44 protein-coding genes and 1 tRNA gene (1 of these 45 running past the window's edge) are annotated in these 46,110 nt (G+C 71.7%); 23 read left to right on the top strand and 22 right to left on the bottom strand.

From position 1 onward, the window contains the following. Positions 1–153: 153 nt before the first annotated feature. The 7 genes from AB0950_RS28850 to AB0950_RS28820 all read left to right on the top strand — a co-directional run bounded on the left by AB0950_RS28850 (position 154) and on the right by AB0950_RS28820 (position 10,587). Positions 154–1,098, top strand: a complete 945-nt coding sequence (locus tag AB0950_RS28850; RefSeq protein ID WP_360571730.1) for an RNA polymerase sigma-70 factor — start codon at positions 154–156, stop codon at positions 1,096–1,098. 101 nt (positions 1,099–1,199) lie between these two features. Next, on the top strand, positions 1,200–2,396 hold the full coding sequence (locus tag AB0950_RS28845; RefSeq protein WP_360154501.1) for an FAD-dependent oxidoreductase: 1,197 nt from the start codon (positions 1,200–1,202) through the stop codon (positions 2,394–2,396). A gap of 152 nt (positions 2,397–2,548) precedes the next feature. Further along, a complete protein-coding gene (locus tag AB0950_RS28840) occupies positions 2,549–4,723 on the top strand; it encodes a hypothetical protein (RefSeq protein ID WP_366779714.1) in 2,175 nt (724 codons plus the stop codon). Between the two features lie 5 nt (positions 4,724–4,728). Beyond that, positions 4,729–6,336 (top strand): amino acid ABC transporter substrate-binding protein, encoded by a 1,608-nt coding sequence (locus AB0950_RS28835; protein WP_366779713.1) that lies wholly within the window; start codon positions 4,729–4,731, stop codon positions 6,334–6,336. 258 nt (positions 6,337–6,594) lie between these two features. Further along, positions 6,595–7,812, top strand: a complete 1,218-nt coding sequence (locus AB0950_RS28830) for a peptidase S8 (RefSeq protein WP_366779712.1) — start codon at positions 6,595–6,597, stop codon at positions 7,810–7,812. Between the two features lie 186 nt (positions 7,813–7,998). After that, on the top strand, positions 7,999–8,694 hold the full coding sequence (locus tag AB0950_RS28825; protein WP_360154489.1) for a GAF and ANTAR domain-containing protein: 696 nt from the start codon (positions 7,999–8,001) through the stop codon (positions 8,692–8,694). A gap of 192 nt (positions 8,695–8,886) precedes the next feature. After that, positions 8,887–10,587, top strand: a complete 1,701-nt coding sequence (locus AB0950_RS28820; protein ID WP_360154486.1) for a SpoIIE family protein phosphatase — start codon at positions 8,887–8,889, stop codon at positions 10,585–10,587. 90 nt (positions 10,588–10,677) lie between these two features. Here the strand turns inward: AB0950_RS28820 and AB0950_RS28815 are convergent, their stop codons facing one another. Continuing rightward, a complete protein-coding gene (locus AB0950_RS28815) occupies positions 10,678–10,881 on the bottom strand; it encodes a cold-shock protein (RefSeq protein WP_007383480.1) in 204 nt (67 codons plus the stop codon). Positions 10,882–11,122: 241 nt separating this feature from the next. After that, complete coding sequence (locus tag AB0950_RS28810; RefSeq protein ID WP_360154477.1) at positions 11,123–11,461, bottom strand: MerR family transcriptional regulator; 339 nt, start codon at positions 11,459–11,461, stop codon at positions 11,123–11,125. Between the two features lie 285 nt (positions 11,462–11,746). Here AB0950_RS28810 and AB0950_RS28805 point away from each other — a divergent pair, with 285 nt between their 5' ends. Continuing rightward, a complete protein-coding gene (locus AB0950_RS28805; RefSeq protein ID WP_360154474.1) occupies positions 11,747–12,625 on the top strand; it encodes a universal stress protein in 879 nt (292 codons plus the stop codon). A gap of 359 nt (positions 12,626–12,984) precedes the next feature. Beyond that, positions 12,985–14,289 carry an MFS transporter gene (locus AB0950_RS28800; RefSeq protein WP_366779711.1) on the top strand — a complete coding sequence of 435 codons (1,305 nt, stop codon included), beginning with the start codon at positions 12,985–12,987 and terminating at the stop codon, positions 14,287–14,289. A 249-nt stretch (positions 14,290–14,538) separates the two neighbouring features. Here the strand turns inward: AB0950_RS28800 and AB0950_RS28795 are convergent, their stop codons facing one another. The 6 genes from AB0950_RS28795 to AB0950_RS28770 all read right to left on the bottom strand — a co-directional run bounded on the left by AB0950_RS28795 (position 14,539) and on the right by AB0950_RS28770 (position 18,579). Then, a complete protein-coding gene (locus tag AB0950_RS28795) occupies positions 14,539–14,826 on the bottom strand; it encodes an SCO5918 family protein (RefSeq protein WP_360154468.1) in 288 nt (95 codons plus the stop codon). Between the two features lie 91 nt (positions 14,827–14,917). Continuing rightward, positions 14,918–15,253 (bottom strand): hypothetical protein, encoded by a 336-nt coding sequence (locus tag AB0950_RS28790; protein WP_360154554.1) that lies wholly within the window; start codon positions 15,251–15,253, stop codon positions 14,918–14,920. A gap of 149 nt (positions 15,254–15,402) precedes the next feature. Next, positions 15,403–16,911, bottom strand: a complete 1,509-nt coding sequence (locus AB0950_RS28785) for a DEAD/DEAH box helicase (RefSeq protein ID WP_360154465.1) — start codon at positions 16,909–16,911, stop codon at positions 15,403–15,405. Between the two features lie 250 nt (positions 16,912–17,161). After that, complete coding sequence (locus AB0950_RS28780) at positions 17,162–17,368, bottom strand: cold-shock protein (RefSeq protein WP_360154462.1); 207 nt, start codon at positions 17,366–17,368, stop codon at positions 17,162–17,164. Between the two features lie 252 nt (positions 17,369–17,620). Next, positions 17,621–18,121, bottom strand: a complete 501-nt coding sequence (locus AB0950_RS28775) for a DUF5994 family protein (RefSeq protein ID WP_366779710.1) — start codon at positions 18,119–18,121, stop codon at positions 17,621–17,623. Between the two features lie 161 nt (positions 18,122–18,282). After that, the gene (locus AB0950_RS28770) at positions 18,283–18,579 is read right to left on the bottom strand and encodes a hypothetical protein (protein WP_360154456.1); all 297 of its coding nucleotides are present in this window, start codon (positions 18,577–18,579) and stop codon (positions 18,283–18,285) included. 334 nt (positions 18,580–18,913) lie between these two features. On the opposite strand from AB0950_RS28770, the gene AB0950_RS28765 reads away from it, so the two are divergent. After that, a complete protein-coding gene (locus tag AB0950_RS28765) occupies positions 18,914–19,582 on the top strand; it encodes a hypothetical protein (protein ID WP_360571747.1) in 669 nt (222 codons plus the stop codon). On the opposite strand, the gene AB0950_RS28760 is transcribed toward AB0950_RS28765, so the two are convergent. The 3 genes from AB0950_RS28760 to AB0950_RS28750 all read right to left on the bottom strand — a co-directional run bounded on the left by AB0950_RS28760 (position 19,527) and on the right by AB0950_RS28750 (position 21,574). Continuing rightward, entirely contained in the window at positions 19,527–19,778 is a 252-nt protein-coding gene (locus tag AB0950_RS28760) for a hypothetical protein (RefSeq protein ID WP_360154450.1), read from the bottom strand. The two genes, AB0950_RS28765 and AB0950_RS28760, sit on opposite strands and share 56 nt — an antisense overlap. Positions 19,779–19,850: 72 nt before the next feature. Next, on the bottom strand, positions 19,851–20,072 hold the full coding sequence (locus AB0950_RS28755) for a hypothetical protein (protein ID WP_360154447.1): 222 nt from the start codon (positions 20,070–20,072) through the stop codon (positions 19,851–19,853). Between the two features lie 134 nt (positions 20,073–20,206). Beyond that, positions 20,207–21,574, bottom strand: coding sequence for a helix-turn-helix transcriptional regulator (locus AB0950_RS28750; RefSeq protein ID WP_366779708.1), 1,368 nt, complete (start codon positions 21,572–21,574; stop codon positions 20,207–20,209). A gap of 185 nt (positions 21,575–21,759) precedes the next feature. On the opposite strand from AB0950_RS28750, the gene AB0950_RS28745 reads away from it, so the two are divergent. After that, on the top strand, positions 21,760–22,482 hold the full coding sequence (locus tag AB0950_RS28745) for a DUF4232 domain-containing protein (protein ID WP_366779707.1): 723 nt from the start codon (positions 21,760–21,762) through the stop codon (positions 22,480–22,482). Between the two features lie 56 nt (positions 22,483–22,538). After that, positions 22,539–22,670, top strand: a complete 132-nt coding sequence (locus AB0950_RS28740; RefSeq protein ID WP_360154438.1) for a hypothetical protein — start codon at positions 22,539–22,541, stop codon at positions 22,668–22,670. 14 nt (positions 22,671–22,684) lie between these two features. Here AB0950_RS28740 and AB0950_RS28735 read toward each other — a convergent pair whose 3' ends face one another. Together AB0950_RS28735 and AB0950_RS28730 are read right to left on the bottom strand one after the other, a co-directional pair. Further along, the gene (locus AB0950_RS28735; protein ID WP_366779706.1) at positions 22,685–23,503 is read right to left on the bottom strand and encodes an alpha/beta hydrolase; all 819 of its coding nucleotides are present in this window, start codon (positions 23,501–23,503) and stop codon (positions 22,685–22,687) included. Positions 23,504–23,552: 49 nt separating this feature from the next. Then, positions 23,553–24,011 carry a cupin domain-containing protein gene (locus AB0950_RS28730; RefSeq protein ID WP_360154432.1) on the bottom strand — a complete coding sequence of 153 codons (459 nt, stop codon included), beginning with the start codon at positions 24,009–24,011 and terminating at the stop codon, positions 23,553–23,555. Between the two features lie 146 nt (positions 24,012–24,157). Between AB0950_RS28730 and AB0950_RS28725 the strand changes: the two genes are divergently transcribed. Next, entirely contained in the window at positions 24,158–24,766 is a 609-nt protein-coding gene (locus tag AB0950_RS28725) for a TetR/AcrR family transcriptional regulator (protein ID WP_366779718.1), read from the top strand. Positions 24,767–24,946: 180 nt separating this feature from the next. On the opposite strand, the gene AB0950_RS28720 is transcribed toward AB0950_RS28725, so the two are convergent. Continuing rightward, on the bottom strand, positions 24,947–25,714 hold the full coding sequence (locus AB0950_RS28720; RefSeq protein WP_360571757.1) for an alpha/beta hydrolase: 768 nt from the start codon (positions 25,712–25,714) through the stop codon (positions 24,947–24,949). 252 nt (positions 25,715–25,966) lie between these two features. Next, positions 25,967–26,040, bottom strand: a tRNA-Gly gene (locus tag AB0950_RS28715). A gap of 281 nt (positions 26,041–26,321) precedes the next feature. Here AB0950_RS28715 and AB0950_RS28710 point away from each other — a divergent pair. The 3 genes from AB0950_RS28710 to AB0950_RS28700 all read left to right on the top strand — a co-directional run bounded on the left by AB0950_RS28710 (position 26,322) and on the right by AB0950_RS28700 (position 27,752). Continuing rightward, positions 26,322–26,480 (top strand): hypothetical protein, encoded by a 159-nt coding sequence (locus AB0950_RS28710; RefSeq protein WP_330338750.1) that lies wholly within the window; start codon positions 26,322–26,324, stop codon positions 26,478–26,480. Between the two features lie 185 nt (positions 26,481–26,665). Next, positions 26,666–27,241: a dCTP deaminase gene (gene dcd, locus AB0950_RS28705; RefSeq protein ID WP_360154422.1), complete on the top strand. Its 576-nt coding sequence runs from the start codon at positions 26,666–26,668 to the stop codon at positions 27,239–27,241. A 13-nt stretch (positions 27,242–27,254) separates the two neighbouring features. After that, complete coding sequence (locus AB0950_RS28700) at positions 27,255–27,752, top strand: phosphoribosyltransferase (protein WP_360154419.1); 498 nt, start codon at positions 27,255–27,257, stop codon at positions 27,750–27,752. A gap of 15 nt (positions 27,753–27,767) precedes the next feature. Here the strand turns inward: AB0950_RS28700 and AB0950_RS28695 are convergent, their stop codons facing one another. Together AB0950_RS28695 and AB0950_RS28690 are read right to left on the bottom strand one after the other, a co-directional pair. Beyond that, complete coding sequence (locus AB0950_RS28695; protein WP_360154416.1) at positions 27,768–28,070, bottom strand: hypothetical protein; 303 nt, start codon at positions 28,068–28,070, stop codon at positions 27,768–27,770. Positions 28,071–28,097: 27 nt separating this feature from the next. Beyond that, complete coding sequence (locus AB0950_RS28690; RefSeq protein ID WP_366779705.1) at positions 28,098–30,686, bottom strand: AAA family ATPase; 2,589 nt, start codon at positions 30,684–30,686, stop codon at positions 28,098–28,100. A gap of 326 nt (positions 30,687–31,012) precedes the next feature. On the opposite strand from AB0950_RS28690, the gene AB0950_RS28685 reads away from it, so the two are divergent. Next, entirely contained in the window at positions 31,013–31,696 is a 684-nt protein-coding gene (locus AB0950_RS28685) for a hypothetical protein (protein WP_366779704.1), read from the top strand. Between the two features lie 337 nt (positions 31,697–32,033). Here the strand turns inward: AB0950_RS28685 and AB0950_RS28680 are convergent, their stop codons facing one another. From AB0950_RS28680 to AB0950_RS28670, 3 genes are all read right to left on the bottom strand, one after another. Beyond that, entirely contained in the window at positions 32,034–33,092 is a 1,059-nt protein-coding gene (locus AB0950_RS28680; RefSeq protein ID WP_360571765.1) for a YIP1 family protein, read from the bottom strand. Between the two features lie 125 nt (positions 33,093–33,217). Beyond that, a complete protein-coding gene (locus tag AB0950_RS28675; protein ID WP_366779703.1) occupies positions 33,218–34,576 on the bottom strand; it encodes an FG-GAP and VCBS repeat-containing protein in 1,359 nt (452 codons plus the stop codon). Between the two features lie 81 nt (positions 34,577–34,657). Continuing rightward, positions 34,658–36,139, bottom strand: coding sequence for an FG-GAP and VCBS repeat-containing protein (locus AB0950_RS28670; RefSeq protein WP_360154401.1), 1,482 nt, complete (start codon positions 36,137–36,139; stop codon positions 34,658–34,660). A 228-nt stretch (positions 36,140–36,367) separates the two neighbouring features. Between AB0950_RS28670 and AB0950_RS28665 the strand changes: the two genes are divergently transcribed. Next, complete coding sequence (locus tag AB0950_RS28665) at positions 36,368–36,694, top strand: antibiotic biosynthesis monooxygenase (RefSeq protein WP_330338741.1); 327 nt, start codon at positions 36,368–36,370, stop codon at positions 36,692–36,694. Positions 36,695–36,766: 72 nt separating this feature from the next. Here the strand turns inward: AB0950_RS28665 and AB0950_RS28660 are convergent, their stop codons facing one another. Continuing rightward, positions 36,767–39,034, bottom strand: coding sequence for a heterodisulfide reductase-related iron-sulfur binding cluster (locus tag AB0950_RS28660; RefSeq protein WP_360154397.1), 2,268 nt, complete (start codon positions 39,032–39,034; stop codon positions 36,767–36,769). A 186-nt stretch (positions 39,035–39,220) separates the two neighbouring features. Here AB0950_RS28660 and AB0950_RS28655 point away from each other — a divergent pair, with 186 nt between their 5' ends. The 5 genes from AB0950_RS28655 to AB0950_RS28635 all read left to right on the top strand — a co-directional run bounded on the left by AB0950_RS28655 (position 39,221) and on the right by AB0950_RS28635 (position 44,514). Then, complete coding sequence (locus AB0950_RS28655) at positions 39,221–40,240, top strand: MraY family glycosyltransferase (protein ID WP_366779702.1); 1,020 nt, start codon at positions 39,221–39,223, stop codon at positions 40,238–40,240. A 94-nt stretch (positions 40,241–40,334) separates the two neighbouring features. Next, entirely contained in the window at positions 40,335–42,176 is a 1,842-nt protein-coding gene (dnaK, locus tag AB0950_RS28650) for a molecular chaperone DnaK (protein WP_360154391.1), read from the top strand. Then, complete coding sequence (gene grpE, locus AB0950_RS28645) at positions 42,176–42,850, top strand: nucleotide exchange factor GrpE (RefSeq protein WP_360154388.1); 675 nt, start codon at positions 42,176–42,178, stop codon at positions 42,848–42,850. The genes dnaK and grpE overlap by 1 nt, the downstream gene beginning before the upstream one ends. Positions 42,851–42,892: 42 nt before the next feature. Further along, the gene (gene dnaJ, locus AB0950_RS28640; protein ID WP_360154385.1) at positions 42,893–44,059 is read left to right on the top strand and encodes a molecular chaperone DnaJ; all 1,167 of its coding nucleotides are present in this window, start codon (positions 42,893–42,895) and stop codon (positions 44,057–44,059) included. 5 nt (positions 44,060–44,064) lie between these two features. Next, on the top strand, positions 44,065–44,514 hold the full coding sequence (locus AB0950_RS28635; RefSeq protein WP_360089474.1) for a helix-turn-helix domain-containing protein: 450 nt from the start codon (positions 44,065–44,067) through the stop codon (positions 44,512–44,514). Between the two features lie 50 nt (positions 44,515–44,564). On the opposite strand, the gene AB0950_RS28630 is transcribed toward AB0950_RS28635, so the two are convergent. Beyond that, positions 44,565–46,110: the 3' portion of a PA14 domain-containing protein gene (locus AB0950_RS28630; RefSeq protein ID WP_366779701.1), read on the bottom strand. Its footprint extends 485 nt past the window's final position; 1,546 of the gene's 2,031 nt are visible here — the last part of the coding sequence; its start codon lies beyond the right edge, outside the window; the stop codon is at positions 44,565–44,567.

Raw genomic sequence — 46,110 nt, 5'->3', positions numbered from 1 at the left:
CCGACGCCCACAGCGCCCGTTAGCCGGGCCGCCGGTCCGCCGACACGCAGCCCCCGGTCCTCTGGACCCGGGGCTGTGTGGATGCGGGGGGGGGGCGACGCCCCGCCCGGAACCCCGAGGACGTGCCCGGACCCGCCAGCTAGGATCCCCGGCATGGCCATCAGCATGAGCGACGTGGACCGGTTCGAGGCGTCCAGGCCCCGGCTGGAGGCCATCGCCTACCGGCTGCTCGGCTCCGCGAGCGAGGCCGAGGACGCCGTGCAGGAGACGTTCCTGCGCTGGCAGGCCGCCGACACCGGGCGGGTCGAGGTGCCCGAGGCCTGGCTGACGAAGGTGCTCACCAACCTGTGCCTGAACCAGCTCACCTCGGCCCGCGCCCGGCGCGAGACCTATGTGGGCCAGTGGCTGCCCGAGCCGCTGCTCGCCGGTGACCCGATGCTCGGGCCCGCCGACACCGCCGAACAGCGCGAATCGGTGTCGTACGCGGTCCTCACCCTGCTGGAGCGGCTGTCCCCGAACGAGCGGGCGGTGTACGTGCTGCGGGAGGCCTTCGCCTACGCGCACCGGGAGATCGCCGAGATCCTCGACATCACCGAGGCCGCGAGCCAGCAGATCTTCCACCGCGCCAAGCGGCACGTCGCCGACGGCAGGGCCCGTGCCGAGGTCGACCGGGCCGCCGCCCGGCGGATCGTCGAGGAGTTCCTCGCGGCCGCCACCAGCGGCCGCACCGAGCCGCTCGTCCGGCTGCTCACCGAGGACGCCGTCGCGATCGGCGACGGCGGCGGCAAGGTCCCGGCCCGCGCCAAGGCGTTCGAGGGCGCCCGCGCGGTCGCGACCTTCATGCGGGGGCTGTTCAAGCCCAGCAAGGCCAAGCGCGACCTGGTCGGCGGCACGGCCGAGATCTTCGCCGCGACAGCCAACGGCGAACCCGCCCTCGTCGTGGTGGTCGGCGGCCGGGTCATCGGCGTCATGTGCCTGGAGATCACCGCCGAGGGCATCGCCGCGTTCCGCAACCAGGTCAACCCCGACAAGCTCGAGCGCGCTGCTCGGCTCTGGGCGGCCGCCGAGCACGGAGAACCTCTGCTGCGGGTGTTCTGAACCCCGATGTGATCTGCTTCACATTCGGTTCCTGTCAGGGAACGGCGGGCCGCCCGGTTCAAGGGGCGAGCCCGCTGAAGACAGCAGACAGGAGCCGGGAAATGCAGCACCGCATCGTCGTCCTCGGAGCCGGATACACCGGAGCGATCGCCGCCGGGCGCCTCGCCAGGCGGCTGCGTCCCGAGGACGTCGCCATCACCCTCGTCAACGCCGAACCCGACTTCGTGGAACGCGTCCGGCTGCACCAGCTCGCGGCCGGCCAGTCGCTCACGCCCCGCCCCCTCGCCGAGATGTTCGCCGGTACCGGCGTCGAGCTGACGCTCGGCAGGGTCACCGGCGTGGACGTGGACCGCAGGACCGTCACCGTCCTCGACGCGGACGACGGCACCCGGGAACTGCCGTACGACACCCTCGTGTACGCCCTCGGCAGCGGCCGGCACGACCAGGGTGTGCCGGGCGTTGCCGAGCACGCCCACGAGATCGCCTCCCGTCCCGGAGCGCTCCGGCTGCGCGAGCGGCTGGCCGGCCTGGCCGCCGGGCAGCCCGTGCTCGTGGTCGGCGGCGGCCTCACCGGCCTGGAGGCCGCGACGGAGATCGCCGAGGCCCGCCCGGACCTCGACGTCGCCCTCGCCGCCCGCGCCGGCCTCGGCGACTGGCTCTCGCCGAAGGGCCGCCGGCACCTGCGGAAGGTCTTCGACCGGCTCGGCATCACCGCGCACGAGCACACCGAGGTCACCGCCGTCGACGCCGGCCGCGTCACCACCGCCGACGGCCGCGCCGTCCCGGCGGCGGTCACCGTGTGGACCACCGGCTTCGCCGTCCACCCGATCGCCCGGGCCACGAGCCTGGAGGTCACCGGCACCGGTCAGATCGTGGTCGACCGCACCATGCGCTCGGTCTCCCACCCGGACGTGTACGCCGTCGGCGACGCGGCCATGGCCATGGGCCCCGGCGCCAAGCCGCTGCGGATGTCCTGCGCCTCCGGCGTCCCCTCCGCCTGGCAGGCCGCCGACGCCATCGCGGCCCGCCTGACCGGCGGCAAGCTCCCCACGGTGCCGGTGCGCTACTTCAACCAGTGCATCTCGCTGGGCCGCAAGGAGGGCCTGATCCAGTACGTCACCGCCGACGACCGCGCCGTCCGCGCGGCCCTGACGGGCCGTACCGCCGCCCTCTACAAGGAGCTGGTCTGCAAGGGCGCGGCCTGGGGCGTCGCCCACCCGACCGTCCTGCCGGCCCGCCGCCGCCCCGTCGTACGCGGGCAGGAGACGCCGGCCGCGGCGGTGCGGACACCGGCCTGACCCGCGCCGCGCCGGGCCCCCGCACTCCGGGGCCCGCGCGGTCTTCGCCCAACTTCCTTCCTCACAAGCGCCGTTGTCCGTACAGAGCGCCCTATGGTGCACTAATCTCCTTCCACCACAACGGTCACCAGCTCCTGGGCGGGAGAGCATGCATGGGGGATCCGTGTGAGGACCTGGGGTTCGACTCGCTCCTCGGTGAGGAGGGGTTCTTCGCGCGCCTGCTCGGGCGGTCGCCGTCGGGCGCCGGACGCGAGCCGTTGTACGGCCCCGACCTGCCCGTGGTGCTGCTCACCGGCGGTCCCGGCATGGGCAAGGGCCGGCTGCTGCGCGCCGTACGGGACCGGTTCGCCGCCAAGGTGCCGGTGATCCACCTGGACTGCGGCTCGTCCGTGTACGCGGACCGGGCCGACCCCGAGCCGGGCGCACGCTCGGCCGTGACCGAGGCGCTGGTCGAGGCGGCCGAGCGGCTCGCCGCCTGGCAGGGGCCGGGCGGCTCGTTCGCCTTCCCCCGGCTCTACGCGGGCCTCGCGATGATCGCGACCGGCGTCGCGGAGGGCAGCGCCCAGTCGGTCGCGACCGAGGTCGAACGGTACGAGGAGTTGTCCCCGCGGAACCGACGGCCCCTGGCCACCGGCGACTTCTGGCGGGGCGCGCTGCGCGCGGCCGTCCACAACCTGCTGACCACCCTGGCCGGGCAGGCGCTCGGCCCGTACACGGCCTCGGTGAGCACCGCCCTGCTGGACGCCATCTTCGCCGACCTGCCGCCCAGGGGCCGTACCGAACTCGCGCGCATCTACGGCGCCTACCCCGGCGCCGGCGGCCAGCCCCAGCACGGGATGCGCGATCTCGCCACCGACTTCCAGGCCGGCGGCGAGGACCGGGAGCTGGCGGAGAGCTTCCTCTTCCGGGCGCTGCGCGAGGACCTCGAGGCGTCGTACACGGGGGCGTCGGGCTGGCTGCTCAGGGTCGGCCGGCCGGCGCTGCTGCTGGACCGGGCCGAGACACCGCTGGGCGAGCAGCTGCTGCGGGCCGTGCTCAGGGACCGCCGGGACGGGCAGCGCGACCGCGTGGTGGTCGTCGGCACGGCCCGCCGGGCGGACGGCGGCGCCTTCCTGTACGGCGGCCTGCCCCCCGGTGAGGTGCCGCCCCCGGCGCGGTTCCGGCCCGCCGACGGATTCCCGGCCGAGTGGACCCGGCGCGCGGCCCCGGAAGCGGACCGGGCGCCGCTGGCCGACGGCGTGCTCCTGCTGCGGATGCCGCTGCTCACCGGCGACCGGATCCGCCGGGAGACCGAGCGCGGACAGCGGCGCGCGCAGCCGGGGAGCGGCACGAGCCGCCGCCGCGTCGACGCCGCCGTGGCCCGGCTGAGCGGCGGCCGGCCGCACATGGTGATCCGGCTGGCCGCCGCGTCGGCCGCCTTCCGGATGGCGGCCGGCGCCAACGACCGGGACATCCTCGACGCCCCCTTACGGCTCCCGGGCGACGGCGACGGCGAGCGGCCGGTGGCGGACGTCCTGCTGGAGGAACTGGTCCTGGAGCAGCTGCCGGTACGGCTGAAGGCCGAGTACCACGACCAGTGGCTGGACCTGCTCACCCATCTGTCCGTGGCGCACGACGCGGAGTGCGCCGACGTGCTGCTGCGCCACCACCAGTCGGGCCGCGTCCACCGGCTGACCGCCCATCATGTGTCCGAGCTGCTCACCGACACGGGATGGCCGCGCTGCGAGCGGCACTTCATCGGGGACTTCGGGCTGCGCCAGCTGCTGGTGCACCGGCTGTACGGGCTGCGCCCCGACGGCGCCGCCTGGTACGCCGACCACCATCTGCTGCGCGACCACTGCACCCGGCGCGCGGCGCGGGAGGGGGCCGCGGACGGCGGGGCGTTCCGTTCGGTCGTGGCGCACCGGATGAACCACCACCTGGTCTCCGGCGGTGTGGACGACGTGGTCCGCCATCTGGCCGACACGCTGCCCGGCCGGCCCCGGGAGTGGTGCGCGGAGCTGCTGGAGATCGCCCAGGCGCCGTATCCGGGCGGCGCGGACACCCGGCGGGAGCGCGCGGAGGGCCTGGTGGCGGTGGACGGCCCGGCGCTGCGCCGCACCGTCGACCAGCTGCTGCACGCGGTGTGGCTGTGTGAGGAGCGGACCAGGCCGACCGGACAACAGACCGCCGGCACCCTCGCCAAGCTGCTGGACCTGCTGTCGATCATGGAGTTCGACGGCGCCGGGGAGCTGGGCAGGACGGCCACCGACTGGAGCGGCCTGGCGGAGAACGAGCAGCCGTTGCTGCGCTGCGCCTGCACCGATCAGCTCGGGCGAAGGAGGTAACGGCGATGCCCAGATGGCGGAAGATCCTTTACGCGCTGCTGGCCCTGGCGGCGGTCGCGGCGGTCATCGTGTTCGCCACGTCCGTCATCGGCAGACCGGACACCTGCACCGGCGGGATCCAGCGGATCGACGGCGAGTGCGTCGGGGTGAACGGGGCGGGCTACGACTTCGGCACCCCGGAGATCGGCGCCGTGGCCCGGGCCATCGCCCGGGAGAACAAGCGGATCGAGGGCCAGCCCCATGTGACGGTGGCGATGATGCTGCCGCTCCAGTCGGAGGCGCCCGCGCTGCGCCGGGAGATGCGCAGCGACCTGCAGGGGGCGTACCTGGGCCAGTTGGCGGCCAACAAGGGCGAGGGCGAACCGCCGAAGATCCGCCTGGTGCTGGCCAACCCCGGGCGGGACTACGCGCACCAGTCCACCGTCGTGGACACCCTGATCCGCATGGCCGGCTCGTCGAAGGACCGGCTGCGCGCCGTCACCGGCTTCAACCTCAGCCTCGACGCGACGCGGCAGGCCGTGAGCCGGCTGACGGCGCACAAGGTCCCGGTGCTCGCCTCCCGGATCTCCGGTGACCCGATAGCCAACGAGGACACGGCGGACGGCATGGCCGGCGCGCGGTTCCCCGGACTGGCCCGGATCATCCCCACCAACCACGACGTGGCCCAGGCGCTGGCCTACTTCAACGGCGCGCGGGGCCGCCAGGACCGCAGGACGGTGCTGGTCTACGACACCCGCCCGGACAGCTACGACGAGTCGCTGGCGAAGGCGTTCGGCGGCATAAAGGAGCAGGGACCGCCCGGACCCGCTCCGATGCCGTTCACCTCCCCGGGGATCGACGAAGCGGGCTCGACCGGCAACCAGTTCACCCAGATCGCCAACAACATCTGCGACACCGACGCCGACGCGGTGTACTTCGCGGGCCGCACCCTGCACCTGCGGCTGTTCGCCCTCAAACTGGCCCAAGTGGGCTGCCAGAACCGGCACTACACCATCGTCAGCGGCTCCGACGCGGCGTCGCTGCAGCAGAGCATGACGGACAAGGACTGGCAGCAGCTGCGCGGCACGGGCGGCACGGCGAGGGTGACGGTGCAGTACGCCGCCCCCGCGCATCCGGACGCCTGGAGCACCGCGCTGACCGCCTGGACCCGGCAGTGGACCGCCACCCACCACGGCAAGCCGGCCCCGTCCGACCTGCCCCAGTACCTCACGGAGCCCAAGGCGGCCCTGGACGGCCTGGAGAGCCTGATCCGGTCGGTGAAGACCGCCGACCTCGGCTCCGCCCCCGCTCTGCGGGACTCGCGCACGATGCTCGTGTACGACGGCATGGTGACCATCGGCACGGCGCTGCACCAGGTGCAGAACGGTTCCGGCGTGCCCGGCCTGGAGGACGTCGGCCGGGAGTGGTCGAAACTCCAGTCGCGGCACCGGATCCCGGGCACGAGCGGCCTGATCTGCCTGACCAGCGCCGGCAACCCGTACGACAAACCGGTCGCGGTGGTCGAGCTGGACCCGGGCCGGCGGGGCGAGGGCGACCTGAAGTTCGTCGGCCTGGGCTGGCCCACGGGCCGTCCGCAGCAGAAGAACTGCGTGATCCCGAGCCGTACGCCGTGACCACCACCGGGACCCGGGTGCTGTCACCGGAATGAGTCAAGCCATGGGCGGGGCGTTTTTCGGCCATGGCTTGCTCATCAACGGCACATGAACTCCCCGGAAAAGGCAAAGGAACGTTCTTGCTTCGATCTTCATCTTGTTGACGTGCGCCCGACATCCGTACGTTCTGCGCGACCTCGGCGCACACCCTGCGCCGGGTCGTACCGCCGCGCACCCCCCACAGCTCTTCCCGGTTCACCCACTCGTGGAGGACGTACGTTGCGCAGAACCGTTTCCCTCTCCGCCGTCGCCACCCTGGCCACGGCAGCCCTCGCCCTGGCCGCCCCGGCCGGCCAGGCGGCAGGGGCCACCTCATCGGCCCACGGCGTCACCGTCGCGCACGCCTGCGCGGTTCCGACCAAGAAGGGCCAGATGGCCTGCAATGCCCTCCAGGTCACCGGGGGCACCCCCCGGTCGGCGCGCGCCGAGAGCGACCTGACGGCGGCCGCCGCCCCCTCCGGCTACGGACCCGCCTCGCTGCAGGCGGCGTACAACCTGCCCTCGGCGACCGGCGGTTCGGGCCAGACCGTGGCCATCGTCGACGCCTACGACGACCCGAACGCCGAGTCCGACCTCGCCACCTACCGTGCGCAGTACGGACTGTCGGCCTGCACCACGGCCAACGGCTGCTTCACGAAGGTGGACCAGAGCGGCGGCACCCGCTATCCGCGCGGCGACTCCGGCTGGGCCGAGGAGATCTCCCTCGACCTCGACATGGTCAGCGCGGCCTGCCCGAACTGCAAGGTCCTGCTGGTGGAGGCCAGTTCGGCCAGCATGACCAACCTGGGCACGGCCGTGAACACCGCGGTCCGCCTCGGCGCGAAGTTCGTCTCCAACAGCTACGGCGGCTCCGAGTCCTCCAACGACGCGACGTACGACGCGTCGTACTTCAACCACCCGGGCGTCGCCATCACCGTCTCCTCCGGTGACAACGGCTACGGCGTGGAGTACCCGGCGGCGTCCAAGTACGTGACGGCCGTGGGCGGTACGTCCCTGAAGACCGCGTCGAACGCGCGCGGCTGGACGGACACCGTGTGGAGCGGCGCCGGCTCCGGCTGCTCCGCCGACGACGCCAAGCCGAGCTGGCAGAAGGACACCGGCTGCGCCAGCCGCACGGTGGCCGACGTCTCCGCGGTCGCCGACCCGAACACCGGTGTCGCGGTGTACGACAGCTACCGCTCCGCCACCGGCTGGATGGTCTTCGGCGGCACCAGCGCCTCCTCCCCGCTGATCGCGGCGACCTACGCGCTCGGCGGCGCCCCGTCCGCCGGCTCCTACCCGTCGTCCTTCCCCTACGCGCACACCTCGGCGCTGTACGACGTGACGAGCGGCTCCAACGGCAGCTGCGGCGGGTCGTACCTGTGCACCGGCACCACCGGGTACGACGGCCCGTCCGGCCTCGGCGTCCCGAACGGCACGGCGGCGTTCACCGGCTGAGCCGCACCGGCATGCGACGGGGGAAGCCCCTGGCGAGTCCGCCAGGGGCTTCCCTTGCTTATGGGCTCCTTCAGGGGCGGCTGATCGCTCACGCCAGCACGACCTGCGTCGTCATTCCGGTCCGACTAGGTTCGTAGGGACGGGGCATCTGACTTCCACCGGCCCGGACGGAGAAGGGTGGCGTGGGTGGACTGGGAGAGGTTCGCGGAACGCCTTGCGGTCCTCGCGCGCGAGCTGCTGGAGCAGGACTCGGTGCAGGCGACGCTGGACCGCATCGCCTCCGCGGCGGTGGAGATCGTCGACGGCTGCGAGGCGGCCGGTGTGCTGACCCTCCGCAAGCGGGCGGCGGTGACCCTCGCGGCCTGCGGCGACCTGGCCGCCGAGTCCGACCGGCTCCAGGGGCGGTTCCGGGAGGGCCCCTGCTTCGACGCGGCGCGGTCGGACGCCGGGCGGGCCTACCGGATCATGGACCTGACCCGGCCGGAGCCCGCGTGGCCGAAGTACGCCCCGGCGGCGCGCCGGCTCGGTGTGGGCAGCGTGATGGGCTTCCTGCTGTACGCCCGGGGCGAGGACTTCGGCGCCCTGAACCTGTACTCACGGCGGCCCGGCGCCTTCACCGAGGCGAGCGAGACCGCCGGCTGGGTGCTGGCGTCCCACTGCGCCGTCGCCCTGGCCAGTGCCAGCACCGAGGAACAGCTGAACCACGCCCTGGAGACCCGGCACGCCATAGGCGAGGCCATGGGCATCCTCATGGAACGCCACCGGCTGAGCGAGGACGACGCCTTCGACGTGCTGCGCCGGGTGTCCCAGCACCACAACGTCAAACTCCGCGACGTCGCCCAGCGCGTACGCCGCGGGCCCCTGATCCCGCCGGAGAGGTAGCCGGACGCGGGCAGCGGTGGCTCACGGCCCGGTCCGGCCGGCCGGCGGCGGATGCGCGATTCCGCACAGCTCGGCCCGAGGGGCCGGCTCTCCCCGGCAAGTGGGCACACGGGGAGGGAAGACGCGCAGGACACACCTGTACGCACGAGCGGCGCGCAAGGCGGCCGGTCTTGATCTCCAGGAGGCGAGGACATGGCGGAACCGGGGAACACGGCTCCCGGCCGGCTCGGTCCGGTGCTGGAGGCCATCGGGACCGGCGCCTACGTCGCGGACGAGCAGGGCCGCATCGTGGCCGTCAACAGCTGTGCCGAGCGGCTGCTGGACCGCCCTGCCGCCGGGCTGGTCGGGCAGGACGCCCATGACCTGCTGCACCGCGGACCACACGGCGAGCCACTGCCCACGACGCGGTGCAGCATGCGGCAGGCGTTCCACGCGGGCACCCCGGCGCACGGGGACGGCGACTACTTCGCCCGCGGCGACGGCTCCCCGCTGCGCGTCTCCTGGACGATCACGCCGTACGACCTCGGCGACCACCGCGCCGGCACGCTCGTCGTCTTCCACCCGCCCCGGCCGGTGCCCGGCACCGAGGAAGTCCCGGAGCATCCCGCCGCCACGCTGACCGACTACGAGCGGCTCGCCCTGCTCGCCGAGACCACCACCCGGCTGACATCCACCCTCGAGACGGATGAGGCGCTGCGCCGGCTGGTGGACCTGGTGGTGCCGCGCCTCGCGGACTGGGTCGTCATCGACCTGATCACCGAGCGCGACGAGGTGTGGCGCGCCGCGGTGGTCCAGGCGGACGGCGACACCCTGACGCACCACGAGGACCTCGAGGGGCCGATGCCGCCGGTGCCGGAGGAGTCCCCGATGCCCCTGTCCCGGGCGCTGCGGGGCGTCGCCTCCACCCTGGCCGGGCCCGAGACCTACCAGGGCCCCCCGGACTCCGGCATCGCGGTCGAGCAGCACCGCCTGTTCGAGGCCACCGGCATGCACTCCGCGGCCATCGCCCCCATTCGCAGCACCCGTGAGGTCCTGGGCGCCCTCACGCTGGGCCGCGCCAAGCAGCCGGGCCGCTTCACCTCCGCCGACCTGCCGCTCATCGAGGACATCGCGCGCCGCGCCGGCCTGGCCCTGGACAACGCCCGCCTCTTCCAGCGCCAGCGCGCCGTCGCCGAGACCATGCAGAACCATCTGCTGCCCCAGATGCCGCCGGTGCCCGGGCTGCAGATGGCCGTCCGCTACCTGCCCGCCCCCGACGCCTCGCAGGTCGGCGGCGACTGGTACGACGCCTTCACCCTGTCCGACGGCGCCACCGCGCTCGCCGTCGGCGACGTCCTCGGCCACGACCTGGAGGCCGCCGCGGGCATGGCCCAGCTGCGCAACATCCTGCGCGCCTACGCCTGGGCCCAGCAGGACCCTCCCAGCCGGATCGTGGAACGCCTCGACGAGGCGATCACGTCCATCACCGACGTCGCGATGGCCACCCTCGTCCTCGCCAGGATCGCCCGGGCCGACGACGGCCGGTGGGAGCTGTCCTGGACGAACGCCGGCCATCCGCCGCCGCTGCTGGTCACCCGGGACGGCCTGGCCGAGTACCTCACCGACGGGCACGGCATCCTGCTGGGCACCGGGCTCCGCACGCCGCGCCCGGACGCCACCGTCGTCCTGCCGCCGGGCTGCACCCTCGTGCTCTACACCGACGGTCTCATCGAAGCGCCCGGCCGCACGCTCGACGAGGGCCTGAACCGGCTGCGCCAGCACGCCGCCGCCCTCGCCCACCGCCCCCTGCCGTCCTTCACCGACCAGCTCCTGCGCCGCACCGAGCCACCCGGCCTGGACGACGTCGCGCTCCTCGCCCTCCGCGTGCCGTCGCGGTCGGGAATTCCGTTCTGAACACAAAAAAAGCTGGGGCCCGCACCTCGAGGGTGCGGGCCCCAGCCCTACGATGCGCGAACCACTGGCTCGCGACGATCCGCGTCAGCGTCAGGCAGGAACGATGTTCTCGGCCTGCGGGCCCTTCTGGCCCTGCGTGACGTCGAAGGTCACCTTCTGGCCTTCCTGAAGCTCGCGGAAGCCGCTCGTGGCGATGTTCGAGTAGTGGGCGAACACGTCAGCGCCGCCGCCGTCCTGCTCGATGAAGCCGAAGCCCTTTTCCGCGTTGAACCACTTCACGGTGCCAGATGCCATATTGAATCTCCCTTGGGGGGCAGTGCCGGACTCCGCACTTTACGGAGCCGAGTCGCCGCGATGATCACCCCTCCGGAAGGATCCGGAAAGCTCTGCTAAGAAAAAAATTCTCCGGCAACCAAAACTGCAACTGCTATCACGCTAACACAGGTCGGATCCCGGCGCCCGTGTGATTTCCGGCGCGTTTTTCGGCGCGTCATAATTCTCGCGCGCCGCAGCCCGCAATTCTCTACTCGCTGGACTAGATATCCGCGTCGCGCCCGTCCAGCTTCCGGCGGATGTCGTGGTTCAGGCGATGGGCGTCCTCGAGCTGGTCCTCGAGCGAGACGATGCGGCACGCGGCCTCGACGGGGGTGCCCTGGTCGACCAGTTCGCGGGCGCGGGCGGCGATGCGCAGCTGGCGGCGGGAGTACCGGCGGTGGCCGCCCTCCGAACGCAGCGGCGTGATCAGCCCGGCGTCGCCCACGGCCCGCAGGAAGGCGGGGGTGATGCCGAGGACGTCCGCCGCCCGCCCCATGGTGTAGGCGGGGTAGTCGTCGTCGTCGAGATTGCCGGCGCCGGTGGCGTTCTCAGCGGGCATGACACCTTCACTTCGGGGACACGGCGAGGGGCCCGGGCGGGCGCGTCCCCCGCGCTGCGCGGAGTCGGCGGCCCACGGCCCCGTCCGGCAACCCTAACGCCGCCGGGTCCGCGGATGTGGCCTCGCCGTGACAGATTTCCACGCCGGCCGGCATCCACGCCGTCGCCGCAGCAGACGCCGTGCCCGCACCGCGCCTGACATCCGATGCGCCACGCGACGCCCTGGCGGAGGATGGACGGGAGCCGCGGCGGCGGCCGTACGGCCGGCCCGGCGAGGAGGCGCGGTATGGCCAAACCGGTAGTGGTGGGAGTCGACGGCTCACCGGCCGGCCTGCAGGCGGTCGAGACGGCGGCACGCGAGGCGGCGCTGAGCGGGGTGGGGCTCCGGCTGGTGCATGCCTTCGAATGGCCGTCGATCCACCCGCCGCCCGGTGGCCCGCCGTGGAGTCCCGCCGCGGCGGGCCTGCGCGAGCTGGCGGACGGCACGCTGGCCGAGGCGGAAGAGCGGGCCCGCGAGATCGCACCGCAGGTGGACATCACACGCGAGGCCACCGCCGGCGAGCCGGTGATGGTGCTGGAGAGGGAGTCGCGCTCCGCCTCGCTCGTCGTGGTGGGCAGCCGTGGACTGGGCGCGTTCGGCAGCCTGCTGCTCGGTTCCACCGCCGTGCATCTGGCCGCCCACGGCCGTTGCCCGGTGCTGGTGGTGCGCGGCCGTGCGAACCCGGCCGGTCCCGTGCTGCTGGCGGTGGACGGCTCCCCGGCGGGCGAACGCGCGGTCGAGTTCGCCTTCGCCGAAGCGTCGGTGCGCGGTGCGGGCCTGCTGGCCCTGCACGTGTGGAACACCCGCAGCGAACGGGCCCACGAGGGGCGCGGCGACCCGCTGAGCGTGGTGATCGACGTCGAGGCGCTCCGCGAGGAGGAGCGGCGGCTGCTGGACGAGACCCTCGCCCCGTGGCAGGCGCGGTGGCCCCAGGTCGCGGTGGAACGGCGCCTGGTGTGTTCCCGGATCCGCCCGGCCCTGATCGAGGCGAGCCGCGACGCACAGCTGGTCGTGGCCGGCGCCCGCGGGCGCGGCGGCTTCACCGGCCTGCTGCTCGGCTCGGTCAGCCAGGCCCTGCTGCACCACGCGCACTGCCCCGTCGCCGTGGTCCGCGGCCAGGACTGACGCTCCTTTTCCGGGGCGCGGGCGGCCGGTTGAGCCGCCCCCACGCGTGACCCGGCGCGAACAGCCGTACCGCTCCCGCCCGTTGAGCACTTCCGTGCCCCGCCGAGCGGGAACGCTTGAGCGCCTTTCGCGCCTCCCGGGCGGGAACTACTGTGTGCGCAGCGAGTGACTCACGAGGAGCGAAGACATGGTCGGTCGTCCGCGCACGCGTTGACGTTCGAGGCCGCGAGCGGCCCGTCATCGCGTGCTGCCCTTGATACGCGGCACAGCGAGCCTTCCTTTCCCGCTGCCCGGCCTGGCCGGCGCACCGGTCGTGCGCCGGTGGGCGGGTCTCGTCCTCGCTCAACCGAGGGGTCCCTGTGCCGTCCTCTTCCTCAGCCGTCTCCGATTCCGGTCGGCCCGTTCCGCCGAGCCTGTGGCGGGACGGCGACTTCCGCAGTCTCTGGCTGGGCCAGACCGCTTCCCAACTCGGCGAACAGTCGAGCCTGGTGGTCCTGCCGCTCTTCGCCGTCCTGACACTGCACGCCGGTGCGGGCGAGGTGGGCGTCCTGCGCGCGGTGGGGCAGGCGCCGGTCCTGCTGCTGTCGCTCTTCGCCGGCGCGTGGGTGGACCGGTGGCGGACCCGCACGCTGATGGTGCTGACGGACGCCGGCCGGGCCCTGGCACTGGGCGCCGCCGCCGTGGCCGGCCTCCTCGGCGGGCTCGGCCTGCCGGCGCTGCTCGCCGTCGCCTTCGCCGCCGGGGCCCTGTCCGTGTTCTTCGACGTGGCCTACCAGGCGTCCCTGGTACGGCTGGTCGGGCGCGACCAGCTGGTGCGGGGCAACAGCGCGCTCGAGGGCAGCAGGTCCGCCGCGCAGACCGGCGGTCCCGCACTCGGCGGTGCGCTGGTGTCCGTGCTGTCGGCGCCGGTCGCCGCCGCCGTGAGCGCGGTGTGCTTCGCGCTGTCGTTCGTGTCGATCAGGCGGATCGGCCGCCGCGAAGCCGTCCCGGAACGCTCGGCAGGTCCTCCGCGGATCCGGGGGCGGATCCACGAGGGCCTCCGCTTCGTCGCCCGCGACACCTTGCTGCGGACGGTGTGCCTGGCCTCAGCGGCCTTCCAGTTCTTCTTCGCGGCCGTGATGACCGTCTACCTGCTGTTCCTGCCACGGGACCTGCACCTGTCGGGCGCCGCCGTCGGGCTGGCACTCGCGGCCACGGGGCCCGGCGCGCTGCTGGGCTCGCTGCTGGCCGCCCGGCTGCCGAGCCGCTGGGGACACGGCGCCGTACTCGTGTCCGCGGCGGCAATCGGCGACGGCGTGTTCCTGTTCGTGCCCGCGCTGCACGGCGCCTGTGCGGTGACGGTTCCCGCGCTCCTCACGGTCGACTTCGTCTTCGGGGCCCTCGGCCAGCTGGTGAACGTCACGGTCATGGCCGTCCGGCAGACCGTCACTCCGGACGCGATGCAGGGCCGCGCGGCCGCGACGATCACCTTCGTCGGCATGGGGCTGACCCCGCTCGGCTCGCTGCTCGGCGGCGTTCTCGCGGACGAGTGGGGAACGCGCACCAGCCTCCTGCTCGCAGCCGCGGGCATGCTGCTGTCACCGGCGCTGATGGCCCTGTCCCCGCTGGCCCGCCTGGGACGCACCCTTCCCGCCCCGCCGCAGGCTCCGGTCCCCTCCGCGTGACGGCTCGGAGGGGCGCGGAACAGGCGGCGCTGACGCGCCCGGTTGCCGCCGGGCAGCCTCGCGGCGACAACCGGGGGAGCGGGCCGTACCGGCCTCGCGCGGCTCACGGCTCATGGCCGAACCGTCGGCCCTACGGGACACGGTTCGTGTGTCCGGCCCGCCACCGGCCGGGTGCCACATCCCCGGTGTTCCAACCCGCGGACGACGCACCATCTGCGGGCGTCCCCGAGAGGTCTCCGGCCGGGAGCGTCACCAGCCGAGGGCGTCCTCGTCGGCTCGCGCGCTCGGGGCCGGGGCGACCGGGGGCGCCTCGTGGCAGGTGAAGCCGAGCCGGGTCAGTGCCCGGCGCATTTCGGCCACGGTGAAGTCCCGGCGGTTCTGCCTGGTGACCACTTCCCCGACCTGCATCACGGGGTACAGGCGACGCCCGATGGTCACGGACACGCCGGTGACGGGTTCGGGCGCGACGCCGCTCATGGACTGTTCGACCTCGCCTTTGGTCAGGTCGAACGGGAAACGGGCGATGACACAGCGCATGGATGCCTCCACAGGGTGGGGAAGGACGCCCCGGAGAGGCCGACCGCACGACGACGGCCGGACGGGGCGGACGGAGCGGGACGGACGGCGGTCAGGGGGCGAGTGCGAGGACGCCCAGGGCGTAGCCGTACTCGTCGATCACGGGGGACGCGTCCAGGGTCCGGCCCCGCATGGCGGCTTCCGCCTCGCCGAGCGCGGCCCCGGACGGGGTGAACGGTCCGCGGTCGAGCGGGATGTCCCGCAGCCGCGTCCGGTCGCTGTACCACGAGCCGCCGCGGTGCGCGGCGAGCTGCGCCCGGGTGACCAGTCCCGCGCACCGCCCTTCCTCGTCCTGCAGGAGCAGGTGCGGGACGCGCGCGCCGATGAGCACGGACAGGGCCACGTCGACCGCCATGTGGTCGTCGACCTGCGGTCCGGGAGCGTGCATGGCGTCGCGGGCGGTCAGACCGGTGCCGTGGGCGCAGCCGGCCTGCTGGGTTCGGGGCGGAAACGGCGTCAAGGGCTTCTCCTCGTCGTCGGGGCGGGCGGGACGAGCGACGGCTCGTTCCGCCCGCAGGGCGCGTCCCCGGGTGCGGGCTAAGGGTTCCTGCGCGCGGGCCGGCGGGACCGAGCGGCGGCGGCCCGGCCCCTGCGCTGCCGTCCCCCGGACCCTGCGCCCTCGCGACGAGCTTCGGCCGGTACGGCGAGGGCCACGGGCACGCCGGAGGGGGTGCGGGCGCCGGTGATGCGCTGCAGCTCGGCCTCGCCCGGGCGGATCCGGGCGGTGCGCGCGGCGATGCCGGCGTCGGCCATCAGGCGGTCCACCGCGCGCCGCTGGTGCGGCAGCACGAGCGTGACGACCGTGCCGGACTCGCCGGCGCGCGCGGTACGGCCGCCGCGGTGCAGGTAGTCCTTGTGGTCGCCGGGCGGGTCGACGTTCACGACGAGGTCGAGGCCGTCGACGTGGATGCCGCGGGCGGCGACGTTGGTGGCGACCAGCACCGTGACGTGGCCGTCCTTGAACTGGGCGAGCGTGCGGTTGCGCTGCGGCTGGGACTTGCCGCCGTGCAGGGCCGCGGCGCGCACCCCGACGGACAGCAGGTGCTTGGCCAGCCGGTCCGCCGCGTGCTTGGTGTCCAGGAACATCAGCACGCGTCCCTCGCGGGCGGCGATCTCCGTCGCGGCGGTGTGCTTGTCGTCGTCGTGCACGTGCAGCAGGTGGTGCTCCATCGTGGTGACCGCGCCGGCGGACGGGTCGACCGAGTGCACGACGGGGTCGTGCAGGTAGCGGCGTACCAGGAGGTCGATGTTGCGGTCCAGGGTGGCCGAGAACAGCAACCGCTGGCCGCCGGCGGGGACTTGGTCGAGCAGCGCGGTCACCTGGGGCATGAAGCCCATGTCGGCCATCTGGTCGGCCTCGTCGAGGACGGTGACGGCGACCTGGTCCAGCAGGCAGGCTCCGCGCTCGATCAGGTCCCGCAGGCGGCCGGGCGTGGCGACGACGACCTCCGCGCCGGCGCGCAGCACGTTCACCTGGCGGCCGATCGACACGCCGCCCACCACGGTGGCGAGCCGAAGGCGCAGGGCGCGGGCGTACGGGGCGAGCGCGTCGGTGACCTGCTGGGCCAGTTCCCGGGTCGGTACCAGGACGAGGGCGAGCGGCTGCCGGGGCTGGGCCCGCTGCCCGTCCAGACGCGCCAGCACCGGCAGGCCGAAGGCGAGCGTCTTGCCCGAGCCGGTACGGCCCCGGCCCAGGACGTCCCGGCCCGCCAGCGCGTTCGGCAGGGTGGCCGCCTGGATCGGGAACGGCACGGTCACGCCCTCGGCGCCGAGGGCGGCCGACAGCCGTGCGGGCATGTCGAGTTCGGCGAACGTCTGCGCCGCCGGCAGCGGCTCGGTGAGGGTGACCGGCAGGGCGAACTCCTGCCGGCGCGCGGCGGGGCGTGCGCCCTGGCCGGACGTGCGTCCGGTGCCGGGACGAGAGCCCTGGCGGCCCGCCCCTTGCGAACGGAAACGGCTGCCGGGAGCGGAGCCCGCCGAACGCGCGGACCTTCCGTCCGCGCGGGAGCCATTGGACGTGCCGCCGGTACGGCGGGTGCGGTTCATGGAGGAACCTTCCTCGATGCGGCGTATCGAGGAATTCCGTCCGGCGGTGCAGGACCGCATGCGGATTCGCAAGAATGAGCCGAAGAAAAAGTGAAGAGTCGGGCCTTTTTGTGCTGGGCCCGCAGTTGTCCGTGGTCCGGGAAATTCGGAAAACGAACAGAGTGAATGGGTGGGGGCCCGCACCCCTAGAGTGCGGGCCCCGACCACATGATGCGCGAGCCACCGGCTCGCGACGATTTTCGCGTCAGCGTCAGGCGGGAACGATGTTCTCGGCCTGCGGGCCCTTCTGGCCCTGCGTGACGTCGTAGCTCACCTTCTGGCCTTCCTGAAGCTCGCGGAAGCCACCGTTGCTGATGATGTTCGAGTAGTGGGCGAACACGTCAGCGCCGCCACCGTCCTGCTCGATGAAGCCGAAGCCCTTTTCCGCGTTGAACCACTTCACGGTGCCAGATGCCATACTGAATCTCCCTCGGGGGCAGTGCCGGACCCGCACTCTGCGGAGCCGAGTCGCCGCGATGATCACCCCTCCGGAAGGATCCGGAAAGCTCTGCAAAGAAAAAAATCTCTGGCAACCAAAACTGCAACTGCTACCACGCTAACACAGGCCGGATGGACGCGGCGATGCGTTGTCGCGGGTGTCGGGTAATTCCTGTGCCGCTCCGGTGGGTATTTCTGTCGCGGCGGAGCTAGATTTTCCGTGCCGGGCCGCTCATTCCGCCTGCTCTGCCGTCTCCCGCAGACGCCCGCTCTCGGCGAGTGCGGCGAGCGCCGACAGCCGCGAGGCGGTCAGCGGGTTCCCGGGGCCGGCGGCGGCGAACAACCGGCCTGTCGTGCCTGCGGGTTCACCCGGCGGAAGGACCAGGAGCACCCAGCGGCCCACGCTGCCCCAGTCCAGCGTGATGACGTGCGCCCCGCTCCCGGGCCCGGCCGGTTCCACGGCGATCACGCGGCCCGGCGCGATGACCGCGTGCGGGGCGTCGGGCCATGCGGAGAGGTCCACGACGACGCGTACCACGGCACCCGGCGCGGGCTCCAACGCGTCCACCAGAGCAGGGAGTTCGAGTTCCAGCGCGTCGCAGCGCGGCCACCAGGCCCCGTCCAGCGAGCCGTGGCCGGCGTCCGGGGCGAGGGCCAGGCGGGGCCGGGGCATGTGGTACGTGCGGGCGTCCATCATCGGCGCGCTTTCGGCAGGTGTTCCGCTGAGTTCCATCGCGGTCCGTTCCGGGAGTCGCCGGGCGACTGCCCGTGTCGTCGCTCGCCGGGAACGGCACCGCCGGTCGCGCTGCGCGAAATGCTCTCGGTACGGTCAGGCTACGCCTGATCGGAGGGAAGCGGGCGAGTCGGTCGTACGACCGTACCGGCTCCGTCCTCTCACAGGTCTTCCGCCCCGGCTGCTCCGGACCCTGGCCGCACCTCGTCGGAGTGTGCCTGTGCCCCCTGCGCCGGCTTGCTGGCGGCGAGCCAGGACCGGGCGGGTTCCGCGGCGCGCTCGGTGTCGAGGGTGAGATGGAGCCGGGTCCCCTCTCCCCGGCCGACGGGGTAACTGCGCTGCTCGGTCGAGGCGAAGCAGCGGCGCAGCACTTCGGCGACGCGCCGGGCCACGTCCGGTGTCGGGGCGACGATACGGACCTCGGCGTGGCCCTCGGCGGGCAACGGCTCGTGCTCCATACGGACCTCCTGGCAGGCGACGGGTGACAACCAGGCGCGCGGATCCTGCCCGGGACGCCGGGCAACGGTGCGGGGTCGTGGCGTGTTTCAGCGGTGGCCCTCGTCTGAAGGGTATGCCGGGCAAGGGCGGCCGTGCGTGAGGCGATGGCCTGCGGGTCGCCGTGGTGGGACGGGCCGGTCGGCGGCGGGTGCCGGGCCGCCGTCGCGGGCCGGGCCCGGAGTACGGTGGAACGTACCGAGGGCATGCCGTGCACCGGCTCCGGCACCGGTGCCGCTCTCGGCGACCGACGACGCGGGGCCGGTCCTGGACCGATCCCGGGGCAGGGTGCGTCCGATGACCGCGCTCATACTTCTCCCGACGACGGCGGACCTCCCCGTACCGGGCAAGCGGCGCGGGCGCACGCCGGGGCGTCCGAAGCGCCAGCAGGGAGCCTCGCCCCCCGAGGGCACACGCCTGCACGAGCTGACCCGTGGCCAGGTCGAGGACCGCCGGCGGGAACTGGGCGACCTGTACGCGCAGGCCTCCGGCGGCAGCCCCTGGGCGTGGAACCAGGCGCGCACCGCCTTCCTGCGGCATCTCGCGGCCGACGCACGACGGCCCGGATTCTCCCTGCTGATCGCCGAGACCACCGCCCTGACCGGATGCGCCTACGGCTTTCCCGCGGGCGGCGCCGGTCCGTGGTGGGCGGGGTTCGACGGGCACGTTCGGGGCGGTCTGCTCCGCCGCGCCGACCCCGGGCCGCTCTTCGTCGTCTCCGGGATCGTCGTCCCGCCCCGCGTGTGCCGGGAGCACCAGGACCGGTCCTGGAACCTCGCCCGGCGTCTGCAGCGGCGACTGCTCGCCGGTCAGCGCGCCGCGCTCGGCGTCACGCTGGTGGACGCCGGGGACGACGGTGCCGTTCAGGCGTTGCGGTCCTGGGGCTGGAGGAGTGCCGGAGACGAGATCTTCACCGGCGCGGGGCCCGGCCTGTTCCGCGTTCTGGTGCTGACTCCGGAGGGGTGAGCGCCCGCCGGGCCGCCTCGGCCTGCGCCGCACGCATGCCCGAGCCGGACTCCTCCGGGCCCTCGAACGGCGAGGTCTCGCCGTACCCGAACTCGGGGACGAAGTCGGGGGCCTGGAAGGGATTGGTCGCCGGGGGCGGCGATGCCGCGGCGGAGGAGCGGGGCTGCTCTTCCAGCGCGGAGAACAGTGACGTCACTTCGATGAGGGACTCTCTTTCGTGTCAGGTCCCCGAAGGGGCCTGGGTGTGTCGCGACCGGACACAGCGGTCCTACAGCTTGGTCATCTTCGCGTACGGGCTCAGGATCCGCATCTGCGCCGAGCCGAAATCCACGAGCGCCGCGACGCCGTCCTCGATGCCGATCACACGGCCGAGGCCGTACACGTCGTGCGTGACCTGGTCGCCCACGACGAAGTGCTTGGGAACCGGTGTGACCGGGGCCTTGAAGGGGCTCGTGGGCAGGTGACGCTTGGGCGCAGCAGGCTTTGTCATGACTCAGTATGAGCCCATCTGCGTCCCGTTTGGTGTGGCCGTCGGCACAGATCCACACGGCAGCCACCTCGGCACTCCGCTGACCTGGCATTTCACGACGAGACACGGCGAAAATCGGCCGCAGGCGGATCCGGTCAGCTGTCCCGTCTGATCCACTCGCTGCTCCCCAGCGGGTAGTCGTAGCCCGGGCGGTTCACGTCGGCGCTGGTGCGGAACGGGGTGCCGTTGTCGTCGATGTGGACGGTGCCGTGGCGGCTGCCGCTGGACCAGTCCAGGGTGAGGTCCCACCGCACGTCGTGCGCCTTGGTGTGGGCGGTGACGTAGAAGACCTCCGGGTCGGACTCGCTGACCTTGTACGGGAAATCGCGCTGGCCGTTCTTGACGGTGACCATGGGACTGCCGTTGTCGAGGTCGATGTCGAACGACTTGGTGTCGACACCGCCGCCGCAGCCGACGCCCATCGAGTAGTCGTTCCAGGCGAGCGGCGCGTCCTTGGAGAGGACGCGCACGTGCAACGCCTCCAGGATCACGGTCTCCTCGCCGGTGCCCTGGACGGTGAGGGCGACCCGCTGTTCGCCCGAGGACACCGCCCCGTACGCGGCGGCCCAGCGCGGGGCGTACTGCTCGTTCACCGGCGGGCCGACCTGCTCGGGTTCGCTGTTGACGAGGAAGTGCTGGCTGCACGGGTCGTCGTAGACGTAGGGCCGGGTGCCGACAGTGAGCGGTACGGCACCGGTGGCCCCGCCGTCGGCGCGCTGGTCCCCGCCCTGCCCGTCGCCCTGTGAAGTACCGGACTTGGCTCCCTCGGACGCGGTGGCGGAGGCGGAGGCCGATGCGGACGGCTTGTGCCCCTTCGCGCTCGGGGACGGCGAGGGGGACGCCTTCCCGGCGTCCGCCGTGCCGGTGGCCCTGGCGGTGGCACCGGCCGCCTGCTGGTCCCCCGTGTCGTTCCCGCCACCGAGCACCGGGCGCACGGTGAACACCACGGCTCCCAGCACGGCGGCGGCCGCGACGCAGGCGATCAGTACGGTACGGCGACGGCGGGGACGCCGCGGCGGCGCCGGCGCGCTCGGCACGTCGACGACAACTGGCTCACCGTTGTCGTCATGGCTCTCTGCAGAGTCAAGCGCATCCTCAGAACCAACAGCGTCAGCCGAACCGGCTGAACCCACGGAACCGGCGGGGCCGGCTTCCTGAGCCGAACCCGTCCCCGCGCCCTTGTCCGCCCCCCTGCTTCCCCGTGCTCGTGCCGCGTCGGCCAGGATCCAGCGCCGGTGCAGCTCCACCAGCTCCTGCGGCGTCGCCCGGCAGACCCGTGCGAGGCGCTCCACCGGTGCGTACTCGACGGGCACCGCCGTGCCGTTGCAGTAGCGGTGCAGCGTCGACGTGCTCATGTGCATGCGCTTGGCGAGCGCCCCGTAGCTGAGTCCCGAGCGGTCCTTGAGCTCCCGCAGCAGCCGGGCGAACGCCTCCGTTCCCCCGGCCTCCGTTGTCCCCGACACCCGTTCCCCGTCCCCTCGTGTTCCAGCCGCGCGTTCCAGGGGCACTGCGTTCCCCCTGGTCAGAGCGCGTTTCGGTGTTCCAGCGTCCCCAACTGCCCGCCGTGCGTGGCGGCCGGGACGGAACACCTCACAAGCTTCGGTCATCCAACCACCATCCCCACCCGAACACCGAAGGGGTAAGCCGCATGTCCAGCCTCCGCACTTCCCGCACCCGGCTCGTCGCCGCCGCCGCGACCGTCGTTCTCGCCGCGCTCTCCCTGACCGCGTGCGAGGACGGAACCGGCGTCCATGCATCGGACGCCCAGACGCCGACCACCGCGACCGCCAACACCCCGTCCACCACGCCCTCTTCGGGCGCGTCGTCCTCCGCCACCTCTTCTTCCGGCTCCGGCTCCTCCTCCCCGCAGGCCAGGCCCACCACCGGCACGGCACGGCCCGCCGCGGGCACGTCCGCGTCGAAGCCGCGCGTGCCCTCCGGCAAGCCGGTCACCTGCGAGGGGGCCAACACCAAGACGGTCGCGGCCCCGCTGAACCGCCCGGTGAACCACATGCTGCTCACGGTGACCAACACCGGCAGCGCCCCCTGCTACCTCTACGGCTACCCGGCCGTCCGCTTCGGCGAGGCCCAGGCGGTGCCTCCGGTCATCGAGGCCTCGCAGCCGCAGGCAGTCGTCACGCTCGCGCCGGGCGAGTCCGGCTACGCCTCCGTGAACCTGTCCGCCACGGACGGCAGCGGCACGAACGGCCACACCGTGAACTCCCTGACGGTCTATTTCCGCGGCCGTTCCGGCAACGAGAGCGTCGGCACGGGCGCTCACCCGGCGCTGCCCGCGAAGGGCGTCTACGTCGACGACTCGCTCAAGGTCACGTACTGGCAGCAGTCGATGGACGACGCCGTCCAGTGGTGACGGCTCAGCGCCCTTGAAGAACCAGCCCCCGGATCCGAGCAGGCAGGTGACCCACCATGCGCAACACCCGCAGAATCTCCCGCTTCGTGACCGCCTACGCCCGCGCGGCCTTTCAGGTGATCGTCCTGGGCGGCACAGGCCACCTCGCAGAGCAGGCGGGAGTCCGCCGGCGTCACCGCACCACCTGAACAGGGCTCCCGCGTCAGTCGGTGGCCCGACGGGTGGCGTGGGTGTCGGCGAAGTCCCAGACCACGGGGAGGAGTTGCCCGGGAGTCTCGATCTGGGGCATGTGACCGGTGCGGGGAAGGATCTCGAACTCCGCGCCGGGGACGGCGGTGGCGTACGCACGTCCGTACTCCATGTCGACGACCTGGTCGCTCTCGCCCCACGCGACGAGCACGGGGACCGTGACCTTGGCCAGGCGCTCGCGCAGCGTGGGGTCGGCCATGGCGTGCGGGCCCGAATAGACCTGCAGCGCGGCCCGGTTGGCGGCCGCGGCGGCGCGCTGCGCGTCGGAGAACGTGCTGGGGTCGATGCGGAACCTGTCGACGTCGTGGAAGGAGAGAGCGGACAGCTCGGCGGGCGTCAGGGTGAAGGGATCAGCGACCGGGTGGCCGGGGACGTGAATGCCGGCGGCGTTGACGAGGACGACGCCGCTGATCCGGTCACTGCCGAGCAGGGCGATCTCGGCGGCGATCCAGCCGCCTATGGAATTGCCGACGACGGTGACGTCCTCCAGGCCGAGTTCGTCCAGCAGTCGTACGTAGACCTGGGCGAGCGTGGGCACGTCGGTCAGCCAGTCGGGCCGGGCGGTGCCGCCGAAGCCGGGGTGGACGGGGGTGATGACCCGCGCCGGCCGCTGCTCGGCCAGGAGCCCGGCGAACCCCGTGACGGTCTGCGGACCACCGCCGCCGTGCAGAAGCAGAAAGGGATGCCCCTTGCCCCGCTCGTCGACGGTGAAGCTCAGGTCGACGTCACCGGCGTCGAGGGCGAGGGTGATCGTACGGGCGGTGGTCGTCATGGAAGTCTCCAAGTCAGGGTCTGACGGCGGGGGTTGCTGGCAGGGGCCGTCACGCGTAGTCGGTCGCCGGCACGGTGGCGTACCGGCCCATCACCCGGGCGGTCGCCTGGGGGGTCAGCTCCTGGCCGCCGGCGACCATGTCCCGCAGGTCGCGGAAGTACTGCACGTACAGGTCGGGCGTGAACGTGTTGAGCATCACCGCCGGCTCGTCGCCGAGGTTGGCGAAGGTGTGCGGGGCGCCGGGCGGGATCATCGCGAGGGTGCCGGCCGGCGCGACGTGGGTCGTCTCGCCGACGGTGAAGTGCACGGTGCCGGAGACGACGTAGAAGCCCTCGTCGTGCTGGGCGTGGCGGTGCTGCGGGGGCCCTTCGGTGTGCGGGGCGAGGGTGATCTCGGCCATGCCGAGACGGTGCCCGGTGGTGCTGCCGTCCTCAAGAATGCGGATCTGCGCCGGGCCCAGACGGATCGTCTCGCCGTCGCCGGGACCGACCACGGAAGCCTCGGTCATCGCCATCTCCTCTCGTGAGAGTCAACTCTCACGAACGGAGATTAGAGGGACCAGGTCTCGTCATGCAAGTGGACTCTCATAACGAGAGCGGCCACTGATAAGGTGATGGCGGATGGGCGGACACGAAAGGAGACGCACCCGTGGCGATGACGCAGTCGGCCACCGGCCGCAGTAACCAGAAGAAGCGCACGCGTACGGCGATCCTCGAAGCCGCCCGCGGACTCATCGGCACGGGCGGCGAGGTGACCATGCCCGCGATCGCGCGCGCGGCCCTGGTCTCCGAGGCCACCGCCTACCGCTACTTCCCCGACCTCCCCTCGCTGATCAGCGAGGCCCTGGCCGGCGCCTGGCCGCCCCCCGCCGAGGCGCTCGCGCCGGTCGCGGACTCCGCCGACCCCGTCGAACGGGTCGCCTTCGCCTGCGAGTTCCTGTTGCGCGGGGTACTCCTCCGGCAGGGAGCGGTGCGCGCCATGATGGCGGCCACCATCACCCGCCCCGAGGCGGCGACCGCCAGGCCCGGTGTGCGCTTCGGATTGATCGACTTCGCTCTCCGCCCACTGGAGGACACGCTGGGCGCGACGGATCCGGAAGCCCTCGCCCAGCTCAAGCGGGACCTCGCCGTGGTCGTCTCCGCGGAAGCCCTCTTCTCCCTCACCGACCTGTGCGGCCTCGACCCCGAGGACGCCATCGCCAGCGCGGTACGCACGGCGACGACGCTGACGGAAGCCGCACAGCGGACGATCCAGCGAGGATGAGCCGGGCCCGCCGAAGGGCCGGGAGCTTGGGCGCCGGCTGCGGTGGTCCGCGGCTGGTCACCGGACTTCATCTGCAAGGACGCCGAAGGCCGAACCTGCTGCTTGCGCCGCTTACGTGCTCCTGGGCCGGCGCCGTTGCCGTGGTGCCCGGCCGGCAACCGGGCGCCACGACCGCCCATGTCAGGCCGACGCGGTGGCCGCACCGCCGAAGTGCCGGGCGAAGAACCGCACCGCGCTCTCGGCCTCAAACCGGGGCAGTTCCTTGTGCTTGCCCGAGTTCACGTGCAAGGACTTCTCCTTCGAGGAGAAGGCGTCGAACAGCGCGAGACCCTCCTCACGCGAGATGTGCTCGTCGTCCCACTGCATGTCGAACTCGATCGGTACGGTGATCTTCTTCGCCTTCTCGGCCAGAGCGTCGGGCCAGTGCTGACCGAAGACCGCGGCGGTGATCCTGGAGTCGATCGCGACGAACGGTATGCCGATCGCGGTGCCCATGTTGATGCCCCAGAAGCCGACCGGTCCATCGGTGCCGATCTCCGGCAGTTCCTGGAGGGCGTCCAGGGTCGCCTGGTACTCGGGCACGGCGAGCTCGGCCAGGTGGGCGTTGTAGCGCACGACGATCGGGCCTTCCGGCTCCCCCGCCGCCCGCGCCCGGAACAGCTCGGCGATTTCCGCCTCGTCGTGTGCCGTGCGCGGCCGGTCGCCGTGACCCGGTGCGTCGATGACGGCGACGTGGAAGCCGCAGCCAGTCACCAGGAGCCGCGCACGGCCCGCCATCGCAGGGTGCTTCTTGTGGTTGCCGCCGCCGTGGGCCATCAGAATCAGAGGCGCGCGATCCGACGCGGGGGAGGCCGGTGACCAGAGGACGCCGGGGACGTCACCCATGGTGAAGTCGCGTTCGAGGATGCCGTTCGACGAGGACTCAGCGGTGAACTGAAAAGAGCGCATGGTGTTGCCTTTCGGGAGAGCCTTGTTGTCGAGGCGCTCCCGGCGACACCTAGGTCAATCGCCGGCCGTGACGGGAAGGGGGAGCACCCACGTCGATACAGCGTTCATGGGTCTCACCTCCTCGGGCGGTGTCACGGGCAACCGGAAGCTAGCAGCTTGATCATCACCCCTTCAAGCCTTTTCCCCGCCACGTGATCACCACTGCTCCGCACACAGCAAAAAGGCCCAGGTCTCTGACCTAGGCCTTCGTCATGGAGCGGGTGACGAGAATCGAACTCGCGCTCTCAGCTTGGGAAGCTGATGTTCTACCATTAAACTACACCCGCGTAAGTACGGACATGATCCTCGCGGAGCCGGTGTCCGGACCTTGCTCACTGTACATCATCGCAGACCCCTGGTGCCCAGAGCCCGGGGGTCTGCGTCGTTTTCCGGGGTGGGATCCGGCTGCGGGCGGGCGGAGTTGGGGCGTACCGTGGAGGCCTCGCGGAGGGCTCGGGGGAGGCCGGAGCGCCGCCTGGAGAGTCGTCTCTTTGATCCCGTAATGTGGCTTTTGTCGTCAGGGTCGTAAGCCCGACGAGGCTCTTGGGGAAGGGACTTGAGGGACTTGATGGAACGCACTGTCGTCCGTTGCGCGGACGGGCACGTCTTCAGCACCGCTTCGTTCCCGATGCAGCAGGCCGACCGGCTCGGCCCCGGCCGGCTCATGAGGTGTCCCCGGTGCGCCCGGCTCCGCAGCGTGGTGCCGGTCGCCCTGGAGAAGCGCTAGCCGAGGACGCCGTAGCCGTGGCGGAAGACGCCGGCGGCAGATGCGGTGGCAGTAAGAGGCGAGAGGGGACGGGACCGTAGGAAGCGGTGGCGCAGGCTGCCGTTGTTCGACGGCGCGAGCCGTCACCGGGCGCGCGGAGTCGTCACGATTGTCACGGCTGCGCGCGCCTTGCGTATCCTCGCTACGTGCTTCTCTCAGACAAGGACATCCGGGCCGAGATCGACGCCGGGCGGGTACGGATCGATCCCTACGACGATTCCATGGTGCAGCCGTCGAGCATCGATGTCCGGCTGGACCGTTACTTCCGGGTGTTCGAGAACCACCGGTACCCGCACATCGACCCCTCGGTCGAGCAGCCCGATCTGACCCGGCTGGTCGAGCCGGAGGGGGACGAGCCGTTCATCCTGCACCCCGGGGAGTTCGTGCTCGCCTCGACGTACGAGGTCATCACGTTGCCGGACGACCTCGCCTCGCGGCTGGAGGGCAAGTCCTCGCTCGGGCGGCTCGGGCTCGTCACGCACTCCACCGCCGGGTTCATCGACCCCGGCTTCAGCGGGCACGTCACGCTCGAGCTGTCCAACCTCGCCACCCTCCCGATCAAGCTCTGGCCGGGGATGAAGATCGGGCAGCTGTGCATGTTCCGGCTCAGCTCGCCCGCCGAGTTCCCGTACGGCAGCGAGCGCTACGGCTCCCGGTACCAGGGGCAGCGCGGGCCGACCGCCTCGCGGTCCTACGTCAATTTCCATCGGACCCAGGTGTGAGGGCCACAGCGACATGAGTGAAGTGCGGGAGAACCTGACCTACGAGGCGTTCGGCGTCGCCATCCGGGAGCTGGCACAGACGATCGCCGACGACGGGTACGAGCCCGACCTCGTGCTCAGCATCGCCCGGGGCGGGGTCTTCGTCGCGGGCGGGCTCGCCTACGCCCTGGACTGCAAGAACATCCACCTGGTGAACGTGGAGTTCTACACCGGGGTGGGGACCACCCTCGAAATGCCGGTCATGCTGGCGCCCGTCCCCAACGTGATCGACTTCTCCGACAAGAAGGTCCTGATCACCGACGACGTCGCCGACACCGGCAAGACGCTCAAGCTCGTCCGCGACTTCTGCCTCGACACCGTCGCCGAGGTGCGCTCCGCGGTGGTCTATGAGAAGTCCCACTCCCTCGTGAAGTGCGAGTACGTCTGGAAGCGTACCGACGACTGGATCAACTTCCCGTGGAGCGTCGAGCCGCCCGTGGTCAAGCGCGCCGGGCAGGTGCTCGACGCCTGAGGGCGCCGGGCGCGGTCACTTGGTGCCGGTCGGGCGGATGTCGTCCAGGCTGTCGACGGTCGTCACAGGCGGTGGAGGTGACGGCGTGGGCACCTGGATGAGGCGGGGGACGTAGACCATGTCGCCATGCCTGAACTCGGCCTTCCACGACGTCCGGTAGCACACGATCGTGGTCGGGTCGCGCTGTGTCGCATAACACTGAGCTGCCGACTTCGCGGGCGCTGCCCAGGCACCCGTCGGCGCGGCCCAGGCGCCGAGGGCCAGGCAGCAGGAGGCCGCGGCGGCGAGACCGGCGATCCGTGAGGCTGCTTTCTGCATGCTCATCACCCGTGAGGTTGCTGGGCTTCAGCGCTCGGAATGGTGGAGTTTGCGGGCCGCTTCCTGCCGGGTGTGGACGCCGAGTTTGGCCAGTACCGCGCCCACGTGGTGCCCGGCGGTCTTGGGTGTGATGTAGAGGCGGGCCGCGATGTCGGCATCCGACAGGCCCTCGTGCAGCAGCTTGAGGACGTCCATCTCCCGGAGGGTCAGCCCGTACGGATTGGCGCGGGTGGCCGCCCGCGGGCCACGCCGGACCGGGCGGACGCCGCGGGTACGCATCACGGCGCGGGTGCGTGCCACGGCCGGCCGGGCGCCGAGGGCCTCGAAGGCGGCCAGTGCCTCGTGCAGCGCGGGCGCGTCGCCGGACAGGCGGACCAGCGCCGCCTGGTACGGGCAGCCGAGCCTGTCCCACTGGACCGCGGCGCCCGCCCAGTCGCCGGCCAGCTCCAGCGCGCAGGGTCCGGCCGCGGGCACCTGCGGGGTTGCTCCTCCGACGCGGCGGATCCAGCAGGCCAGGGGCCCGGAGAGCCAGGGATGGGTACGTCCCGCCAGCGCGTCCAGACCGCGTTGTGCCTCCGTCCGCACCCGCTCGTGGTCACCGGCCAGCCAGGCCGCCTCCACCCGGGCCTCCCACCCCAGGCCCGTGTCCAGCAGGCAGTCGGAGTCGACCAGGTTCGCCGCCCGCTCCAGCAGCGGCCACACCTGGCCCTTGCCCTGACGGGCCCGCACCAGGCCCAGGACGGTCAGGGCCAGGGCCCGGACGACCGCTGGTGAGCTGGGATGGGACAGGACGTTCTGTGCGGCGTCGGCGGCCTGGCTCCACAGGCCCCGGGCCAGCAGCCCCCAGCTGCCCCAGGCCCGCGCGCACAGCAGGTACGACAACAGGTCGCGGTCGAGGCAATAGGCTTCCGCCCGGTTCACGGCCGCGGTGGTCTTGGCGGTGTCCCGCTTGAGCGCGGTGAACCAGCACATGTTGAGCGCCAGCAGGCCCGCGTCCTCCGGCAGCTCCTGCGCCATCGCGCTGGTCACGGCCTGTTCGCAGTCGTCCCAGCCGGCGTCTTCGCTCAGCATGCGTGCCGCCGCGGCATGGAAGCGGGCCTGGACGACCACCCCGGCATCGCCGAAGCGCTCACCCAGCGCGGTCGCCTTCGCGGCGTAGGCGTCGGTCACCGTGACCGCCTCATGCCCGTAGCAGGCCAGCTGGCAGAGATTCAGGTACGCCCGGGCCAGCTCGGGGCTCGGTCCCAGTTCTTCCAGCACCCGCACCGCGTCCAGGCCGGTCCGCCTGGCCTCGACGGCGCGTCCGTCCGGCCACAGCCAGCACGACAGCCAGCGCAGGTCCTCCCCCTCGCGCAGCCGGTCGCCCAGGGCACGGCGCAGCTTCACCGCCCTGCGGCGGGAGGCGACCCCCTCGTCCAGCCGGCCGGACAGGAGGCAGGCCTGCGAATGCCCTTCCAGCAGGGAACTCTGTCGGCCGGCCGGCAGGCGGTCGGCGTACCGCAGGGCGCGGGCGTACTGGGCGGCCGCCTCCCGGTGCGCGCCCAGCGCGGCGGCATGGGCGGCCGCGGCGGGCGCGAACTCCAGTACGGCGGCCGCGTCCCCGGCGCCCTCGGCGTGATCGGCCAGCAGCGGCAGATCGTCCGCGGCGACCGGGCCGGACCGCATCGCCGCCAGCGCCTGCCGGTGCACCCGCAGACGGTAGGCGGCGGGCACGGACTGCAGCACCGCCAGCCGGGTCAGCTCGTGGCGGAACTCGGCCATCTGCCCGTCAGTCCGTACGATTCCGCCGGCCACGGCCTCGTCGAGCGCCTCCTCGCAGGCCGGCAGCATGCCGGCCAGCAGCGGCAGCGAGGCCCGGCGCCCCAGGACGGAGAGCACGTCGACGACCTCGCGTGCCGCGGCGGACAGGCCGGCCAGGCGGCCGGCGACGGCCTCGCGCACCGTGGCCGGGATGGACTCGGCGGGGGCGGCCAGGATCTCGGTGACGATGAACGGGTTGCCGGCGGAGACCTGGTACAGCTGCTCGGCGTCGACGGCGTGTCCGGCGGCCAGCCGGGCCACGGCCCGACGGCTCAGCGGGGCCAGGTCGTGGCGGTACACCCACGGATAGCCGGCGAGGGTGCCCAGGAGGGCGGTCACGTCGTGGGTGCGGCCGATCTCGTCGTCGCGGTAGGTGACCACCAGCAGCGCCGGAACGCTCGGCAGACGCCGGGCCAGGTACCGCAGCAGGTCCATCGTGGCCTCGTCGGCCCAGTGGACGTCCTCCACGACCAGCAGGCTGGGATAGGAGCTCAGGTCGGCGAGGAGGCAGTCGAAGACCTCGTCGGAACGGCAGGTGCCGGCCAGCGCGCCGGTCAGGGCGGTACGCACCGCCTGGCCCAGGCGCGGAGCCAGGTCCACCAGGGGGCCGAGGGGGCGGGGTGTGGCCAGCGGGTCACAGGCGCCGACCAGGACCCGGATCTGGGGACCGGCCAGCTGGGTCAGACGGTTGACTACGGCGGTCTTGCCGATGCCGGCCTCACCGCGCACAAGGGCCAGGCGCCCAGGGCCGCTCACGGCGTCCTGCAGGTGGCCGGTCAGGTCCTGGAGCACGGTCTCTCGCTCCAGCAGGTCCATCACCCGCCAGTTTCCCTCTGTGACCGGAGCCGCGCAAAAGATCCAGACCGATCAAGGAGGGTTGGCTGGTGGGGTGTTCTCGCGGGATTCCCGGGTGGGATGTGGGGTCCGCCGGGGTGGAACTTGGGGCGTCCGCCCGATGTGTCCCCGGCGGCGTCAGAGCATGCTGACGAAAAGAGCCTAACCCGGCCGGTTGTCACGTCACGAGAATTCGGGGAATGACGCGGGCCGAGTGGCGGGGCCTGACTGGGTCATCACGCCGAATGGATGGCCGTACCGAATAGGCCCTGAATCGGCACAATCGCACTCCTCGAAAAGGAATCGTCATGATCCACAAGATCGCAAAGCGCACAGCGGTACTGACCGCATCGGCCGCCCTGGCCGCGGGTGGGGCCCTGATCCCGTCTGCCGCGTTCGCCGCCCCGACGCCCACAGTCGCTCACGTCACAGCGCCGAGCGACAACGGCGGAGGCAACAACAACAATAACAACAACAATAACGGCGGAGGCGGAAACAACAACAATAACAACAACAACAATAACCACCGCAAGGGTGGGCACCGCCAGAACAACAACAACAACAATAACAACAACGGAGGACGTGCAAACAACAACAACAATAACAACAACGGTGGAGGCGCGAACAACAACAACAATAACAACAACAACGGAGGCCGCGCGAACAACAACAATAACAACAACAACGGCGGTGGGGCCAACAACAACAATAACAACAATAACAACGGAGGTCGCGCGAACAACAACAACAATAACAACAACGGTGGAGGCGCAAACAACAACAATAACAACAACAACAACGGAGGGGGCGCCAACAACAACAACAACAACAACAACGGAGGTCGCGCGAACAACAACAACAATAACAACAACAACGGCGGTGGGGCGAACAACAACAATAACAACAACAACGGTGGCGGGGGCGCGAACAACAACAACAATAACAACAACAATGGGGGCGGGGCGAACAACAACAATAACAACAACGGCTGAACTTCACAGTCCGGCGGCCGATGGTGCACACGCACCCGGCCGCCGGGCTGTTTTATGGTCGCGCCTCGGCGCCTCAACTCTGGTCGCCGCCGGCGCTGAAGAGAATCGCTGCCGTTGCGGCGGCATTGATCGTGGTGAATCGCTTGGCGAGCTTCACTCGGTCGGCCTTCCGTCGTCGCTGGTGCCAAATCGCCGGCTTTGGCGGACAGGATGGCGACGACGGGCCGGGAAGGATTACCAGGCACGCTGCGGCGTCCGGCTTTCCCCCTGTACAGCCCCCGTAAAAAGGGCCCCCGGCTGCCTTGCCGGGGGCCTTTCGCGTGCCGTGCCTCGAGGACTAGAACGTCCCCAGCTTCACTATCGACAGCAGCGCGATCAGCTGGATCGCCGACGCGCCCAGCGCCTTCGGCCAGGGCAGGTCGTGCGAGCGGGAGACCATCAGGGTCAGCAGCGCGCCGGCGCCGATCCAGGTGGCCCAGCCCAGCAGCTGCACGAAACCGGCGTCGCCGCCGAAGAACATGGCGAAGACCAGGCGGGGCGCGTCGGTGAGGGCGGTGATCAGCATGGACAGGCCGACCGTCGGCTGCCAGGCGCCGTCGCCGCCGAGCTGGCGGGCCAGGGTGTGGGTGACCACGCCCAGGATGAACAGGCCGAGCACCATCACGACCGCCGTGATCAGCACGATCGGCACCGCGTTGGAGAGCGTGGCGCTGATCGCGTCCTGGCGGGCGCCGTCGAAGCCGAACACGGCCAGCAGGCCGTAGAGGAACGTGGTGATGAGGGCCGGGGCCCACATCGTGTAGTCCCGCATGCGCAGGAAGGTCTGGTTGGGGGAGAGGACGATCCCCCTCAGCAGTTGCTTCCAGTGCAGCGGTGGGCCCAGCGGGGCGGCGGGCGCGGGGGCCGAGCCGGCCTGGTAGGTGGCGCCCTGGGTGTAGCCGGCGGCCTCGTCGATCGAGAACGCCTGGGTGTGGCCGGGGTTGTTCGCCGCGTACGGGTCATGGCCCGCGGCGCCGCCCGGGTGGCCGCCGTCGCCGAAGTACTCCGGCCCGTCGCCGGCCGCCGGGCCCGGGTAGCCGTACGCCTGCCCCTGCTGCGCGTACGGCTGCCGGCCCGGCTGCGGGTACGACTGCTGCGGGTACGGCCGCTGCTGCGCCTGCGGGTAGCCGTACGAGGGCCCCGAGGGCTGCCCGTACGGCGCTCCCGGCTGCCCGTGCTGCGGTCCGGGCCGGCCGTACGACGGTCCCTGCGGCGCCTGCTGTCCTTGAGGGGTGCGGTTGTCCCGGTCCCCGCGTCCGATCCTGAATCCAGCCACGTCATCGAACGTACCCGGTCCGAAAGAGTGACGTGCCCGGCCCGGGCGTCCGGGCCGGGCTTTGCGGCCGACCTGTGACATCCCCTAAGGGACCGTCAGGGCACGGCCCCGGGGATTTCCAGGGTCCCGCCCCGCCGGGCCTCAGGGACGCACCCGGCACAGGAGCACAGGAGCACAGGAGGTCCAGGGACGTCGGGCCGGAGACGTCAGTCCAGGAAGGCGCCGCCCACCATCGGCAGCCGCACGGCACCGGACGTCGCCGGGACCGTCGAGGTGCCGCGGAGCAGGACCGCGCCGCCCGCCACGCCGATCGCCAGGTCGGCCCTGCCGTCACCGGTGAGGTCACGCAGGTGGAGGGTGTTGCCGAAGCCCGTGTCCGAGTCCGCCGGGCCGGCGGCCGTCTGCGGGATCCAGGAGGAGCGGGTGCCGCTCAGGCCCCCGGAACCGCCGCGGAAGACGTGCACGCCGCCCTGGTCCTCCTTGCCGTCGACGTCCTCCAGGGGCACGCCGACCGCCAGGTCCGCGTAGCCGTCGCCGTTGGTGTCGCCGGCGGAGACGGCCGCGCCGAAGTCGTCGTCGGCCTCGGGTGTGCCGGAGACGCCCGCGGTGGCCTGGGTGAACGTGGTGGAGCCGCTGGGGCCCGAGGACCCGCCGCGCCACACGGTCACCGCGCCCTTGCCGTGGTCCTGCTCGGGCAGGCCGAGGGCGATGTCGCCGTAGCCGTCCTTGTCGAAGTCGCCGATGGCCGCGTCCCAGGCGCCGGAGCCCAGCGTCTTGGAGGCCCCGGAGACCAGGCCGGAGGAGGAGCCCTTGAGGAACCAGGCGCGCTGCTTCGGAGTGCTGTCGGCGGCGCTGGGGAACTGCTCGCCGATGACGACGAGGTCGGTCCTGCCGTCGCCGTTGACGTTGCCGGCCACGAGACGGGAGGAGTACCAGCCCGCGTCCGTCTTGTCGATCTCGCTGACGGCTCCGGTGTGTCCGGCCTTGGTGAAGGGGCCCCGGTACAGCCACGTCTCCATCCCGCCGACGACCGCGAGGTCGGGCGAGCCGTCGCCGGTGAAGTCACCGGTGGCGAGGGAGGCGCCGAAGTGCGCCTGTGACCTGTTGGCAGAGCCCTTCGGGGTGAGCGTGGTGCCGCCGGACAGGCCGGAGGCGGAGCCCCAGAGGATGGTGACCGTGCCCCGGTACGCGGCGGTGCCGGCCTTCTCGGACGGGTTGCCGACGACCAGGTCGGAGTACCCGTCCTTGTTGAGGTCCGCTCCGGCGAGGGTCTCGCCGAAGCTGTCGTCCTCCTCGTTGGTCCCGGGCACGCCGGGGCTGTCCTGGTCGATCGTCTGGGTGTGCGCGGTGTCCAGGCCCTTGGCGCTGCCGTAGACGACGGTGACGGCGCCGCTCGCCCCGCCGTCCCGGCTGTAGCCCTGGAAGGCCAGGTCCCGGTGGCCGTCGCCGTTGAAGTCGTCGTACTGCTTGGCGACCGCGGCGGCGGCCGGGGAGCTCAGCGCCAGCGGGGTCAGCCCCGCGGTGAGCAGGGCGGCCGCGAGGACGGCGGAGGTGGCTGTGCGCATCGGAGCTCTCCCGGTGAGGCCGGCTGATCGGACGGCGGGTCGAGGCGGACGGGTCGGCGAGGCGGACGGGTCGGCGGCGTCTCAGTCGGCGAAGACGGCGCCGAGCTGGGGGGTGCCGCTGGTGGAGACGCTCACGTTGGACGGGCCGAAGGAGCGCGAGCCGCTCGTGGTGATCTTCGTGCCGTCGGACGGGAGGTAGGTGATGCCGCCGTTGCCGCTGTTCTCGTACGAACCCACGACCAGGTCGGCCTTGCCGTCGCCGGTGACGTCGTCGAGCTTCACGTCGGCGCCGAACAGGTCGTACTTCTCGCTGGTCCCGGGCACGCCGGGGGTGTTCTGCTCGAAGGCCTGGGCGCCGGAGGCGGTGTTCACGCCGGACGCCGAGCCGTACAGGACGGTGACCATGCCGGTCTCCGTGACCCCGTCGATGTCCTCGTCGGGGGCGCTGACGACGAGGTCCTGGTAGCCGTCGCCGTTGACGTCGCCGAGGTCGAGGTCCCAGCCGAAGCCGTCGCCCTTCTCGGAGGTGCCGGGCACGCTGCCGGTGTTCTGGGTGATGCCGGTGGTGCCGGCGGGGCCGGACGCGGAGCCGTAGGTGACGTTGACCCGGCCGCCGTTGGAGGAGTCCGGGACGGGGGTGCCGTCGTCGGTGGTGGCGTCCCAGCCGGCGCCGCTGACGATGTCGCCGAAGCCGTCGCCGTTGATGTCGCCGATGGCGGTGATGATGCCGGGCTTGAGGGCCTTGGCGGTGGAGCCGCTCAGGCCGCTGGCGCTGCCGGGCAGCCAGTAGTTGGTGTTCCAGCCGTACGACGTCTTGGTCTCGTAGCCGTCGACCACGAGGTCGGTGCGGCCGTCGCCGTTGACGTCCCCGGCGGTCAGGCTCATCGGGCCGTACGGGTCGTCGTTGGTGCCGGAGATGATGGGCGGCTTGACGGTGCCGCGGCTGCCGTAGGCGCCGGAGGTGGTGATGCCGCCCTTGTAGAGGTAGAGGGTGCTGGAGGAGCTGCCCACGACCAGGTCGGCCTTGCCGTCGCCGTCGAAGTCGCCGGCGGCCAGGTCCTTGCCCCAGAAGTCGTGGGAGGAGGGGGCGGGGTCGGGGAGGTCGACGGCCTTGCCGGTGAGGCCGCTGCCGGAGCCGAAGAGGATGGCGACGCCGCCGCCGTTGGTGTCGGTGCCGACCTTCTCGTCCGGGGTGCCGACGGCGAGGTCGTCGTAGCCGTCGCCGTTGAAGTCGGCGTACGCCAGCTCGGCGCCGAAGAAGTCGCCGGCCTCGGCGGTGCCGGGAACGCCCGAGGTGTTCTGGCTGATGGTGGTGCGCTTGGCGGAGGTGACGCCGGAGGCGGAGCCGTACAGGACGACGACCTGGCCGGCGTTCTTGTGGCCGCTGACGTAGGCGCCGGCCGCGGACGTGGCGATGTCGCCGACGCCGTCGCCGTTGAAGTCGGCCTTCGCGACCTTGAAGGAGTCGGCGGCCGTGGCGGGCGAGGCGGCGAACGTGAGCAGGCCGCCCGTCAGCGCGGCCGCGGTGGCCGTGGCGAGGGCGAGTCGCGTGTGCAGGTGCATGCGGTCTCCTACGGCATGCGGGGGATGCCTGGCGGGCATCCGCAGACGATGGTGTGCGGACCGTCCGTGTTCGTCGCGAGTTGTCCCGCGGTTCACCGGGCGGTCGGCGATCAGGAGACCTGCGGTGGGGCGTAAGGGTTGTACGTGAGTTCGGTAAACATCTGATCTTGCGGTGAGCCGGGCACGGCCGGGGCGGCGGCGGGCGCGCGGCTGGCGGAGGATGGTGCCATGAGCGTAGTGAAGATCAACGTGCTGACCGTCCCCGCCGAGCAGCGGGAGACCCTGGAGAAGCGGTTCGCCTCGCGGGCGCACGCGGTGGAGAACTCCGACGGCTTCGAGTGGTTCGAGCTGCTGCGCCCCGTCGAGGGCACCGACACCTACCTCGTCTACACGCGCTGGCGTGACGAGGAGTCGTTCCAGGCCTGGATGGAGGGGCCGATGAAGTCCGCGCACCAGGGCGGCGGAGAGGGCGCCGAACGCCCGAAGCCGGCCGCCTCCGGCTCGACCCTGTGGTCCTTCGAGGTGGTGCAGCAGGCGGGGCCGAAGAGCGCCTGAGCACCTTCCGGAAACGCGACGGCGCCCCCTGCCTGTGCGAGCAGGGGGCGCCGTCGCGTCGTCGGGCCGGTGTTACTTGACCGGCTCGGGCTCCGGCGCGGTCTCCGTCTCGGCCTCGCCGGCCGGGTCGACCGGGGTCCTGACGGAGTCGAGCAGCAGCTGGGCGACGTCCACGACCTGGATGGACTCCTTGGCCGTACCGTCGTTCTTCTTGCCGTTCACCGAGTCCGTGAGCATGACCAGGCAGAACGGGCAGGCGGTGGAGACGATGTCCGGGTTGAGGGAGAGGGCCTCGTCGACGCGCTCGTTGTTGATGCGCTTGCCGATCCGCTCCTCCATCCACATCCGGGCGCCGCCGGCGCCGCAGCAGAAGCCGCGCTCCTTGTGGCGGTGCATCTCCTCGTTGCGCAGGCCCGGGACCTTGCCGATGATCTCGCGCGGGGGCGTGTAGATCTTGTTGTGGCGGCCCAGGTAGCACGGGTCGTGGTAGGTGATGATGCCCTCGACCGGGGTGACCGGGATGAGCTTGCCCTCGTCCACCAGGTGCTGCAGCAGCTGGGTGTGGTGGATGACCTCGTAGTCGCCGCCGAGCTGCGGGTACTCGTTGCCGAGCGTGTTCAGGCAGTGCGGGCAGGTGGCGACGATCTTCTTCGCCGACTTGGGCTTCTTGGTGGCCGGGTCCTCGTCGTCCTCGCCGAAGGCCATGTTCAGCGCGGCCACGTTCTCCATGCCGAGCTCCTGGAACAGGGGCTCGTTGCCCAGGCGGCGGGCGGAGTCGCCGGTGCACTTCTCGTCGCCGCCCATGATCGCGAACTTGACGCCCGCGATGTGCAGCAGCTCGGCGAAGGCCTTGGTGGTCTTCTTGGCGCGGTCCTCCAGGGCGCCGGCGCAGCCGACCCAGTACAGGTACTCGACCTCGGAGAGGTCCTCGATGTCCTTGCCGACGACCGGGACCTCGAAGTCGACCTCCTTGGTCCACTCAAGGCGCTGCTTCTTGGCCAGGCCCCAGGGGTTGCCCTTCTTCTCCAGGTTCTTGAGCATCGTGCCCGCCTCGGACGGGAACGCGGACTCGATCATCACCTGGTAGCGGCGCATGTCGACGATGTGGTCGACGTGCTCGATGTCCACCGGGCACTGCTCGACGCAGGCGCCGCAGGTGGTGCAGGACCACAGCACGTCCGGGTCGATGACGCCGTTCTCCTCGGCGGTGCCGATCAGCGGCCGCTCGGCCTCGGCCAGCGCTGCCGCGGGCACCGAGGCGAGCTGCTCCTCGGAGGCCTTCTCCTCGCCCTCCATGGTCTTGCCGCCGCCCGCGAGCAGGTACGGCGCCTTGGCGTGCGCGTGGTCCCGCAGAGACATGATCAGCAGCTTCGGGGAGAGCGGCTTGCCGGTGTTCCAGGCGGGGCACTGCGACTGGCAGCGGCCGCACTCGGTGCAGGTGGAGAAGTCCAGCAGGCCCTTCCAGGAGAACTGCTCGACCTGGGAGACGCCGAAGACGTCGTCCTCGCCGGGGTCGGTGAAGTCGATCGGCTTGCCGCCGGAGGTCATCGGCAGCAGGGCGCCGAGGGAGGTCTCACCGGTGGCGTTGCGCTTGAAGAAGATGTTCGGGAACGCCAGGAAGCGGTGCCAGGCCACGCCCATGTCGGTCATCAGCGAGACCGTGATCATCCAGATGAAGGACGTCCCGATCTTGATCATGGCCGTGAGGTAGACCAGGTTCTGCAGCGTGGAGACGCTCAGCCCCTTGAACGCGAGCACCAGGGGGTACGAGGCGAAGTAGCCCGCCTCGTAGTGGTGCACGCCGGCGAGCGCGCCCTCCAGACCGCGCAGCGTCATGATCGCGAGGCCGATGACGAGGATGACGGCCTCGACGAAGTACGCCTGGCCGAAGTTGGAGCCCGCGAAGCGGGACTTGCGCCCGGGGCGCCTGGGGTGGCTCAGCTGCCGGATGACGATCAGGGTGAGGATGCCCAGCGACGTCATGGTGCCGATGAACTCGACGAACAGCTCGTACGGCAGCCAGTGCCCGATGACCGGCAGCGCCCAGTCGGCCTGGAAGAGCTGGCCGAAGGCGTTGACCAGGGTCAGCACCAGGGAGAAGAAGCCGACCGCGACGAACCAGTGGGCGACGCCGACCACGCCCCAGCGGTTCATCCGGGTGTGGCCGAGGAACTCCCTGATCACCGTGGCGGTGCGGGCGGTCCAGTCGTCGGTCCGGGTGCCCGCCGGGACGTCCTGGCCGAGCCGTACGAACCGGTAGATCTGCGCGATGGCGCGGCTGAACAGCGCAACGCCGACCACGGCGAGTACCAGCGACACGATGATCGCGGCGAGTTGCATGGGGGCTCCTGGGCGGCCTCGAACTTAACCGAGCGAGATTACTAAGCGGTAACTTATCCAGTTCGTCTGAGACTACCCTCATCTTCCTGCGGGATGCAGCCGGGCGCGGGGTGACGAGCGTCATCCCCGGACCATCCGATCGTGTTATTCATACCGAATTGCTACATTCACCCCTACCTTAGAGCCGTGCTCTACGGGATCGCCGCCGCCACCGCCGCCCTGCTGCTCGCCGCCGTGCTGTCCGCGCTGCTCAGGGTGCCCGCACTGCGGGCGGGCATCGTCGACCGGCGCCGGCAGCGCAGGCTGCCGCTGCTCGGCGGGGTCGCCGTGGTCGCCGTCACCTGCCTCGTCGCCTGGGCCGGGCAGTGGACCAGGGTCGCGCCGCTCGGCGAAGGGGTCGGCAGGCTGCTGGTCGCCGCCGCGTGCGTCGCCGGGCTGGGCCTGGTCGCCGACGTCTGGCGGCTGCGCCCGCGCGTGCTCGTCGCCGGTACGGCGGTGGCGGCGGCCTTCGTGGTGCCGTACCAGGAGACGGGTGTGCCGGGCGGCCTGCTGGGCATGGGCTGGATCGTGCTCGCCACCCTGGCCTTCAAGGGGCTCGACCATGCGGACGGGCTCGCGGGGACCGTCGGGGTGTTCACCGCGTTCGGGGCGGGGGCCTGCGCCGCCGCCGAGGTGATGGACGGCCTCGCCGTCCTGCTGAGCGTGTTCGCCGCCGCCCTCACCGGCTTCCTGATGCACAACTGGCACCCCGCGCGGATCGGACTCGGCGCCTGCGGCTCGCTGTTCACCGGGTTCCTGCTGTCCTCGTCGCTCGTCTTCACCCGCGCGGGGTACGACCTCACGCCGAGCGCGGCCGTGGTGTTCTGCCTCGGCGCGGTGGCCCTCGCCGACGCCCTCCTCGTGGTCCTCTCCCGGAGCCTGGCCCGGCGCCCGCTGCTGCGGCGCGGACCGGACCATCTGGTGCACCGGCTGCGGCCACTTGGGCTCACCCCGCAGGGCTCGGTCGTCCTGCTGGGGGCCGGGTCCTTCGCCTCGGTGCTGGTGGGGGTGCTCGTGCACACCGGGTGGACCGGGGACGGGGTGGTGGCCTGGGTGGCCGGAGGGGTGCTGCTGGTCGTCGCCGTCGCCCTTCGCATCCCTGTTCAGCAACCCCGGCGGATGCCATCGACGCAGGTCAGAGGGCAGTTGCGTGTAAGGAACGGATAAGACTTGAGCCTGGCCGACTCAGGTCTGTTGACCCAGCCGGTGCCGTCATGCACACTTGAGTCCGTTCCACTCAAGTCAGCTGGAGGAATCAACCATGGCACGTGCGGTCGGCATCGACCTGGGCACGACTAACTCCGTCGTCAGCGTTCTGGAGGGCGGCGAGCCCACCGTCATCACCAACGCCGAGGGCGCCAGGACCACGCCGTCCGTCGTCGCCTTCGCCAAGAACGGTGAGGTGCTCGTCGGCGAGGTCGCCAAGCGTCAGGCGGTCACGAACGTGGACCGGACCATCCGCTCGGTGAAGCGCCACATGGGCACCGACTGGAAGATCCAGCTCGACGGCAAGGACTTCAACCCGCAGCAGATCTCCGCGTTCATCCTGCAGAAGCTGAAGCGGGACGCCGAGGCCTACCTGGGCGAGAAGGTGACCGACGCGGTCATCACCGTCCCGGCGTACTTCAACGACTCCGAGCGCCAGGCGACCAAGGAGGCCGGCGAGATCGCCGGTCTGAACGTCCTGCGCATCGTCAACGAGCCGACCGCCGCCGCGCTGGCCTACGGCCTCGACAAGGACGACCAGACGATCCTCGTCTTCGACCTCGGTGGCGGCACCTTCGACGTCTCGCTGCTGGAGATCGGCGACGGCGTCGTCGAGGTGAAGGCCACCAACGGCGACAACCACCTCGGTGGTGACGACTGGGACCAGCGTGTCGTCGACTACCTGGTCAAGCAGTTCCAGTCCGGCCACGGCGTGGACCTGTCCAAGGACAAGATGGCCCTGCAGCGTCTGCGCGAGGCCGCCGAGAAGGCCAAGATCGAGCTGTCCTCGTCCACCGAGACCTCGATCAACCTGCCCTACATCACCGCGTCCGCCGAGGGCCCGCTGCACCTGGACGAGAAGCTCACCCGGGCTCAGTTCCAGCAGCTGACGGCCGACCTGCTGGAGCGCTGCAAGACGCCGTTCCACAACGTCATCAAGGACGCCGGCATCTCCATCAACGAGATCGACCACGTCGTGCTCGTCGGTGGCTCCACCCGTATGCCCGCGGTCGCCGAGCTCGTCAAGGAGCTGACCGGCGGCAAGGAGGCCAACAAGGGCGTGAACCCGGACGAGGTCGTCGCCATCGGCGCCTCGCTCCAGGCCGGTGTCCTCAAGGGCGAGGTCAAGGACGTCCTGCTGCTCGACGTCACCCCGCTGTCCCTCGGCATCGAGACCAAGGGCGGCATCATGACCAAGCTGATCGAGCGCAACACCACGATCCCGACCAAGCGCTCCGAGATCTTCACCACGGCCGAGGACAACCAGCCGTCGGTGCAGATCCAGGTCTACCAGGGCGAGCGCGAGATCGCGGCGTACAACAAGAAGCTCGGCATGTTCGAGCTGACCGGTCTGCCGCCGGCGCCCCGCGGCGTCCCGCAGATCGAGGTCTCCTTCGACATCGACGCCAACGGCATCATGCACGTCACGGCGAAGGACCTCGGCACCGGCAAGGAGCAGAAGATGACCGTCACCGGCGGCTCCTCGCTGCCGAAGGACGAGGTCGACCGCATGCGCGAGGAGGCCGAGCGCTACGCGGAGGAGGACCACCGCCGCCGCGAGGCCGCCGAGGCCCGCAACCAGGGCGAGCAGCTGGTCTACCAGACCGAGAAGTTCCTCAAGGACAACGAGGACAAGGTCCCCGGCGAGATCAAGACCGAGGTCGAGGCCGCGGTCGGCGAGCTGAAGGAAGCCCTCAAGGGCGAGGACACCGCCGAGATCCGCACCGCCACCGAGAAGGTCGCGGCCGTCTCGCAGAAGCTGGGCCAGGCCATGTACGCCGACGCCCAGGCCGCTCAGGCCGCCGCCGGCGGCGCCTCGGCCGGTGAGGCCAAGGCCGACGACGACGTGGTGGACGCCGAGATCGTGGACGACGAGCGCAAGGACGGTGCCGCGTAATGACGGAGGAGACCCCGGGCTTCGAAGAGAAGCCCGACGTCCCCTCCGGCGCGACCCCCGACGACGCCGAGCCGAAGGCCGCTCCCGATGAGGGGGCGGCCCCGGCCGGGGACGGAAACGACAACGCCGGTCTGCTGGCCCAGCTGGACCAGGCGCGCACGGCGCTGAACGAGCGCACGGCGGACCTCCAGCGCCTCCAGGCCGAGTTCCAGAACTACCGCCGCCGGGTCGAGCGGGACCGGATCGCGGTCAAGGAGATCGCCGTCGCGAACCTCCTGACCGAACTCCTGCCCGTGCTCGACGACATCGGCCGCGCGCGGGAACACGGCGAACTGGTCGGCGGCTTCAAGTCGGTGGCCGAGTCGCTGGAGACCGTCGCGGCCAAGATGGGCCTGCAGCAGTTCGGCAAGGAGGGCGAGCCCTTCGACCCGACGATCCACGAGGCCCTGATGCACAGCTACGCGCCGGACGTCACCGAGACGACCTGCGTGGCGATCCTGCAGCCCGGGTATCGCATCGGCGAGCGCACCATCCGCCCCGCGCGGGTGGCCGTCGCCGAGCCGCAGCCGGGCGCGCAGACCGTCAAGGCCGAGGGTGCCGAGGAGAAGACCTCCGAGGCGAAGGACGCCGGCGCCGCTGACGACAAGGAGAACGGTGGCCCGGACGAGGGCTGACGTGAGGACCCACGGGAAGCACGGGAAGGGGGTACGTCGAGGATGAGCACGAAGGACTTCATCGAGAAGGACTACTACAAGGTCCTCGGCGTCCCCAAGGACGCCACCGAGGCCGAGATCAAGAAGGCGTACCGGAAGCTCGCCCGCGAGTACCACCCGGACGCCAACAAGGGCAACGCCAGGGCCGAGGAGCGCTTCAAGGAGATCTCCGAGGCGAACGACGTGCTCGGCGACCCCAAGAAGCGCAAGGAGTACGACGAGGCACGCGCCCTGTTCGGCAACGGCGGCTTCCGCCCCGGGCCGGGCGCCGGCGGCTCGTTCAACTTCGACCTGGGCGACCTCTTCGGAGGCGGCGCGAGCACCCAGGGCGGCTTCGGCGGCGGACTCGGTGACGTCTTCGGGGGCCTGTTCAACCGCGGCGGCGCCGCGGGGACGCGGACCCAGCCCCGGCGCGGCCAGGACATCGAGTCCGAGGTCACGCTGAGCTTCACGGAGGCCATCGAGGGCGCCACGGTGCCGCTGCGCATGTCCTCCCAGGCGCCCTGCAAGGCCTGCTCGGGCACCGGCGACAAGAACGGCACACCGCGCGTGTGCCCGACCTGCGTCGGCACCGGGCAGGTCGCCCGGGGCTCGGGCGGCGGCTTCTCGCTCACCGACCCCTGCCCCGACTGCAAGGGCCGCGGCCTGATCGCCGAGCACCCCTGCATGGAGTGCAAGGGCAGCGGCCGGGCGAAGTCGTCCAGGACGATGCAGGTCCGCATCCCGGCCGGGGTGACCGACGGGCAGCGCATCCGGCTGCGCGGCAAGGGCGCGCCCGGCGAGCGGGGCGGACCGGCGGGCGACCTGTACGTGGTCGTGCACGTCGGCGCGCACCCGGTGTTCGGCCGCAAGGGCGACAACCTCACCGTCACCGTGCCGGTGACGTTCCCCGAGGCGGCCCTCGGCGGCGAGGTCCGGGTGCCGACCCTCGGCGGACCGCCCGTCACCCTGAAACTGCCGCCCGGCACGCCCAACGGCCGTACCATGCGCGCCCGGGGCAAGGGCGCGGTCCGCAAGGACGGCTCCCGCGGGGACCTCCTGGTCACCGTCGAGGTGCGTGTGCCCGAGGACCTGCCGGGGAAGGCTCGTGACGCGCTCGAGGCGTATCGCGAGGCGACCGCGGGCGAGGACCCGCGGGCGGAGCTGTTCGAGGCCGCGAAGGGAGACTGAGAGAGATGGACGGCCGTCGACGTAACCCGTATGAACTGACCGAGGAGACCCCGGTCTACGTCATCTCGGTGGCGGCCCAGCTCTCCGGACTCCACCCGCAGACGCTGCGCCAGTACGACCGCCTGGGCCTGGTGTCCCCGGACCGCACCGCGGGCCGGGGCCGGCGCTACTCGGCCCGCGACATCGAACTGCTCCGCCAGGTGCAGCAGTTGTCGCAGGACGAGGGCATCAACCTGGCCGGCATCAAGCGCATCATCGAACTGGAGAACCAGGTCGCCGCCCTGCAGTCCCGCGTGGCGGAGCTTCAGGCGGCCCTGGACGGCGCGGCGGCCGCGATGCAGCAGCGCGAGGCCGCCGTCCACGCCTCCTACCGGCGCGACCTGGTGCCGTACCAGGAGGTCCAGCAGACCAGCGCGCTGGTGGTGTGGCGGCCCAAGCGCCAGCAGCAGGACTGAGTGGAACACGGTGAAGGGGCCCGCGGCGGACCGCGGGCCCCTTCGGCGTGTCAGGACCCGCTCGGCGGGGTGATGGCGTAGTCGGTGTCGGCGAACGACTCGGTGCCGTCCGCCTGGACGAGGGAGATCATGTAGTACACCGTCGTGCCGGCCGGGGCGTCGGTGTCCGTCCAGAACCAGCCGTCCCGGCTCTTGGCCACCGGGGCCTCGGTCAGCCGGACGAACCTGTCCTCGGCGCGGTCCCAGCGGTAGACGTGGAAGCCGGTCACCGAGGAGGTGTCCTCGTACGGGCACCACGGCTCCACCCTGATCCCGTTCGCGGTCCGCCAGGTCGTCGTCTGGCAGCCCGCCGTGTCGGGCGGGACCGAGGTGGGCCGCAGGTCGAGCGCGGTCACCGGGACGGAGGCGACGGGCACGCTCCAGTCCTCGACGTCCGGATCGTCCTGGTAGGTCAGGGAGTTGCCGTAGACGTCCACGGCCACCACGAACAGGCGGTACGACGTGCCGTCGGCCGGCCAGGACAGCAGGGTCTGCGTCGTCGAGGCGTCCACCTTCCCCAGGTACTCGGGGTCGTGGGACTCGTCCTGCTGCTGGTAGAGGGCGTAGGACGCGAGGTCCGGGGCCGTGCTGGGCTGCCAGGACAGGCGGATGCCGTACTCCAGGGGCTCGGCGGCGAGGCCGGTGACCACCGGCGGCGGTGTCTCGTCGCCGGGCCGGGTGGCGGTGACCTCCGCGGAGGGCACCGACCAGCGCCCGGCGGAGTCCCTGCGGAGCACCGTGTAGTGGTACGTGGTGCCGCGGCGGCCGGAGGAGTCGGTGCAGGTGCGCTCGGTGTCGCCGGCGGCGTCCGTGGCGCTGGTGGGCGAGCCGCAGGTGAGGGTCTTCCAGTCCCGGGAGCCGTCGGCGTGGTCCGCGGAGCGGCGGACCGTGTAGCCGGCGGTGCCGGCGGGCTCGGTCCAGCCGATGACCGTCTCGCCGCTGTCCGTGCGCGCGGTGACGTGCTGCGGCGGGGCGATGGTCCGGGTGCTGGTGACGACGGCCGAGTCGGCGGCGTTGCCGTGCGCGTCGAGCGCGGCGACCTTGTAGTCGTAGGCCGTGCGGTATTCGGCCTTGGCGTCCGTGTAGCCGGTGGACGTGGTCTCGGCGAGCGCGGTGAAGTCGCCCGCCCCGGCGGGCCTGCGGTACACCCGGTAGCCGGTGGCGTCCGAAGGGGCCGTCCAGGACAGCTCGTTGGCGTCCTCGGTGCCGGTCGCGGTGAGCTTCGGCGCGGCGGGCGGGGTCAGGTCCCGGGAGGGGACCGGGCCCTGGTCGGTGCTGCCGGCGGACTCGTTGCCGGCCTTGTCGTAGGCGCGGATCTCGTAGTAGTACGACTGCCCGGTCTGCGGCGGCCGTTCGCTGAAGCGCGGCACCGTGGTCGTGCCGACCCGGGTGAAGCTGCTCGTGCCCGCCACCCGCCGGTAGACGCGGTAACCGGCGAGGTCCATCTCCTTGTTCGCCGTCCAGCTGAGCACGGCGTCGATGCCGGACGGCTCACCGGTGTAGTAGTCCCAGGAGACTCCGGTCGGGGCGAGCGGTCGCACCGTGTCGACGGTGGCG

It is taken from the genome of Streptomyces sp. NPDC007189, assembly GCF_040703635.1.
Lineage (GTDB): Bacteria > Actinomycetota > Actinomycetes > Streptomycetales > Streptomycetaceae > Streptomyces.
The sequence above is the reverse complement of the archived record's forward strand: the minus strand, read 5'-3'. Positions and strand labels throughout refer to the sequence as shown.

Coding starts and splice junctions, on each gene's coding strand:
- AB0950_RS28765 (WP_360571747.1), top strand. CDS start 18,914: ATGACCGCGCTCATACTTCTCCCGACGACGGCGGACCTCCCCGTACCG.
- dnaK (WP_360154391.1), top strand. CDS start 40,335: ATGGCACGTGCGGTCGGCATCGACCTGGGCACGACTAACTCCGTCGTC.
- AB0950_RS28840 (WP_366779714.1), top strand. CDS start 2,549: ATGGGGGATCCGTGTGAGGACCTGGGGTTCGACTCGCTCCTCGGTGAG.
- grpE (WP_360154388.1), top strand. CDS start 42,176: ATGACGGAGGAGACCCCGGGCTTCGAAGAGAAGCCCGACGTCCCCTCC.
- AB0950_RS28710 (WP_330338750.1), top strand. CDS start 26,322: ATGGAACGCACTGTCGTCCGTTGCGCGGACGGGCACGTCTTCAGCACC.
- AB0950_RS28835 (WP_366779713.1), top strand. CDS start 4,729: ATGCCCAGATGGCGGAAGATCCTTTACGCGCTGCTGGCCCTGGCGGCG.
- AB0950_RS28850 (WP_360571730.1), top strand. CDS start 154: ATGGCCATCAGCATGAGCGACGTGGACCGGTTCGAGGCGTCCAGGCCC.
- AB0950_RS28730 (WP_360154432.1), bottom strand. CDS start 24,011: ATGACCGAGGCTTCCGTGGTCGGTCCCGGCGACGGCGAGACGATCCGT.
- AB0950_RS28820 (WP_360154486.1), top strand. CDS start 8,887: ATGGCGGAACCGGGGAACACGGCTCCCGGCCGGCTCGGTCCGGTGCTG.
- AB0950_RS28635 (WP_360089474.1), top strand. CDS start 44,065: ATGGACGGCCGTCGACGTAACCCGTATGAACTGACCGAGGAGACCCCG.
- AB0950_RS28810 (WP_360154477.1), bottom strand. CDS start 11,461: ATGCCCGCTGAGAACGCCACCGGCGCCGGCAATCTCGACGACGACGAC.
- AB0950_RS28780 (WP_360154462.1), bottom strand. CDS start 17,368: ATGGCATCTGGCACCGTGAAGTGGTTCAACGCGGAAAAGGGCTTCGGC.
- AB0950_RS28685 (WP_366779704.1), top strand. CDS start 31,013: ATGATCCACAAGATCGCAAAGCGCACAGCGGTACTGACCGCATCGGCC.
- AB0950_RS28790 (WP_360154554.1), bottom strand. CDS start 15,253: ATGCACGCTCCCGGACCGCAGGTCGACGACCACATGGCGGTCGACGTG.
- AB0950_RS28735 (WP_366779706.1), bottom strand. CDS start 23,503: ATGACGACCACCGCCCGTACGATCACCCTCGCCCTCGACGCCGGTGAC.
- AB0950_RS28775 (WP_366779710.1), bottom strand. CDS start 18,121: ATGGAACTCAGCGGAACACCTGCCGAAAGCGCGCCGATGATGGACGCC.
- AB0950_RS28675 (WP_366779703.1), bottom strand. CDS start 34,576: ATGCGCACAGCCACCTCCGCCGTCCTCGCGGCCGCCCTGCTCACCGCG.
- AB0950_RS28725 (WP_366779718.1), top strand. CDS start 24,158: ATGACGCAGTCGGCCACCGGCCGCAGTAACCAGAAGAAGCGCACGCGT.
- dnaJ (WP_360154385.1), top strand. CDS start 42,893: ATGAGCACGAAGGACTTCATCGAGAAGGACTACTACAAGGTCCTCGGC.
- AB0950_RS28720 (WP_360571757.1), bottom strand. CDS start 25,714: ATGCGCTCTTTTCAGTTCACCGCTGAGTCCTCGTCGAACGGCATCCTC.
- AB0950_RS28845 (WP_360154501.1), top strand. CDS start 1,200: ATGCAGCACCGCATCGTCGTCCTCGGAGCCGGATACACCGGAGCGATC.
- AB0950_RS28695 (WP_360154416.1), bottom strand. CDS start 28,070: ATGCAGAAAGCAGCCTCACGGATCGCCGGTCTCGCCGCCGCGGCCTCC.
- AB0950_RS28680 (WP_360571765.1), bottom strand. CDS start 33,092: ATGTCACAGGTCGGCCGCAAAGCCCGGCCCGGACGCCCGGGCCGGGCA.
- AB0950_RS28690 (WP_366779705.1), bottom strand. CDS start 30,686: ATGGACCTGCTGGAGCGAGAGACCGTGCTCCAGGACCTGACCGGCCAC.
- AB0950_RS28745 (WP_366779707.1), top strand. CDS start 21,760: ATGTCCAGCCTCCGCACTTCCCGCACCCGGCTCGTCGCCGCCGCCGCG.
- AB0950_RS28660 (WP_360154397.1), bottom strand. CDS start 39,034: ATGCAACTCGCCGCGATCATCGTGTCGCTGGTACTCGCCGTGGTCGGC.
- AB0950_RS28740 (WP_360154438.1), top strand. CDS start 22,539: ATGCGCAACACCCGCAGAATCTCCCGCTTCGTGACCGCCTACGCCCGC.
- AB0950_RS28795 (WP_360154468.1), bottom strand. CDS start 14,826: ATGCGCTGTGTCATCGCCCGTTTCCCGTTCGACCTGACCAAAGGCGAG.
- AB0950_RS28785 (WP_360154465.1), bottom strand. CDS start 16,911: ATGAACCGCACCCGCCGTACCGGCGGCACGTCCAATGGCTCCCGCGCG.
- AB0950_RS28770 (WP_360154456.1), bottom strand. CDS start 18,579: ATGGAGCACGAGCCGTTGCCCGCCGAGGGCCACGCCGAGGTCCGTATC.
- AB0950_RS28805 (WP_360154474.1), top strand. CDS start 11,747: ATGGCCAAACCGGTAGTGGTGGGAGTCGACGGCTCACCGGCCGGCCTG.
- AB0950_RS28755 (WP_360154447.1), bottom strand. CDS start 20,072: ATGACAAAGCCTGCTGCGCCCAAGCGTCACCTGCCCACGAGCCCCTTC.
- AB0950_RS28700 (WP_360154419.1), top strand. CDS start 27,255: ATGAGTGAAGTGCGGGAGAACCTGACCTACGAGGCGTTCGGCGTCGCC.
- AB0950_RS28815 (WP_007383480.1), bottom strand. CDS start 10,881: ATGGCATCTGGCACCGTGAAGTGGTTCAACGCGGAAAAGGGCTTCGGC.
- AB0950_RS28670 (WP_360154401.1), bottom strand. CDS start 36,139: ATGCACCTGCACACGCGACTCGCCCTCGCCACGGCCACCGCGGCCGCG.
- AB0950_RS28665 (WP_330338741.1), top strand. CDS start 36,368: ATGAGCGTAGTGAAGATCAACGTGCTGACCGTCCCCGCCGAGCAGCGG.